The sequence below is a fragment of the Paenibacillus sp. NPDC056933 genome (genome assembly GCF_042674385.1).
GTDB lineage: Bacteria > Bacillota > Bacilli > Paenibacillales > Paenibacillaceae > Paenibacillus.
On the sequence record NZ_JBHUQN010000003.1, the window covers coordinates 346029 to 403699 of the forward strand.

Genomic DNA, 57671 nt, shown 5'->3' on the forward strand with positions numbered 1-57671 from the left:
AATATGAAATTATTCTGATGTGGTCGCCAAATAACGGCAAGGATAATTCTCAATCCGGATACACAGGCATTGTATACATGGATGCTTACAAGCTGGATGGAACAAGACTGTGGCGCATCAATATGGGGCCAAATATCCGTGCGGGAGCGCACTACTCCCCGTTCCTGGTTTATGATTTCGACGGTGACGGCAGAGCGGAACTGATGATGCGTACTGCGGATGGCACTGTCGATGGGCAAGGGAAGGTCATTGGTGACGCGAATGCAGATCACCGGAACAGTTCGGGCTACGTTCTGCTTGGTGATGAATTCCTGACTGTGTTCGATGGTGAAACCGGGGCTGCGCTGGATACGGTGGAATATGATCCACCACGTGGAGATGTAGCTTCATGGGGCGATGGTTATGGAAACCGGGTGGACCGTTTCCTGGCAGCGGTGGCGTATCTGGACGGCGAACATCCGAGTGCCATGTTCAGCCGTGGATATTACACCCGCACCGTGCTGGCCTCCTACAATTTCCGCGATGGCAAGTTGAGCAAAGTATGGCGCTTCGACTCCAATGATGAAGGCTATGGCGAGTATGCAGGCCAAGGAAACCATAATCTCTCGGTTGCAGATGTGGATGGGGACGGCAAGGATGAGATTACATTTGGCGCAATGGCTATTGATGATGATGGCAAACCGCTCTACAATACGAAACTTGGGCATGGCGATGCGATGCATCTGAGTGATCTGGACCCGACTCGTCCGGGACTGGAAGTGTTCGACGTACACGAACACAAAGATTCACAGTACGGTATGGAAATGCGTGATGCAGCTACCGGTGAGATTCTCTGGGGTGTATTCACAGGTATCGATACCGGACGCGGCATGGCTGCTGATATTGATCCGAATTATCCGGGGGCGGAAGTGTGGGCAGCCACAATTACGAATGAACAGCACATTCCGATCACCGGGCTCTACAGTGCTCAGGGCGAACTAATCTCGACGAAGATTCCATCGTCCACCAACTTCGGCATCTGGTGGGACGGAGACCTGCTACGTGAACTGCAGGACGGCATTCGTGTCGACAAATGGGATGCCCAGAACCAAACGACGGTTAATCTGCTGACGGCAACAGGTGCGGCTTCGAACAATGGTACCAAAGCCAACCCGAGCTTGCAGGCCGATCTGTTTGGCGACTGGCGTGAAGAAGTGATGTGGCGCAGCCAGGACAGCTCGGAATTACGCATTTATACGACGACAGATGAGACGGATGCGCGTATTCGCACGTTGATGCATGATCCGGTTTACCGCCTTGGGGTAGCTTGGCAAAATGTAGCCTATAACCAGCCGCCACATACCGGCTTCCATCTGGGAGTAGGCATGGAGCAGCCAGCGGCACCGAATATTCGTTATGTAGGTGCTCCGCAAGAAATGGAAGATACAACTCCTCCGGTCATTACCGGAATGCCTGCGGAACAGATGAGTGAAGAGAATATATTCAAAGTTGGTGTGAAGGCAGAAGATCCGGAGTCCGGAATCACTCTTCTGGAATTGACTTGGGATGGTGAGGCTGTAGAGCAGGGTGATGAAATTACGTTGACGGGATTGGTCGGCAAACACACATTTACAGCTCGGGCAGTGAATGGCGCGGGACTCATCACCGAGCTTTCCATGGAAGTGACAGTCATTGCCGCAGACCAAGCCACAGGTGTACCCGGTGTACCTGTGTTGTCCGACAATGCGGGCTATAGCTCTGGTTTAACGGACGGAACCTACACCGTGACGATGAATATGTGGTGGGGGAATAATGCTACCGCATACAAATTGTATGAGAATGGTGAACTGATCGATACGCAGAAGCTTACAGCTTCTACCCCTTCTGCCCAAAAGGCATTCACGGATATTTCGGGACGGGCGGATGGTACGTATGTGTATACTTGCGAACTGATCAATTCAAAGGGAACAACCGAATGCTCTCCACATACTGTAACCGTTCGTGATGCTGCGCCAGCAAAACCGGTGCTCTCTCATGACAACTGGGATGGAGATGGAAACTACACCATTACGATGAATATGTGGTGGGGCACGAATGCCACCTCCTATCGTCTGTATGAGAACGGTCAAGAAATCGACAGCCAGCCGCTGACGGCTGCATCCCCGAATGCACAGACGGCAACAGCGGTGGTTGCAGACCGCGCACCAGGCGAGTATGAATACCATGTAGAATGGATTAACGCGAGTGGATCGGTTACAAGTGATGTGATTAAGGTGAAGGTCACCCGTTAAAAAAAGTTTAACCCTCAGCACCTCTCTATTGAATATAGGATGCCCTCTTGGGAGGCTCCTGTAGGATAGAGGGGTGTTTTTTGTTTTTTCAACATACACAATAATGTCACAATCGGTTGATGATGAAGCCAGTCCATTGAAATTCCTGCTATAAAATCACATTTGAACCCTAAATAAGGCGATTTCAAGCCATTTTCGGAATGTCTAATATTTTTAAAAACATAGCGACTTTCAACTTATGGAGAAGAAACCATAAAATCCATGCCAACTATGCCAAATGTTAATCCAACTATAGATTGACAGGAAAACCTAAAATGTAACACAGAAATAAGGAGGTATTAAGGGCGATGGTTATGAGTATGGAATTGAAAAGTCAAATCGAAAATGCTAGACATAACCTTCATATGTTGGTAGAGCATAACGAGGGTGGTTTTGGACATCCTGATGTGCTAAAACAGTCCATGGCACTGGATGAACTGATCAATGAGTACAATCGAATGAACCGAAGCAAGCAGACCATTTGAATATCAACCTTACTTTGGACTATATAGATGAGCATGAAAAAACAAGTGGGCATGAAAATAGCTGGAACAGACGCAGTAGGTGTAGCTGTGTGCTGTGTCATTCCAGTTGAATCATGCCCGCTTTTTCTATAGTACTGCATATTGCCGCATTCAATGAGGAGCATCGAGACTTTACACTAATGCAGCAACCGTTTGGCCTCCAGATATAAGACCTGAACGAACTTTTTCGTGTTAATCCGTGTCTGGGACAGGGAGGGTTCCACATTGTTTTGCAATTCCAGCATCTTTTTGCGAATCTCGGTAAAATCAAAGAACTTTGACGCATAATTTTCGAACTTCGGATGTGTATAATCCGTCAGTCCCAGAGACACAACATGGCTTAGGGTCTGGAAAATGGCTCTCCGGACACGCTGTTCCGATGCCTTAATCTCCTTGGTCACTTCAGCCGGGGAAACATCTCTGCCCAGTTTGCGTATCGCTACATTTTGGAAAATATCCTTCAGTGAAGGGAACATGTACGGAGACAGCTTATGGTCCTCCGTCTCGACTTGCTCCAGATATTCCAGCATGTCCAGCAGATCCCTGCTGCCTGCTTCTCCGATCATGCCCATCTCGGACAGCAGGAAATGCCCTGCTGTGGTAATCGTTTTGTCTGGAGCTTGTGACGCAGCGCGTTCGGGAGATTGCAGCTTGGCCAACCCCTGCAGCGTCCGCTGAATATCTGCAATGGATTGCTGCATGCGAAGGCGTTCTTCCACCAGACGCAGAACAGACAGGATCTCCAGTCGATTAACCGGCTTCGTAATGTAATATTCGATGCCTAGCGAATAGGCTTCGCCAATCATATTTTTCGATTCAATCTGGGAAATCATTACGATCTTGCCTTCGAACCTTCCCCCAAGCGCGCGTACAGTTTCAATACCGTCCCGCTGTGGCATGAGCAGATCAATCAGCAGGACATCGACCTTGTGCAACTCCAGCAATTCGGCGTGGATATGTGCTCCGTCCTCCGCTTCCCCAGCAATGTCACCCAGCCCTTCATCCTCTATCAGATCCATCAACATGGAACGAACCCCTGGATCATCATCCACGATAAAATAACGCATGTCGTAACTCCTTTCTCCGCAAATGATGCGATTAATCAATGTATGGTGAAGAAACGGTCTGTACCGCCTCAGAATCAATTTGTGTGATTGTGCCTTCCATATTCCGTTCGTTACCTCTATGAATCTAATCTTGCCTCTCTACATGTACACTCTTATCATACTTGGTTGCGTATCCTGGTGTGAAGACCCGTTCCAACTTTAGATATATCCCAATATAAGTTGAATATTATGTCAGGTAAAGTGACAGTGAATGGATAAACGTTGCTAATTTATAAAAAAATTAAACTATTCCATGTAGGTATTTGTCGGTTTTCGTAGATGACCCTGTAGTATAAGTAACATCTATAAGTTTGGATTCGAAGTTATGCGAAATGGTACAAACGTTACACTTAACCCCATCGTATTTAGCGTGAAGCGGTTGTTTGGGCGACAGAAATGCATGCTTTATGCAGTAGTATGAGATTTATCCGCTCAGTCATACGGCTGGGACACTTTTTTAACGATACACCAACGAAAAGGGGCATTGCTGATGGAGCAAACAATACAAGATATTGTCGTCGTTTTCAACGATTTTCTGTGGTCCAAGCTATTAATTATTTTGTTGGTCGTATGCGGAGTGTACTTTACCACCAAGACCCGGTTCATGCAATTCCGGATGATTGGAGATATGGTCAAAGTGCTTGCGGAGCCAAGAAGTAAGGAGCCTGGCAAAATTTCGCCGTTTCAGGCATTCTGTATCAGTATGGCAGCCCGTGTAGGCACCGGGAATATCACCGGTATAGCGCTAGCAATCGCTTTGGGCGGACCGGGGGCAGTGTTCTGGATGTGGATCATTGCGATTATTGGTTCGGCCTCCAGTTTTGTGGAAAGCACGCTTGCTCAAATTTATAAGGTTAAGGACAATGGTGGATTCCGCGGGGGTCCGGCATATTATATGGAGCGGGGACTGGGCAAACGTTGGATGGGGATCTTGTTCGCGATTCTCATTACATTGTCGTTCGGTTTGGTCTTTAATGCAGTGCAGTCCAATACCATCACCGTAGCTTTCAAAAATTCTTTCGGTGTTGATCGATTGACAGTCGGCATCATTATGGCGGTTGTATTTGCAGGAATTATTATGGGCGGTGTGAAACGGATTGCCAAAGCATCCGAATACATTGTCGTCGTTCTTGCGGTGTTATACATCGGTGTGGCTGCATTTGTTGTATTGGCTAACATCACTCAGGTTCCAGCAATGATTGCCCTGATTGTGAAAAATGCTTTTGGTATTGAACAGGTTGCGGGGGGTACACTGGGAGCCGCACTGATGAATGGTGTCAAGCGTGGGCTGTTCTCCAACGAGGCAGGTATGGGCAGTGCCCCGAATGCAGCGGCAACGGCGGATACAACTCATCCGGTCAAACAAGGGCTTATTCAAGCATTTGGCGTGTTGACGGATACCTTGGTCATCTGTACGAGTACAGCTATGATTATTTTGTTGTCAGGCGTGTACAAAGGTTCGAATTTGGGTGGGATTGAATTGACCCAGGCGGCATTAAGTGTGCATATCGGCTCATGGGCATCCGGATTCTTGGCAGTCATGGTATTTCTGTTTGCCTTCAGTACGCTCATCGGGAATTATTACTATGGAGAGACAAATATTGAATTTATCAAGTCCAATAAAATTTGGCTGTGGGTATATCGTATCTGCGTCATCGCGATGGTGTTGTTCGGTGCTATAGCCAAGGTGCAGTTGGTATGGGATCTGGCTGATCTGTTTATGGGGCTGATGGTGGTAGTGAACCTGATTGCCATCCTGATGTTGTCCAAAGTGACATTCGAAGCGCTCAAGGATTATAGGAAACAAAAGGCCGAGGGGCGTGACCCCATCTTTACACGGGATCGTATTCACATTCCGGGTGAAGTGGAGTGTTGGGAATCCGAGGCTGAGGTTACAGGGACCAAGTAGAATGAATTCGTGAAATACACCACGATAAAGGCAACTCAAACAGGACCTGGAATTTCCTTAATGGAAGTTCCGGAGTCCTGTTTGTTACATATGAGGAAATAAGATTCAAGCATTATCCACCCAAACGAGTTCCATCCCTGAGAGATATTTCTCCTACTGGTTCACAGAGTAACTAATGAGTTGCTCGGACAGAGCTTTCATGCGTTCACCCGTTTCATTCAGCTTCTCGATCACATCCGTGAAGGATGATACGAGTGTAGCTTGCTCCTGTGAAGAGGCTGCAATCTGGGAGACTTCAACTTCCATCTGTTTAATAACTTCTTGTACATCTTTCAAGCTAATATCAATATCACTGGTAGCCTGTTTGGCATCGACCGAAAGTTTGCGCACTTCTGTTGCTACGACGCCAAAACCTGCGCCCGCTTCACCTACACGCGCAGCTTCAATAGCGGCATTAAGTCCAAGAAGATTGGTTTGTTCAGAGATTTCACGAATGAATCCGGCCACTTTGTTAATCTGGGAAGAGTTCTGTACCGCTAGACGTGTGTTCTCCAGAATTTGTTCGCTGGTGGCTTGCAATTCCTCGGCATGAGCAGCGACGTGTTGGACCATATCGACCAGAGTTCCATTAATGGTTCGATTCTCTTGTATAATAGCTTCAAGCTGATTTTGATTCGATTGATCGTACGATACGCAGAAGATGGCGACAACCTGATGATTGTCATCCAAAATCGGAATGTTGAGGACATCCAGCTCAATACCGTAGAATTCAGCTGGCAAGTGGGTCAGAGTGGCTTCGCGTCCATTCGTGAGCGCGGTGAAGTTTTTATATCCGTCCAAAAGAGGATCGCCTTCGTTGAATCCGAGATTGAATTTATCGGTGGAGACGGAATACAATACCTTTTCGTGATCATACACGGTCAAACTGGCTGGTTCTCTAAGAATCAGCCGGATATAAGGCATCACTTTCAAAAGGGCTTCTACAATATTCATGGTAGGTCGAACCATCCTTTCACTTATCTAAATTAGGTTAAATTTGGAGACGAACATCATGCTTTATCTTTCATCGGATAAGATTACGCTATCCTGTACTCCTTTTTAAATAAAATATTGTCATTTTAAAGTCTGAATTTAAAAGTAATTTCTATTTAAACTGATTTATTGGATATAAGTTCTAGTTGTAACTATTTTTATATCAAGATATTTGTACGGGTGTATATGGTTTATGGGACATATGTCCATTTGTATATGCAGAATCACACATGGGGGGTTAATCCGGGATGAGAGAGATCATGGACTTTGGATTGCTGCGCCAACTTGCTCGAGAGCATGGCCTGGATCAGGTGCTGGACGAGCCTGCGCTTGCTGAATTAAGACTGCTGGAAGCCTCCAAGGGAGAGATTATATGTGCCAAAGGTGAACGTCCCGAACGATTGTATTTTCTCGTTCAGGGTAAGCTCAAGATTTATACGACACTGCCGAATGGCAAATCTCTGTTACTGCGTTTCAGTACGCCGCCTGCGTTGATAGGAGACCTGGAGCTGGTTAATGGCAAGGAAGCCAAAAATACAGTGGAATCCGTTAACAGGAGCCTGTTGCTCGGTGTGAGTTATCGTTATCTCAGAAATACATATGCAGAAAATCCGAAGTTTCTCCATTTTATGCTCAGCCATGTGACCCACAAGTTATATACCTTCTCCAATTTGTCGAGTCTCAATCTGCTATACCCGGTCGAGAGTCGTTTCGCGAGCTATTTGCTGTCCACGATGGAACAGGGGGAGCAGATTACGGAAGAAATCCAGACCTCCAAGCTGACAGAGCTGGCAGATATGCTGGGTACAAGCTACAGGCACCTAAACCGGGTCATTCATGACCTCTGTGACCGCGAGATCATTCGCAAAGAGCGACGAAAGCTCGTCATCTGCAATCTGGAGCAGCTGCGTGAAATTGCGGGAGGCAATATGTACGAATAAATAGGGAAGATGGCAGGGCCTCAAACCAGTTGTATGCATAGATGTAAAGACACCCTCTGGATGTCAGAGGGCGCTCTCTTTTGCCTCCACCTGCTAGGTGACAGGCTCTTTTCCAATGCTGTTACATACAGAAATGGAATGTAGATTAAACGTCCCCACGCTGCTCAAATAATTGAGCAATTTCCACGATGACCTGCGTGGCCTTCACCATATTATCGACGGATACATATTCGAACTTGCCGTGATAGTTCTCTCCACCAGTGAAGATGTTGGGTGTAGGCATGCCCATGTACGAGAGCTGGGAACCGTCCGTGCCTCCGCGAATCGGGCGAATGATCGGCTCAATACCCAGGCGAGTCATGGCTTCATGCGCAATATCGACGATCTGGCGTACTGGTTCAATTTTTTCCCGCATGTTATAGTACTGATCATTTAATTCGATGGAGATGCTTTTCTCGCCATATTTGGTTTGCAGCTCACTAACAACATTCAACAAGTATGTTTTGCGTTCCTCAAACTTCTCTCGGTCGAAGTCGCGGATGATGTAGCTCATCTTGGTCTGTTCGACGTCTCCCTCAATGGACAGCAAATGATAAAATCCTTCATAACCGTCCGTGAATTCGGGAGCTTCCTCTGCAGGTAAACGGCGGTTCAGTTCCATCGCGATTTTAGCCGAATTGACCATCTTATTCTTGGCCGTACCCGGGTGAACGTTGGTACCTCGAACCGTAATTTTGGCAGCAGCAGCATTGAAACTTTCGTATTCCAGCTCACCGAGTGGTCCGCCGTCCACCGTGTAGGCATACTTGGCTCCAAAAGCAGGGACATCGAACTTATGCGGCCCACGGCCGATCTCTTCATCCGGAGTAAACGCGATGCGAATCTTTCCGTGTTTCAATTCCGGGTGTTCAATCAGATAAGCCATTGCCGTCATGATTTCAGTAATGCCTGCCTTGTTGTCTGCCCCAAGCAAGGTCGTGCCATCTGTTGTGATCAAGGTGTGGCCTTTATATTCAAGCAGTTCCGGGAAATCAGTGGTGGATAACACCACATCCAGTTCCTGATTCAGTACAATATCTTGTCCATCATAGTTGTCGATGACCTGTGGTTTGACATTCTTGCCTGTGAAATCGGTAGCCGTATCCAGATGGGCCAGGAAACCGATCACCGGAACGTCCTTGTCCGTATTGGATGGCAATGTCGCCATCACGTAGCCATTATCATCCATGGTCACATCCTGCAAACCGATCGATTTGCATTCTTCAACCAAATGTTTTCCCAAAACCAGCTGGCCGGGTGAGGAAGGGCATGTCTCACTACTTTCATCGGATTGTGTATCCATTTGTGTATAGGTAATCAGTCGTTGGATTAAAACATCTTTCACCAGTAATCGCTCCTTTGGCTTTGGTTTATTTTATCTGGGTATATTATTTCCTATGTGTCTGTATGGCTATCATATCATGATTTGGAAGGGTTTCGAGTAATGGATCAATCGGAGGTCGGAACAGACTAGGTATAAAAAAGGGTACTATGTAACAAAAATGTACGTACTTGCAATATGAGGAGTCTGGTTCATAATAATGAGTGGTGAAAGAGTGTGTTCAGCATGAGTGAGCATAACTCGAATCGCTAGTGAACGGTAAGAACGGGCAGCGGTTTTCCAAGCTGGAAAACAAGTGAGTGCCTCAACATATATCATCATATGGAATAGGAGATGCAAACTGAATGACAGAGAAATTATTTTCCCCGTATCAAATCAAGGGGCTTCAATTAAATAACCGTGTCGTCATGGCACCGATGTGCCAATATTCCGTAACTGCCAAAGACGGTATCCCGAACGATTGGCATCAGGTACACTATGTAAGTCGTGCGGTTGGGGGTACAGGGTTGATCGTGATCGAGATGACGGATGTTGATCCGGACGGACGTATCACCGATAATGACCTGGGCATCTGGTCAGATGAACACATTCCTGCCTTTACCAAGTTGGTGGATGGCATTCACGCTTACGGCTCCAAGGTGGCGATCCAGATCGCGCATGCCGGACGTAAAGCAGAGGATGCGGCGCAACCTGTAGCTCCATCAGTGGTTACTTTCCCTGGAGAGAGCTTCAATACACCACACGCTTTAACTACAGAGGAAACACAAGCCATGGTACAGAAGTTTGCGGACGGTGTACGCCGTGCAGTAGCTGCTGGGGTCGATGCCATTGAGCTGCATGGTGCACATGGTTATCTTATTCACCAATTCCATTCTCCGCTTATGAACCATCGCGAGGATGAGTATGGACAGGATCTTTCCCGCTTTGGTGTCGAGATTATTCGTGCAGCGAAAAAAGAAATGCCGGAAGATATGCCGCTGATTATGCGGATTTCGGCAGTGGAATACGCTGATGGCGGGTATGACATTGATCATACCATTGAAATTTCCCGTGCCTACCAGGCAGCAGGCGTGGACATGTTCCACATTAGCACCGGTGGGGAAGGACCTTCTGGACAACGTAAACCGGGTAACTACCCTGGTTACCAAGTACCTTTTGCCCGTCGTTTCCGTGAAGAACTGAATGTTCCTGTCATTGCGGTAGGCATGCTTGAGGACTCAGCTCTGGCTCAAGCGGTCATCGGCAACGGTGATGCAGATCTGGTCGCGGTTGGCAGAGGCATGCTGCGCGATCCTTACTGGGCGACTCATGCAGCTCTGGAACTGGGTGTTAGCAAAGATAAAGCGGCTATTGCGGAGCAATATTCACGCGGATACTGAGCTTAATTTAACATTGATATATTTGTAATAAAAGGCCACAGCATGGGATAATCTTATGCTGTGGCCTGATTTTGTAGCTGAATCTAAATCCTATCTTCTATATATTCAAGCTTTTCGAGTCGCTTCAAACACATATTTCTGATCGGAGCGGGACGGTGTCCGGTGAGGATCGAAGTCGGCGTATACTGATATGTCGGAGAAACCAATCAGTTCCAGGATCATGCGGAACTCTTCTACTCCGTACCAACGTAATGCAAGCTGTTGCAGTTCCGTAGCAATTAGTGTACCCTGGCGCCACTTTTCGTAGCGAATCAGACTCACTTTGTACTGCTGAAGCATATTCAATTCGATGTCTTTACTTTCCATTGTAATCGTGTCACCATTCTGTAATTGAACAGTCGAGGTGCCTGAGTAGTGCGGAGTAGTGTTCGTCACATCTGGCAGGAAGAGATCAAGGACAAGCCGGCCTCCTGGTTCCAGATGATGATACAGATTACGCAGTGCCTTCACGGAAGCTTGTCTGTCTTGAATAAGCAACAAGGAGCCTCCGGGAATAATAATGGCTTCGTAGCGATAAGGGAGATCAAGTGTCTCCAGATCAGCAGCGAACAATTCAGGCTTGGGCAGTCCCCGCTCGGTGCAAAGAGCAAGGCAAGAATTGAGCATATCCGTTGAATAATCAAGACCGTCTACTTTCAAACCTGCTTCAAGTAATGGGATCAGCATTCGACCTGAGCCAGACATCGCTTCAAGGATGCGTCCCTTGCAGTTCATCAGAATATCACGATAAAAATCAATATCGCCTCCAAGGGAGTGTCCAATGGGCTTGGTGGCATTGTAAACCTCGGTACATAATGGACCATAATAACTAAAAGACATGTTACGATTCCTCCACAACATCATTTGAATTAGAATGTGGAAGGGAGGGGTTGAGAGGAGTTATCCCTTCCTGCAACGGTTGGAATTGGATTTTTCGGAGCAGACTAACATAGGAATCACACACCTTTTATGTAATATGTTCCAATTATAGGTTTGTCTTCAAAGGCAGTCAACAGCACACCTGTTGTTAGAGGAACATATTTGACACTCATCCCTTAATTTCGAACAATAAGTTAAATTGGCGTTCTGCACGAATTCCATGAGCGACAATATGGAGTGAAGCAAAATGCTAATATATAGTAGGAGGCGATTTATAGTGGAATCATCAAGTGCACTGCCAGATATCCGGCAGCAATTATTGCTACACGCTCCGATAGAGAAGGTGTGGGAGATCGTATCGACGTCAAAAGGTATGGAATCGTGGTTTATGCCGAGCAATCTGGAGCCGGTGGAAGGGCATGAATTTATACTGGAAGCTGGACCTTTCGGGCAATCTCCGTGCAAAGTGACGGAAGTCCAGCCTCCACACAAGCTGTCATTCCAGTGGGGCAAGGATTGGACATTGAGCTTCGAACTGGTGGAGCAAGCGCAGAGTACTGATTTTACACTGATTCACAGCGGTTGGGACGCGGACAAATTGACTGAATTTGGGCAGGCTCACGCCATGGTTCGCGAACGGATGGAACAGGGCTGGACAGGTATTGTACAGAAGCTCGCTCAGGTGGTTGGGCAAGCGTAGAATAACCAATAAACGAAGTCGCAGGTTCTTTGCCAGGGATACATTCCGGCAGATGAGCCAGCGGCTTTTTTTGATCGAAAATATCATGAGCCAACTATTTCCGTCAGCAACAGAAACGTGTAACATGGGACTATAGGTATAAAACGACAAAATTAGACGTCTGTCGCCGTGGAGGCGGAAGGATACATAGATGAAAAAACACTGGATTATGCTCATCATTAGCTTTATTTGTATTGTTGTCTTCCCTCTGGGGTCGATTGTGCAGAACTTGATTTCCGAACGAAGCAATCCTCAAGCAAGAGAAGGAGTCATAGATCTGAGTTCATGGGAATTTGACAGGCAGGGGGCAGCTGCTCTGAATGGTACATGGGATTTCTATCCGGGTCAGATGCTGACACCTGTCGATTTTGAGGCAAATGTATCGGGGCGTAAGCCGCTTTCTCCACCTTCAAGCATTCATGTCCCGTCCCAATGGAACAAGACACTTGGAGAAGCTCATGGCTACGGAACCTATCATTTGCGTGTCAGGATAACCCCGAGAACAGAAAAGAACGATTATGGAATACGTACTCGAAATATCCGTATGGCCCATCGCTTGTTCATAGATGGCAAGGAGATCGGCGGCAAAGGGCTGCCCGGCCCAACACAGGATACGGACATCCAGCTCAATCTGCCATTTACGGGCTTCACATCCATAGAAGGCGACATTGCAGATATTATCATTCAAGTATCCAACTACAGCTACTCGTCAGGCGGCATTGTCGCACCCATTCTGTTCGGGGACGAGCATAGCATTCTGAAAAGCCAACAGCAGGACAGGCTTAAGGATCTGATGACGTTATTCGGATTTATTCTCCCAGCAGCCTTCTTCCTGCTTCTTTTCAGGCTGCGGCGCAGTGAGAAAGAACTTCGTTATCTGGGATTATTCAGCCTTTCGGGTGCGATGTACGCACTGACTCATGGCGAGAAGTTGCTGGGAACGCTGCTGCCCTTCCTGACGAGCAATGAAATTCTGCGGCTTCAACTCATCAGCGCTGCTCTCGCTTATTATTACTTGCTTCGTTATATGGACGCTCTTGTACCTGGAGCGGTCCATCAATGGTTTGTCCGTCTGGGTGTGATTCTGGTCATTACACAGTGCGCTGTCGGTCTGATTATGGCTCCTGTTTTGTTCTCAAGGCTGGAGCCTGCCATGCTGCTCATTTCACTTGTGGTGATCGGTTACACGCTGCGGGCCATGCTCCATTGGTTGAAAAAACGGCCCAATGACAGCCACTTCGTTCTCATTAGCATGATGAGCATATGTATGGTCGTTATGCTGCATACCGTGGGTGCGTTCACCCCCATGGACACAACATTTCTCGCGCTGTACGAGCTTCTGTTATTTGTCTTTGCCCAGATGATCGTTACGGCGATCCGATTTGCACAATCCTTCCGTGAAGTTGAAGCATTATCGGAACGCCTGGTTGCTATCGACATGCTCAAGGATGAATTCATGGCGAACACGTCTCATGAGCTGAGAACTCCCTTACATGGAATTATCAATATTGCTCAGTCGATGCTGGAAGGGGCGGCTGGAGCGGTCACACCCAAGCAGGCGAAGAATCTGTCCATGATTACGTCAACCGGAAAGCGGCTTTCGCTGCTGGTAAACGATATTCTGGATTTTGCCAAGCTCAAAAATAGTGAAATTGAATTAAAACGGGTAGCCGTTGATTTGGAATCGGTGGCCCGGACGGTGGTTGAAGTCTCTGGTTTCACCTTCGAGGATAAACCTGTTGTACTAATCCAGCAATGGCCTCCAGCGTTGCCGCTGGTTGAGGCGGATGAGGATCGATTAAGGCAGGTTCTGTATAACCTGCTGGGTAATGCGTATAAGTACACCCAGCAGGGTGAGATTCGCCTGTACGCCCGTGTGGATGGAGACCTGGTGACGGTATCTGTCGCGGATACGGGTGTCGGGATCGCCCCGGAGAAGCAGGAGGACATATTTCAGGCTTATGAACAGGGTAATGGAACAAGTGAGAGGGTAAATGGGGGAACGGGTCTTGGACTGAGTATCACACGCAAGCTTGTAGAGCTTGGGGGAGGAACCATATGGGTGGAATCGGAGCCAGGGCAAGGCTCAACCTTTCATTTTACACTGCCCATTGTGAAGACGCCTCTGCTGCAAACGAGCTCGCGGCCTGTCGCGGCCCGTTATGTACCTGCTCAAGAAAAAAGAGTGCAGGATACCGTTTCAGATGAAGCGGATGATACGGAGGACAACGGGGAGGCGGAGCATACCATTCTGATCGTGGACGACGACCCAGTGAATCGGCAGGTCTTGTTCAATCTGTTATCGACCGAACGATATCGTGTCATTGCAGCGAATAGCGGGGCGGCAGCATTGAAGCTGCGTGAAGAGCACCCGTCCATTGATCTGGTCATTACAGACTGGATGATGCCGCGGATGTCCGGGCTGGAGTTGTGCCGCAAACTGCGTGAGCACAGCTCCCTGTCCGAGCTGCCTATTCTGATGCTGACGGCTCGCGGGATGCCCGAGGATATTAAGTTGGGCTTTCAGGCAGGTGCCAATGACTTTCTGAGCAAACCCGTCGATGCAGGGGAATTACGTGCCCGGGTACGGACCTTAATCGAGATGAGAACCTCCGTGCAGGAGGTCATCCGTACGGAAATGGCCTTTTTGCAAGCCCAGATCAAGCCGCACTTTCTATATAACGCACTTAACGTCATTATTGCGACGTGTGCGGTGAATCCGGACAAGGCGACAGATCTACTTATTGAACTGAGTCAATACCTGAGAGGAAGCTTCGATTTTCAGAACCGGGACCAGCTGGTTCCGCTGGCTAAGGAGCTTGAATTAGTGGAGTCTTATGTACATTTGGAACAGGCCCGCTTTGAGGAACGTCTGGTGGTCAACTATAACGTGGACCCTGATGTGCGTCTCTATTTGCCGCCGCTCAGTATCCAGCCGCTTGTGGAGAATGCCATTCGTCATGGAGTGATGGAGCGGGCGGCAGGCGGCACGGTAAACCTCACTGTTTCCAGGGAAGGTGAGCATGTTGTCGTTCAGGTGCAGGATGACGGTGTGGGCATACCACCTGCGCGTTTGGCCCAGGTGAAGTCTGGACGTACAGAAGGTCCCGGGGGTGTAGGGTTACAGAATATAAATCGGCGTCTGCTCTCCTTGTATGGTCAAGGGTTGGAGATTCAGAGTCATTCGGGTAAAGGGACACAGATACGGTTTCGCATACCTGTACAAAAGGGGTAAATCTCTCCAAATAGTGTTGCTGATGTAGGCGAGAGTGGTTAACAGACTAATAAGCGGATGCCGATAAGATCGGTATTCTTATGAATATTTTCATGGCAGGAGGCTGGAAGAACCGTGAGAGCCATTGTAATCGATGACGAGAAGCCGGCGCAGCTCCATCTGGAGCGCCTGTTACGGTCAGACGGACGGATTACACCCGTGCAGTGTTTTTTAACAGCCCGTGAAGGTTTGGATTTTCTGGCAAAAGAGCGCATGGACGTTGTTTTTCTGGACATTGGCATGCCGGAAATGAATGGACTGGAAGCGGCTGAATATATACAGCAATTGGATAACACCATTCGCATTATATTTGTAACGGCTTATGCCGATCATGCGATTGAAGCTTTTGAACTGCATGCATTGGATTATGTATTAAAGCCGGTAAGCTCCACAAGACTAGCCAAAACAATCGATCGAATTGTCGCCAGCATAATCCCCCTGTCTGCCCCGGCTGCTGCAACCACCGAGGTACAGGTTTCACAACCAGAGGTTGACGGGGTGGATACCCATGTGCCCGGATTGCTTACCTTTAAACATCTGGATATCTATAGAACCCTGGATGAGAAAGCGCAGAAACACAGGTGGCGCACAACCAAATCACAGGAACTGTTTGCATTTTTGTTTCATCACAGAGGGGAATGGGTAAGCAAGGAGATTCTGCTTGATCAGTTGTGGGCAGATGTCACCCAAGAGAAAGGGTTAACCCATCTGCATACGTCCGTTTATCAGATCCGCAAGTTGCTGAAGGAATGGGGCATGACGGGTAAGCTGGAATACAATATGAATCGCTATCGTCTGCTAGCAGGCAATCTGGTGAGTGATGTGGAGCAATTTGAACAAGGGACAGCGTATGCTGCAATTACGCCAGATAATGTGGCTCAACTGAAAGATATCGTTCCACTCTACCGCGGCGACTATCTGGAGGAACATGATTATCGCTGGGCTCAAGCCAAAGCGAGAGAACTGAGACGTAAATATATACGACTGGTCGTGGACCTCGCCGAATGGAATATGAATCAAGGACAGGGTAAGGAATCGATTGAACAATTGAGTGAACTATTGGAACGTGAGCCTTATGCCGAAGAAATCTGCCGGTTAATGATGAATGTGTATGCATCACTGGATGATCAGCAAGCCATACTCAAATTGTACGATTCATTCACACGGACTCTGCTTGAAGATCTAGGACATCAACCGGAGCCGGAAACAAGCAGACTTTATGAGAAGCTGATGGCACGGTAAACGGAAGTTCGGGCAGGAGGATACGGCATGAAGTTATTCATACATCGCAAAGATTTGCGTACGGATGATCTGGTTGCATTTGATTATTTACGGAACCAGGAAGCGGAAAGTCTGCATCTACTCATCTATGATCCATTTCTATTGCGGCAGAACCGTGAGAAGGAACACAGTGGTGTCAACTTTCTCCATCATGCAGCGAAGCTTGGTGAGCAGTACCGGGAGGCAGGATGCAAACTGCATGTGGCCTACGGCAAACCAGCCGAGGTCGTTGATGATGTCCTCGACCAGCTGCAAGGGCGTGTAGACGAGGTCGTTGTACATCGGGACATGACCCCGTATGCTTTCGAGCGTGACCGTGGAATACGCCAAGTGACCGAGGGGAGAGGCGTGACTTTTACGCAGCTGACGGATCATCTGCTGATGGATCTGGCGGGATTTGCTGATTTTACGGGAAAGGCTGAGCCCTATAAAGTATTTGCTGCCTTCCATCGTAGGTGGGTAGAATTCATGAATGAGCATCCCAATCCCCCTTCGACAACAACGGTTGCCGATGTGAAGGTCAGCGATCAGCAGATCGAATGGCCAGCCTCCCTTCGTGTACCGCAAGAATTACTAACATTCAATGTATCGGACTCGAGTGACCCCCATCGGTTATTGGAGGGCTTCCTGTCCGACAGGATCGCTGATTATGGCGACCATCGGGATGAATATGAGGCATATGAACCAAGTCATCTCAGCTCTTATGTAGCTGTAGGGGCTGTATCCATCCGCAAGCTGTACGATGAAGCGATTCGCAAGGAGCAAGCGGGTGAATGGATCAGACAGCTATGTTTCCGTGACTTCTATCTGTATCGTGCGGTGTATGAGAGTCACTACTTTACATATGAAAAGAGTTACGATCTGTCCGCGCTCAGTGATCTTCACTTCGAACGGTGGTGCAGAGCCGAAACGGGCATTCCAATTATCGACGCAGCGATGATGGAACTGAATGAGACTGGATATATGCCGAATCGCCTCCGTATTCTGACCGCCATGTTCCTGACCAAAAATCTGCAATGCCCATTCACATTGGGTGAGGCGTATTTCAGGCGTAAGCTGCGGGACTATGACAACATACAGAACCGGGGAAACTGGTTATGGTGTGCTTCCCTGGGTGAGAATGCAGCTCCATATTTCCGGGTGAACAATCCTGTAACACAGTCAGAGAAGTATGGTCCGCAAGGGGATTATATTCGCAAATGGTTGCCAGGTCTGAAGGATTTGCACAGCAAAGAGATCCATTTGCCAAGGGAGAATGCAATCGTTGATCTGAAGGCATCTCGCCATGCAGCGATTGACGTGTATAAACAAATTTTGGCCAGCCGTCAGACCGATCGTTAGGAGGCCATTAGAGCTTAGAGCTTCGGATCACATAACAGGGATGGGACTAAAAGGTTGAGATTTTCCATTTTCAGCCCGATGAACCAACAAAAATGTATAAAGTTTCAAAATGTGCCTAAGACCGCGCCATAGCGGTCTTTTTTTACATATATAGACATGAAAATACGATGAAAATTGTTGGGAATTTAGAATATTTTAAGAAATTGGACTACCCATCTTAAGCATTATGCCTTTTAATAGATAGAGAGCTTATCGTACTAAGTCATATCTGACATATTGACGAACACATGAAGGAGAAGCGTAGAACATGAGTGAAACCATCAAAAGAGAGCGAATTCCAGAGCTGAATCTGGTACGTGCCTTGGCCATAATCGGCGTGCTATGTGTGCATTCCACTTCGTTTGCAACGGCGGACATGACAGGTTCGGGGTATTATTGGCTTTACAACTTTATTAATATCTTTATGAAATATGGTACCCCAACATTTATATTCATGAGCAGTTTTGTGCTGTTCTATAACTATTATTCTCGCCCGCTGGACAAAAAGCTGGTAAGTAATTTCTACAAAAAAAGATTCGTTTATATTTTACTGCCTTATTTCATATTTTCATTGATGTACTTTGTATTGCTGCATATTACGCATTATCAGGGACGCCCGTTTGGAGAATCGGCAGTGAGTTTCATAACGAAACTGTTCACGGGCAAGGCATATACACATCTGTATTTTGTATTTATCAATATGCAATTTTATTTGATATTTCCGTTGGTGTTGTGGCTGCTTAAGAAATATCCATCGGTGGTCAAATGGTCTGTTCTGATCGGGTTACTCATTCAGTGGGCATTTATCGTCAGTAATAAATATGGATTTCAAGTGCCGAATAAAGGAAGCTGGGCATTTTCGTACTTCTCTTACTTCATGCTGGGTGCTTTTATCGGGGTATATTTTCCGAAGATTAAGCAGTGGTTTGTCATCAGCCGGGAAAATGCAACCAAAGCTCGTGTAGTTTCATGGATTATGCTGTGGGCGGTATGGATTTTTGCCGGACTCGGTCATGTATATATTTATTATCTGTTACGTATGAAAATTGCCACGTATAACACGCTGTGGTACGAGTTTTTCTGGAATCTGCATACGTTCGCCTGTGCGCTCGTATTGATCCAAATCGCATATTTGCTATATCGCAAAGGGCCATCGCTAATCGTTAAGCCGCTCAATCGGCTGGGGGCGCTGTCCTTCGGTATTTATCTGATTCACCCGTTCTTCCTGCTGGTATATCGGAACTACCCGCCACAAACCGGAGTCTCCTGGCTGATTCATCTCTGGTATGCCGGAGGATTCGGAGTGGCTTTGCTGGCTTCATGGCTCGTGGTCGGACTCACGGCCCGATTTGTCCCATTGGCCTGGGTCATCTTCGGCAATCTGCCGAAGCCAAAACCTCGTTTGGTGCCACAACAAAACTCGGGACAAATCGATGTGCGTTAAATTTATAGCCAATACAGGAATAATAAACCGTTTCTTGGTCGACCTTAGGGTTGAGCGGGAAGCGGTTTTTTTGGATTCGAAGCGGACTATCCTATGGCGAACGAGTGTTTCTTTTTTATATGCGAAGGGTAATGAGAAAGCGGAAGCAATTTCAATCATTTTATAAGTCGACGACTTAAACAACAGGAACAAGGTGAGATAAATGACAACATGTGAACAATGCGGGAGACCGATGCAAGATATATTGGAATACGTTGAACACATTCTTCACGAATGTGGAGGAGCCCAGGAATACAAGGAAAAAGACTATGAGACATCTGGCTATGAGTGTGTTCGCGAGCAGATGTGATACAATGGAAAGAAACCGGATTCATACGGAACCGAGGTGACAACATGGAGACGGGCTCGGCCCCTTTCCGGCAGGAAATGACGGAACATGAAGCGCAACTGACCAAGACATGTATGTATTGCGGGCAAAAGCGATCTTTGTCCGAATTTCGACGAAGAACCGGAAAGCGGGCTGGTCCCGGAGCCAGACGTGGAGCCTGCCGCCAATGTCGCCAGCCCGGTGGACAAGCGGATAATGTTAACCCATCCATCCCGCAGACAGATAAGGCGTTGAAGACCGCAAAAGGGACCACGGCAGCTCGGCATAATACGGCCAAAGCTTCAGCGTCTGCCAACCAAACTGCAGCCCGGATCACCGATGCAGTCGATGGGGCACCAGTCAACGCGTCTATAAGACGTATGGAGTCGCAGCCATCCATAGGTTCGTTTTCTTCGGTGGAGGGCGAAATGGCTGACCTGGTTGATTCTGCAACGGTTTCCTCTTCGCCTTCGGGCAACCAAAAGAAGCGGAGAAGAAGGAGAAAGGCGAAGCGCCCGGAGCTACAACCAGGTAGGGAGCGTACGGAGCCGATCACGCGAACGGATGAGGAGAGCCAGACTATAGATCATCCGCAGACGGAGAGAGCTTCGCAGGTGCATACAGCGAGTGCTGAACCATCTGCGAAGCGTGCCAGCGCGCGGATAGCCGCTGGCGAAGATCAGGCTGCCGAACAGGAGACTGCGGCGGCCCAGACGGTGCTGCCGGCTAAGCCGCAAGGCCCGGCAGCAGAGCCAGAGGCTGCGGGTCAGCCGACCGCAGCCAAGCGCAAACGCAAGCGGCGCCGCAAACGTGCTGCCGCGCTCCCATCCGGCGCCGGCCAGGCCCGCAGCATCGCTGCTGAGGCCAGTGCGCCGGCCCTGAGCGACCGTGGCGATGCCCATACGGTCGCCGGAACCGCAGCGGCTGCAGCACAGCCTGCCGCTGCAAGGCCAGCACCCGGCCAAGCACCGGGTGCTGGCATGGAGGCTGCGCCTCCTGCGCCCGGGCGTCAGCTTGGCTCGCCCGGGTCGAAGCCGCGCCCGGCACGCAAGGAGCGTGCGCCCAAGGCGGGCGGCGAAGACACAGCCCGTGCCGGATCATCCGGGCAGCGGGCGCCTGCGCATTCCAGCCGCAGTCACGGGGCTGGAACGGAAAGCCGTCCCCGCCGTCATGCGCCGGCGGTATCTGCAGCAATTGACCCGGAAGATCCGGCATCGCTTCGGACTAACCGGCAAGGCATGGTGCGCATGCGCGGCAAGACGGACAAAGGACGACGCTGGCATCAGGAAGTGGATATGGAGCTGGCGGTCACGCTGGTCAAGGAAAAGGCCGCTGTTGTGGTTAATCGGTACACGATTCGCCGATTGTTCAGCAACAAGGACTTTAAGCGGTATATTTTGACCCGTGACCACTATACCTGTTACTTCTGTGGATCGTATGGGGATACGATTGACCATCTTCTGCCGCGAGCCAAAGGCGGCCATACCACCCCGCTAAACTGTGTCTGTGCGTGCAATCTGTGCAACCAGTCCAAAGCAGCGATGGATGCCGAAGAGTTCATGCGTTCTGGTATTCCCGAGTGGAATGCTGCGCATCAGGAAGAACTGAATGAACTCGCCATGCAGGAAGCACAGTTGGAATAAGCGCTAAGCGATAAATTTTATTTGCTATGGCTTGCTCACAATCCGTTTCAAGCGGGATATCCGATATGAAGAGCACACCAAGACTGAACAGGTCCGGGTGTGTTCTTTGTGTTTCAGAGTTGTGATGTGAATATTTCTTCAAATTGACAACGGTAAAGAGTTCATATGTACGTTATACTGAGGAGAAGCGAGTAGAGATACTTAACATCGACTTACTAGAAGTATCTTATAATAAACACCTAATCTTTAAAGATTTGACTGTATAGATTGGAGGGAAGCAGATGATCCCGGCATCTTTGGACATCATGTCCTATATTACGGAAGAGAATATTCGTTTTTGGCTGGAGAAGTTTCGCTCCCTGGGCCCGCTACCGGGCATTTTGCTTACCTTTATGAAGTCATTCGTGCCTCCGCTTCCCACGCTGCTGATTGTTGGGGTTAACGGTGCGGTGTACGGGTTATGGGCAGGATTTTTATATTCATGGATCGGGATGATACTCGGTTGCACCGTTACATTCCTGATCGTACGGGAGATTGGAAAATCGGCTTTTGTCGAACGTTGGGCCAACAAACCCCGTGTGCAGCGCAGCATGGTATGGATTCGGCGGAATGCGTTCAGTTATGTGTTTTTGCTGAGTATTTTCCCGGTGGGTCCGTTCGTCATTATCAATGTTGCCGCAGGTATTGCACGAATGAGATTGCTGTCTTTCCTGCTTGCAGTGAGCTTTGGTAAGGCCATTATGATCTTCTGTGTCACGTATATTGGTTCTAATGTAGCGCAATTTATGGAGCACCCCGTTCGGTGGGGCGGCGTGTTGCTGTTTGTCGCTGTATCCCTGTGGGCCAGCCGGAAGCTGGAGCGTCACTTCACCCGTGCGTCATCCGATCGTGAGGATATGAGTGAACGGAGTCAACCCTCAGGAAAGTCCATTTCTTCGTAAACTTAGGAGATACTGATATGCTTGTAACGGATGGTTCTTTATCGAAATGACTACTGTTTAGAGGGGGATAAGCATGATTGAAAACGTCTTTGACTTTGATAAAGAGCTGCACCGTATGAATGAGGAAGAGCTGCGTTCGTTATTGCGTTTGCTCTATCTCAGGACAGATATGGCGGTCAGTGTTCAGTCAGCGGAAGAACATTCTGTTCATTTTGCAACGAAATTACAGTCTATATTCAAGACGGTGGACGAGGATCGGAATCGGAAGAAAGCGGAGCAGCAGGCATTGGAGGCACAGAAACCACGTGAAATTCATATAGCTATTGGTGAATCGCCACTAGGCAGCATTAAGGTTGCGATGGGCAAGGTTCCCGGTCGATCAGATCGGCGGTTTTTTTCAATGAATGACTACTATGCCATCGGTCCATTGGGAGATTTGACTAACCAAGCGGATTTATACCGCAGGCACCTCTGGCTACTCGATAAACTCTATTTGAGTGAACATGGAAGTTATGCCGTCCAAGGCATGGAGGAGCTGCTTCGATTAAACAATGTATTAAGTGCAATTGATGAAGATACGCGAATAACGATCTGGTATGCGAATAATGCTCATGAGAAAACAGGACTTTTATATGCCATGTATTTGCTGCGTAACCGGCTGGGCCCTGTCTATTTAATCGAGACAAGTGCATTATACCAAGAATTATTCAATACTTCTGAAGTGCAGCATGATGTTCTTAGAACAGGAGAGATTGTTTCCGAGAAGTTGTTATCCATGTGGCGACACTGCGTGGGTGCCGAACCATCGTCTTTGGAGGAACGCAGACACATGGAGCAAGAGTGGTTGAATTTGGCTGTACAGCCGGGGCTTCTGCGGTTAATGAAGGATGGAGAGATTCAAAGCGTGTCCGAGGACGGAATTGACGAGTACATTATGCAGAAGGTCAGGGAGATTACGTTGACCAGACAGCCCGGTGAATTCATAAAAGCAGCCCGTGTCGTAGGTGAGGTGCTGGGTCATCTTGAACAAGCTCTTGGTGACGCATTCATTGAATACCGTATTCGACAACTGATCATACAGGGACGGCTTGAGATGGAGGGAAGGCCACATGCCATGCGATTTTACAGCGTGCGGCTTCCCCAGTAACTGAATGGACTGTTCCCGGTAAGTCATTTATTCTGGGAGCAGTCCCTTGATTCTTTCATGTCTTATTTTGATTCCATAATTCTAACAGGGGCCCTTCTTTTCCATAGACCGGATCGGTATCAGGGATTGGAACGTCTTGTATCTCCCGAAGCACCTTTGGCCGTTCCCCTGGTTCGCCCGTGCGTGTGTTGTAGCTCATCCCAGCAGGATAGGCGCCCGCAATACGAAAATCAGGGCTGGCCTCCAGCCGTTTATGTCCTGTTCCCGCAGGAAGCACGACAACGTCTCCCGTTTGCAAATAAACCTTCTGTCCTTTCTCCCCACCCAAAATGAGCTGCACGAACCCACTGACCACCGCAAGTACTTCATGAGCATTGCTATGATAATGATGATAGTCAAACACACCGTTAATCCAGCTGTTTCCCCAGCCGTTTCGGTTCAGCATGGTCTCTGCACGAGAGGAATCAGTTGCCCAAATCCCCTTATACAGAAGTACAGGCAGGCTCGGATGATTGGGAATCACTCCATCATCCTGGAATAGCAGCATCTGTATATTGTTCATTTCATCCTTCATCGTAAATATCACCTCCCTATGACATTACCCGTTTAATGCGGAAGAAGAACAAAAAACAGTTGTGAAATGCTACAAAATGTATCTCTTTAAGGTTATACTCAGAACATAAACTCTCTTTAGTGAACTTGTTGTATAAATCGCAAGGGGGAATGTGCTTGAATATTGTCATTACCGGGGCTTCTGGATTTGTTGGTTTTAACCTCTCTCAGTATTTGGCTCAAAAAGGACATCGGATCACCCTGGTGGATCAGGATGATTATTGTCAGAGACTTCTTCATAGGTCCCCACTTCATGAGATGTCCTTTATCTGCTGTGACCTTGCCGAGGACAGGTTTAACCTGCCACACGAAACGGATTATATCATTCATCTGGCAGCGATGCCGCACGTAGACTACTCGTATCATCACCCTAGAGAAGTGTTTCGTAACAACACCCTGAGTACACAGGCGATTTTGCAATATGCTTCGGAGCATCATATCCCCGTGGTACTGGCCTCATCCGTAGAGGTGTATGGAGGGGCGATGGGCAGAGTGTATCACGAATCGGATGAATATGCTCCGGTATCCCCTTATTCCGCATCCAAAGTAGCATGTGAGACGCTAGCGCTATCCTACGCGAAATGTTATCAACTTCCTGTCAAAATATTTCGGTTGACCAATCTCTATGGCCCTTGGCAGTTGCCAGATCGGATTATTCCACGTAACTTTGGCCGAATTATGGACGGCCTGCCGTTGGACATTCAGGGATCAGCTGTACGTGACTTCCTGTATGTAGACGATGCACTGCGAGCGATTGAACAGATTATGCTGAATGGACAAGATCAGCAGATCTATAACATTTCCACAGGTCATGGAACAACCATGCAAGAGATTGGAGAGCTATTGCAATCCCTTCACAGTACGATTCGAGCGAAGGAGATTCGGGAGCAGGAACCCACTCAGTCCAGAGGTTCAAGCCTGGTGGTTCACTCCGGTAAGTTACGGGCAGAGTTAGGCTGGTTCCCGCAAATCACATTGGAACAGGGACTGAAGCGAACCTTTCGTTGGTATCAGGAACATCCCGATTGGGTAAGACAATTCAGCCGTGAATATCATACGACAAGAGAAACGCGGGGTTTTATTATCGATATGGCCAGATACGCCGTTTCAACCGCCTAGGACAGATAAAAAAAGCCAGGGAAGGGAGTATTGAATAACACCTTCCTTGGCTTTTTCGCGCCCCCGTACACTTTGGAGTTTATTCCACCATGTACGGGAAGGCATTCACCTATATTTGCTGCACGAATCGTCGTGCGGTTTACGATAAACGGATGAAACTAGTGATGATCTTTGATATCAGCAATCTTGTCCTGCACAGCACCTTTGGCTTTGTCTTTCTTACCCTCAGCCTGAAGGGATCTGTTGTTTGTTGCATTACCGATTTGATCCTTCACTTCGCCTTTGGCTTTGTTTACGCCTGCTTTGATTTTATCGCTAGTTGAATTACTCATATCGAACATCTCCTTCGTTTCTGGTGTAGTCCTTATTAACCGGGATGTCCGTTTTCTAAACGTTCGCTTTTTCTTGCGGGCAGAAATTACTTCTGGATTATCTGTCAGAAATACTCCGTAGAAAGAGTCAGTATTAATATAGGCATTGCTACAAGGCGTGCTTCATTAACCGAACGAGAGGATGTTATGATATGAGCAATTATATTGGAAATGGTGCGTATTGCTACGCCAATTCAGCAGCCATATTGCTGTCGTCCATTGGAGAGAAGGTAGACCCTGGTCTGCTTGAAACCATCGGTGGCTTTTCACTAGGGGCCTTTCGAACGTTGGAAGATATTCTTTTTTTTGATAATTGTACCTCTAGTCCTGATCTGGCCATCAGCAAGGCAATGAGCATTCTGGGATTTAGTGTGCGCGAAAGTGTGCAATCACGGGGTACAGAGATGCCTTTAGATGAGCTAAAAGAGGCATTAAAGCAGGGTCCTGTGATGATGGGTCCGCTGGATATGGGCAAACTCGTCTACAATCCCAACTCTCCCAACCTGGGTGGTTGCGATCATTATGTAGTGGCGTTAAATATGGAAGGCGATGAAATATGCCTGCATGACCCCGCTGGATTCCCGAATGTCTTCCTGACACTGGATAAACTTGAGGAAGCATGGAAGTCTGAATTCCCGTGGAGTAGCGGTGTGTATCGACGATGGTGGAGTCCGGAACGCATTGAACAGCCTGATCTGGAGGAGATTAACCGCCGCGCTTTTACTTGGTTCAAATCAAGCCTTACAGAACAGATCCATGATATTGCTGCACAGGAGGGAAGAACCGGAGCTTCAGCTATTCTACGTAAGGCGGAACAGGTTCGTGCTGGAGCAATCGATGGTAATGAGTGGGCTCATTATGTGTATTTTGCTCTGCCAGTAGGCGCGCGTCGTGCCCATGATTATGGCTTGTTTTTTAAAACAATCCATCCTGACCTTTCTGCTTTGAAATACGCACAATCCCGCCAATTCGGGGAATGCCAATCCCGTCTTGTCTCCCGGAACTGGGAGGCTGCTGCGACAATTATGGTGGCACTCGCGGAGACGGAAGCTATGATCCAAGCTGCTATCATGAAGATGGAATAATTTAAGTAAAGCAAGGCGATGAGAAAGGGAGATACACATGGATGAATTAGCTAACAATCGCCATATCATGATAGGGGAAGATGAGGCATTCGAGAATCGGCAAAAGAAGTCTGACATTGCGCTTATCCAACGAGCCCAAGCTGGGAATACAGAGGCCTTTGGTGAGTTGATTCACCGTTACCGGGGGCAATTGTTCCGTTATGTGCGATCACTTACGCATGATTCTTATCTCGCAGAGGACATTTTACAGGATGGGCTTATTCGTGCGTTCATTCATATGGGACAGCTTCAGAATGCCGAGCGTTTTATGGCCTGGATGCAGCGCATTATGCGTAATCAGGCGTATTCACATATGCAACGCCGAGAGCAGCAGCGGGAACAACACTTTTCTTCGTTCTTTGCATTCGGATATGGAGCTGATGATGCCTCATGGAGCGATCAAGACTCGCTCGACATGACGTTGAGTTGTCTTTTGGATGACACCGATCGAAGATCGCAGGAAAAAGGCAATGATCCGTATCAAGCTATCGTTCAGCAGGAGATGAGGACCAATCTCCACAAGCTCCTGGGTTGTCTGAATGAGAGAGAGCAACAGGTCTTTACATCGTATTGGATGGAGCAGCTGTCGCCGCAAGAAATTGCCTGCAAATTCAATCTGACAAGTGCCAATGTGTATCAAATTCTGTCGCGTTCACGTAAAAAAGTATCGCAGCTTCATATTCATTTATCCGTAGAAGAAATGCTGGCAGAGTGGCATTCACTCAGGCAAAATCGAGTGATTCTGGAGGAACCCCTTTCTTTTCGGGACCCGCAAACCTGGAACTCGGCAGCAGCATCCATTCACGAGATGTTAGGTTATATCGGTTCATCTCCATCTCTCCCCATGGTTATGGGGATGAGTGGACTTTCTTTTCGTCTGACCATCCTGCCTCAGGATATACATATCGCTGGACCCACCGCCTATAATTTCAAAGAGGTGCTTACCAGAGGATTGCAACATCTGGGTTATCGTTCCCAAGCGGTTGAGGCTTTGGCGAGCGAAGCGGGGCTCAATGCCAATCTGGTCGATCCTTCGATGCTAGAGGAGAAAGCGAAGGGGAAAAGGTTGCTGAATCCAAGGCTTGTTCGGGCCCTCTCCTTGATTCGTACCTCCATTCATCGGGGAATTCCGGCTGTGGTATGGGATCTGAACATTCCCGAATTCGGATTGATCTATGGCTATGATGATGCCGCACGGACCTTATACGGTATTGATTTCATTAAATCAGGGTCAATTCCCTATGATCATGTAGGCCGGGGTGTGAATCAGGAAGTATTTGTACTGGCAGCGGAATCAGATGGCATGATACGAGAAATGAACTTGCGCGCAGCGCTGACAGCTGTTTTGGCTCATTACCGTGGGGAGGACCCGTATACCTTGCCGAACACAGTCAGTGGTCTGGCTGCCTATGCGGCTTGGAGAGAAGCCCTGGAATACAGACAGGTAGAACCAAACGGTCACGCCTATAACATTGCAGTTTTGTGGGATGCAAGACGTTATGCCGGTGAGTTTTTCAGGGAACTTTCTATAAAATGGGCTTCAATTCCCCGCTATTCCAGCTTAATTCCATTCTGTCTTCAGGCTGAAGAGTTATATCGAATGATGGCCCAAAGGTTAAACGAGCTCAAGCAGTGTTTTCCTTTTCCTGAAGGAGGAAAGCCAAACGGGAAGCTTCAGGAAAATCAGGCTATCTCGATACTTCTGGAGGTGGAGGAATTGGAGCGAGCTGCTGTCGTTGCAATAGAATCGTTGCGTGAGGGAATGGCTCAGCATTCCCCGGAAATAGTTATGGTGTGACCTAAATGTAATGATCAGATCGGGAGAACAGTGAAACATATATCAGGAGGCAGGACGATCCGTCTGGCCTTCTTTCTGTCTTTTTTTGCTTTCATGCCGCGATAGGTTCATACTTGAACAAGAAATGATGTCATTTCAGGAATAAGGCTGCACTCCTGGCTGCATAATAACGACAGTGACCAAATTCGTTGCATGAATTTCATGATTTTGGAAAACAATTCCTGTATATTTGGATCGAAAAAATCCCTCCTTGTGTACATATCGCACATATGGTCATATGTGATCTTGTCTTAATACCACATGTGGTAGGAACACAGATCTCCAGACAGGAGGGTAAGCCGTTTTAACGTGGCTCAAAGCTTGACAAAAAAATCGATTTTGTTACAATGTTCACAATATCTTCACAAGTGTAAAAAATTTCTTTTTCATGTTCATGTGTAAGAGGTGTAATATAGGGGTATAGAGTTCGGTTTCGGCCTGCTTGTCGTTTTGCGTCAACACATGTTGTCCGCAATAGACCCAAGATACAATACATGATGTGGGAGCGGCCTTTGGGCTATGCTCATTCTATTGTGTGAAATTTGGTACATTTAGTTGTATTGGTTGTATTTGTGGTTCGACTCTGCTTGACAGGCATCATGAAAGTCGCGGACTTCTATCCCAAAGTAAAGGAGGACTTTCTCTTATGTCACAATCGCCTACTCAACAAGAGGTGCCGGTTACAGAAGGTGCCGACGTTTCCGAGCGCCAGTCCTTGGACGTACTGGATCAACTGATGAAGCCTGAGGTACAGGAGTCTCTGACCGTTCTGGTGGAGAACCTGCCTAAACTGGCTGAAATGGTCACTGCAATGACCAAAGCTTATGACTTTGCACAAAGCGTAGCTACAGACAAAGTTCTGATCAGCGACACAATGAGCGCAATGGGCGAGTTTGCTAAGCCTGTTGTAGACAAAGCTAAAGGTGTAGCTTCTGCTGCCATCGAAGCGAGTGATCGTGCGCAAGCCGAGCAAACTTCGGTTGGTTTGTTCGCTATGCTCAAAATGCTTAAAGATCCAAACGTACAACAAACGCTGCGTTTTGCTCAATCATTCCTGAGCATCCTGAACGAGCGTCAACAACAGCAACGTTAAGATTAGAAGAACGGAGGATGGATATGTCGAAGCAAATCTTGATCTTGGGCGGAGGTTATGGAGGTCTGTTGACTGCGCTGACAGCGCGTCAATACCTGACACCGGAAGAAGCGACTATTACAGTCGTGAACCGTTACCCTACGCACCAAATTATTACGGAACTGCACCGTCTTGCAGCGGGAAGCATTGCTGAAAAAGCAGTTGCCCTTCCACTCGAAAAATTGCTGCGTGGCAAAAATGTGAACCTGAAAATCGATACGGTGGATACAATCAAGCCGGACGAGAAAAAAGTTCTCATGACCAGCGGTTCTACTTACTCTTACGATGCACTCGTTGTTGCCTTGGGCAGTGAAACGGCATTCTTCGGAATTCCGGGATTGCAGGAGTACAGCTTCACGCTGAAATCCGTTAGCGATGCTAACCGCATTCGTGCACACGTGGAAGCTCGTCTGGATGCTTACAAACAATCCGGCAACAAAGCAGACGCTACGTTTGTTATTGGTGGCGGTGGTTTGACAGGTATCGAGCTTGTTGGTGAATTCGCTGACCTTCTTCCGGCTGTATGCCAGGAAAAAGGGATCGACTTCAAAGAAGTTTCCCTGTATACAGTTGAAGCAGGTCCTTCCATCCTGGCAGGATTCCCGCCAGAATTGGTTGAGCGTGCCAAATCGAGTCTGGAAAAACGTGGCGTTAACTTCATCGTTGGCGTAGCGATTACCGAAATGAAAGAAAATGAAGTTCTGCTGAAAGACGGAAGCTCGATCCCTACGAACACTCTCGTATGGACAGGCGGCGTTCAAGGTAATGCAGTTGTTGCCAATAGCGGAATTGAAGTGGATCGTGGCCGTGCGAAAGTTACGGAAGTTCTGCAATCCACATCCCATAAAGACGTGTTTGTTGCTGGTGACAGCGCAGTGGTCTTCCCTAGCGAAGGCGCTCGTCCATACCCTCCAACAGCACAATTGGCTTGGCAAATGGGTGAAACCATTGGTCACAACCTGGGCGTAATGTTCAAAGGTGGCGCAATGGAATCTTTCACACCAGTATTCTCCGGTACACTGGGAAGTCTGGGTCGTAAGGATGCTGTCGGCATGATCGGTGGCAACCAGACTCGTCTGAAAGGTCTGCCAGCGACCATGATGAAAGAAGCAAGTAACATCCGTTACCTTGCTCATATTCACGGTTTGTTTGCACTGGCTTACTAAGATCCGTACGTCATGCAGCACAAAAAGGTACCCCAATTGGGGTACCTTTTTTGTTGCAGCCATGATTAGCCCAGGGGCATATATATGCATTTCCTGACGGTAGGTAGATGTATCCATGTTGTTATCGTATATTGTGGGTCAAAGGCGCTCGGAATAAAGCATATGGGGCGTATGGTATATTAAAGGAAAGACGTGTTATCTGCATCACACCAGATGCGCTGAACAGTAGTAATACATAGCAGCCGACGCTTAGAAGCGTCGGCTTTCGTTTAAATTAAAGACAAGTCTGTTTTATAAAAAGCTGGTTTTTATAAAAAGGAAAACCGAGAGGAGAATGACAATATGAACGTATTAGTGATTGGAGCGAACGGACAAATCGGTAAATTTCTGGTGCAGCAGCTGGCACAGGAAGGGAAACATCAGGTCACCGCAATGATTCGCAAACCGGAACAGGCAGACGCATTAAAAGAGCTGGGAGCCAATGTGGTCATCGGGGATCTGGAAGGCAGCGTGGATGATCTGGCCGAGGCGATGAAGGATCATAATGCCATTGTCTTTACAGCGGGTTCCGGTGGATCTACGGGTGCAGACAAAACATTGCTCATTGATCTGGATGGTGCGGTGAAAACGATGGAGGCAGCGCAGCAGCAGGGGATTACCAGATATATTCTGGTCAGTGCGTTTGGGGCAGATCAGCGGGAGAAATGGTCGGATGCCATCAAGCCGTATTATGTGGCGAAGCATTATGCGGATCGGGCGTTATTCGCAAGTGAACTGAATTACACCATTATCCGTCCTGGTGGTTTGAAAAATGAGCCGGGCACCGGAAAGATTTCCGTAGGAACAGACCTGAAACCGGGAAGTATTCCACGCGAGGATGTGGCTCGTGTAATTGCTGCTTCCCTCCAGGAGGAGAAGACGTATCGAATGGCTTTTGATCTGATCGCAGGGGATGACTTGGTAGAGGATGCCTTAGGTAAATTGTAATTCGTATTGTAATATAACGGGAGAATGGAATGACGGGATGAGGGGGAGCTCTGTATGAATGAAGCCGTACTGGTGATCGAGGATGAGCCCAAAATTGCACGCCTGCTTGAACTGGAATTACAATACGAAGGATATCAGGTAGGCAAGGCAGGCAGCGGAACAGAAGGGCTGGAGATGTATGTAGACGGTCAATGGGATCTGATTCTGCTGGATATCATGCTGCCGGGTCTGAGTGGAATTGAGGTATTACGGCGGATTCGAGTCAAGGATGCCACGGTGCCCATTCTGATGCTTACAGCCAAAGACTCTGTGGAAGACAAAGTATCGGGACTTGATCTTGGAGCCAACGACTACATCACCAAACCGTTCCGGATCGAAGAGCTGCTCGCGAGAGTGCGTGCGGCACTGCGTCTGAGAGCAGCCTCGGCCGCTGCCCATTCTGCCTCTTTAGTCACACGGGATACGGCGCAATCAGCGGAGCGCACGGCGGAAAACGAGACAGGTTGGCTTACCGCAGGTGACTTGAAGCTGAACGAAGGAACCCGTGAGGTATCTAGGGATGGTCAACCAATTGAGCTTACCCCGCGTGAGTTCGATCTGTTGGTATATCTGCTGCAAAATCAGCGCCAGGTGCTCAGCCGGGACCAGATTGTTCAGGCCGTCTGGGGATACGATTATTATGGAGATACGAATGTGGTGGATGTGTATATCCGTTATGTGCGCAAAAAAGTGGATAGCGGATTCACACCACCCTTAATACATACCGTTCGGGGTGTTGGTTACGTCCTGAAGGAGCAAGTATGAGTCTGCGCAGCAAAATTTACGGATACTCGTCCGTATTGTTCGCCGTGCTGCTGATTGCCGTGAACCTGTCGGTATACATCGTGTTTGAACGAATGTCGATCGATAACGAGATCAAGCGGGTCGAAGCCGAGGCCGAGTCTATTGTAAAAGGAGTACGGCAGTCTGCCGGCTCCATTCCGCCGGACGACTTGTTACGAGCCTACGCGCCGCTGGACGGCATGCTGCGGATCGTTAATGAAGACGGCACCAGCTCCCCGCCGGTGACGACCTCAGCAGAGGAGCAGCTGAGCAAGCTGTCTTTCAAGTACGAAAGCGAAAAGAAATCCGAATATACCCAGGTTGGACAAATCGGATATGTCTGGGTTTCTGTGCCCGTCATCTGGCCGGACGGTGAAGTGGTGAATGTACAAGTCACCGAGAGCATTGAAGATACCGAGAATAGCCTGTCCGTGCTTCGTACAGTTCTTGTTGCCGTGACCATCATTGCGCTGATTCCGGCCATCATCTCCAGCCGTATTCTGGCGAACCGGATGACACGGCCGATTCAGCAGATGACTCGCACAATGAGCGATATCCAGTCCAGTGGTCAGTTCAAGCGACTTCCGCTGGATGAAAGATCGAAGGATGAGCTGAAAACAATGGGGCAGACGTTCAACCGCATGATGGACCTGCTCGAATCCAACTTCGAGCGGCAGGAGCGCTTTGTTTCTGATGCTTCACATGAACTAAAAACACCACTCACCATTATTGAGAGCTATGCCAGTCTGCTGCAACGACGCGGCAAGGATAGACCCGAGGTATTCGACGAAGCGGTGGAGGCCATTCTGTCCGAATCCGTGCGCATGCGGGAGATGACCGAGCAGCTGTTATTGCTGGCAAAGCAGCCAGAGCAGTGGAATGTGCAGCTGGAGCGGGTGGATATTACCCGGCTTGCGCTGGATTCCACCCGTGCGTTTCGCGAAGCCTATCATCGGGAAGTCCACTGCGATGATCCGGGTAGTATATGGGCGGTTAGCGATGTGAGCAAGCTGAAGCAGATGCTTTTTATTTTGCTGGACAATGCCCGCAAGTATAGTGAGAATGCCATTGAAGTCCGGCTGGAGGCAAAAGGGCAGGAGTGCCGGATACGGATTGTGGATACGGGGATCGGTATGCGGGAAGAAGAGTTGTCCAAAGTGTTTGACCGCTTCTATCGTGTTGATCCAGCAAGAACACGCAGCGGGGGAGCAAGTGGTTCGGGCTTGGGGCTTTCCCTTGCCAAAGATATTGCAGGAGTCGTGGGCGCGCGTATTGAACTAAGCAGCACCGAGGGCAGAGGAACCGAGGCTTTGATTATTTTGCCCACTTCCGTACAGAACAGGCCGCTCTCATGAAATTCTCATTCTTCTCTTATATACTGGTAAACACAGTACGAATTCGGATCATAAGTGAGAGAGCGCAAGGGGGAAACATGATGGAAGAGCATGAGGGGCATCCTGAAATGAAGAGAGAAGAACACGGAAGCAGCCGATGGGCTAAGCCAAGACGTTCATTTTGGTGGGGTGCGGGGTTGCTGGCTCTATTTGTTCTTATAGCGTTCATGTGGTGGAAGCCGTGGCAATCAGGCCGAGAGATGTTAACTGCAGATGCAGTGGCCCAATCGGTCTTGGATCAATATCCGGGAGAGATTGTGAATTCCACGTTGAAGGACGGAACCTATATCATGCAGCTCCGCTCGGAAACAGGATTGTATGACGTCCAAGTGGATGCGGTTACGGCGACCGTGAATTCCATTAAACGGCTGGAGTCCAATCCGCAAGCCGAGGAGAAGACGTTATGGAGCCGGGAACAGATCAAGACGGAATTGCTGAAGCAAACGGATGCCGAGCTGGTATCGCTTGAGCTCGTCGAGCAGCAGGGAAGCCCGGTGTATGTGGCGGTATTAAAGATGAAAGGCAATGGCCAGGAGCAATGGACCATTGATCCGTATAACGGAGAGAAGCTGTCTTCAAAGACACTGGAAGCATCTTCACCCGACGAGACGACAGGGGAAGGCACCAAGACTCCATTTCTGAGCGAGAAAGAAGCAGAGCGGAAGGCACTGGCTAAGGTTCCCGGGGAAGTGGATGATATCGAGCTTCGTGGAACAAATAGCGGCAATCCGTACTATCTGGTGGAAATCGACCTGGAGGATGGTCGGGAAGCCATCGTGCAGGTGAATGCCATTTCGGGGGCGATTCGGTCCGTGACCTGGGATGAGGCCGAAGATTAAGGACTCCGAGTAGGTTCAAAAGCTCTGTATGAAACCATGCACATTGCTATTCAAGGAATAATGTGAGTGTTCTCCTCATTTTCTCATCAAATTCTAATCTGGCTCTCGCTGAACTCTCATTCGTCCAAGTTAATCTATAACTGTAGATGAGAACGAGAACAATAACGAGGAGATGATGATAATGATGAACAAACATAAACTATGGATTGGCAGCTTGTCGGCAGCGGTATTGCTCGGAGGATCAGCCGTTGCGGCTAGTGGGAGTGTGAACGGACAATCGGTACAGCCTGCGCAAACGTCCACTACACAATCAGTAACACAGACCCAGAAGAACACAGGTAAATTGCTGACGGTCGCACAGGCAAAAGAAGCAGCCTTGAAAGCAACCGATGGTAAAGTGGATGATGTGGATCTGGAGCGCAGAAACGGTCAGACGTTCTACGAAGTCGAAATCGACAAAAAAAGGAGCAATGATGTTGTCGTCCGTTTGGACGCCTATACAGGTAAAATCCTCGCAGTAGTCGATGATGAAGATTACGATGACGACGATGATTATAATGACACTGTGGCAGGCGCTTCTTCCAATCAAGCCGCTTCGAAACAAGTTAAACTGACAGAGGCCCAAGCTTCGAACATTGCCCTGAAACAGGTGACAGGTGGAAAAGTAACCAAAATCGAACTGGATCATGATAACGGCCGCTATGTTTATGAAGTGGAACTGAGAACAGCAGACGGCGAAGCCGATGTAGACGTCGATGCCAACACGGGTAAAGTGCTGTCGTTTGATCAGGACTTTGACCACGAAGATTAAGAAGCAGCGTTAACAGGCAAGGAAACGGATATCAACAACGTATACCTGTACGTGCCTCAAGAGCTAGAGAGCTTACATTATAGGCGATAGGGTAGATATAGCGGGGACGCTTCAAATGAAGCGTCTTTTTGCTGTTCACTCCGTAAGTTCAGTGTGTATTCGTACATGTTCCGCAGGATTGTTCACTATTCGAGCATGGGGATGGCGGATACAATCGTAATCAGGAGGTGAGTGCCGAGCCAGTCTGAGAGATAGGTAATTGATGAAATGCATCATCGATCGGAGGAAGAAGAGACGTATCGATTTTATTGTAAGCGCTTTATTAATAAATTCGGAGGTGCAATGTTCTATGAACGAGGGTCGGTTGGAAAAGAAAACAAATCCGCATCGTTTTACTCATCGACTTTGTTATCTGCTCGTTCTAATCTTGGCGCTGCAATCGCTAGGTATGCTGGTCGCTCCAGGACAACAGGCTTCCGCTGCTCCGCTCAGTGTGACCAACGGAGTACAGTTCAAGGATACAAGTGGCAATGTTGTTCACGCTCACGGGGGCGGGATGATCAAAGCAAACGGGTACTATTACTGGTTTGGAGAGAACCGCAATCCGAATGGAACGTTCAAGGCGGTTTCCGTATATCGTTCAGCAGATCTGAAAAACTGGGAGTATCGCAATGATGTGCTCACCAGCAGCTCGGCAGCCGAGTTGAACATTTCCAACATCGAACGCCCGAAAGTGATATATAACAGTGCAACAGGCAAGTATGTCCTTTGGATGCACAAGGAAAACGGAGTCGATTACGGTGAAGCCCGAGTGGCTGTAGCGACTTCAAGTACGGTGGATGGCAATTATACGTATGTGGGCAGCTATCGTCCGCTTGGCTATGACTCGAGAGATATGACGGTATACAACGACAACGGAACGGCTTATCTCATCTCAGCAACCAAAGTGAATGCCGACCTGAATATCTACAAGCTTTCTCCTGATTTTCTTGGAGTGGAATCGCTCGTAACGACGCTGTGGCCGGGTCAGTATCGTGAGGCACCTGCCATGTTCAAAAAAGGAGGCGTCTACTTCCTGATTACATCCGGGGCTACGGGTTGGAATCCGAATCAGGCCAAATATGCGACTGCCTCCAGCATAACGGGCACGTGGAGCGGCTTGAGCAACTTCGGAGATAGTACAACCTATGGTTCCCAATCGACTTACGTCCTTCCGGTGGAAGGCTCACAGACAACCTCCTATCTCTACATGGGCGATCGTTGGGCGGGTGCCTGGAACGGGCCTGTGCAGGATTCGAAGTATGTCTGGCTACCCTTGTCTTTCCCGAGTGCAACCAGTCTGGCGATGAACTGGGCAAGCAGTGTTACCATTGATGCAGCTACGGGTTTCGTAACAGGAGTGGATACGCCCGATGTATGGGACCCCAATGCTTCGTATCAGTTGATTAGTCGCAAAAGCAATAAATTGCTGAATGTCATCGGTGGTTCTTCGGATAACGGTGCCGATCTGGAGCAGCGTGCAGATGGGGGTAAGAGCAGTCAGCAGTGGCAGATTACCGATGCAGGTGGCGGTTATGTCAAAATCATCAACCGATCCAGCGGCAAGCTGATCGGTGTGGAAAATGGCTCCACAGCAGATGGAGCTGTTATTGAACAGTGGAACGATGGCGGCTGGGCCAGTCAGCAATGGCAGTTGGTTAGTGTGGGTGGTGGTTACTATAAATTGAAGAATCGCAGCACAGGCAAGCTGCTTGATATTTCTTCGCAATCCCTGGCAGACGGGGCTGCCGCAATCCAGTGGACGGATAATGGCGGTACGAATCAACACTTCCAGATTGTTAAGGTTCAATAAGGATTTATTTTAAGGTAGCGTTATGATCAAAAATGATCATAGAAACCCTTGTCCCGCCCCTATAGGTGAGACAAGGGTTTTGTGATGCTTTCACCATTGTTACGTGAATGATCTGTGCTGGGATGATACCCAGATGATTTCTCATGTTGCGATGTATTTCCGATCATTTCCATCCCAATCTGTGGTAAACTAGTAGAATTGTAGAAATAGATAGGACAGGGGCTGGAAAACGAAGTGAGTGAAAAACAAGTACTGTCAATTGAAGGCTTGCGTATGCGGTATAACGGGCGTTATGTGCTGAATGGTATTGATCTGGAAGTGAATCGGGGCGAGATGATTGGATACATCGGTCCGAATGGTGCAGGTAAAAGCACCACGGTCAAGATTTTGCTCGGACTGGTTGAGGGATATGTGGGTACGGTTCGCATCTTTGGTAAGGATATTGCGGACGGTGACGTGGAATATAAACGCAGAATCGGTTATGTACCGGAAGTCGCGGAGCTATATGAACAATTAACCCCGGCAGAGTATCTGACGTTTACAGGAGAATTGTATGGGTTGTCCTATGAGGATGCCGATTATAAGGCAAAGCAGTTGATGGACTGTTTTGGACTGGAGAAATCATATCATTCCCGCATTGCTTCCTTCTCCAAAGGCATGCGCCAGAAAGTGCTGTTGATCTCCGCACTGTTACATGACCCGGATCTGTTGTTCCTGGATGAACCACTCAGCGGTCTGGATGCCAATAGTGTAATGGTGGTGAAGGAGATTTTGACACAGCTGTCGGCCAAAGGCACGACCATATTCTATTCGTCACACATCATGGATGTGGTGGAGAAGATCAGCAGCCGTATCGTCCTGATTGCCGAAGGACGCGTGATGGCAGATGGTACGTTCAAGCAGCTCCAGCAGCAATCCATGGAAGGCTCGTTGGAGGAAGTATTCAATCAGCTGACGGGCTTTAATGAGCATCAGGCCATTGCGGAACGCTTTGTGTCCATTGTGCAGGAGGTGTACTGATATGGCGGATTCCTCCGACTTCCGCACGCTGAAGATTCTGGATCATTTTCGGCCTATCATCGCCAAAACGGGAGCGGATTATGATGTGCTGCGTTTGATTCTACGGGTGAAGTTCCAGATGGATCAGCGCAGGGTGCCAACGGTATTGTCAGCCCGCAGTGGCAATAAGGAACAGAAAGAAGGCAATCTGTATCTGCGTTCCCTCTGGTTATACGGACTGATGGGGCTAATTATGGTTCCATTTGTTGCCTGGGATACGGGACAATACATGCTCCAGATGGGTCTTGTGACCGCCATGTTGATGTTTATGATCATGACCTCCATGATCTCGGACTTTTCTTCGGTACTGCTCGATATCCGGGATCGTAATATCATCATGACGAAGCCGGTAAACGGGCGTACCGTTGGTATGGCTCGTGCCATCCACGCAGGAGTCTATCTGCTGTTACTGACAGGCTCGCTGACAGCTGCACCGCTAATCGCGGGATTGATAACTCACGGGATCGGCTTTTTCCTGCTTTTTCTGGTGGCACTGATTCTAATTAATATGTTAATTCTGGTGGCCACGTCCCTGTTCTATTTATTCATGATGAAGTTTCTGGATGGCGAGAAGCTGAAAGACATGATTAATATGGTGCAGATCCTGCTCTCCATCGGGATTGCTGTAGGATATCAGCTGGTCATACGCTCGTTCAGCATTATCGATTTTAATATGGTGTTCACGCCTGCCTGGTGGCAGTTACTTCTGCCTCCGGTATGGTATGCAGCAGCATTTGAGTTGCTGTTCAGCGGTGGGGGAGATGCATGGCTGTATGCTTTTTCGGCGCTTGCTTTGATCGTGCCTATGGTAAGTCTGCTGGTGTATGTGAAGCTGATGCCTTCCTTCGAATTGTATCTGGAAAAAATGGCACATGCAGGTCAGGCTTCTGGACGAAGACGTGGGAGATGGGACCGCATTATGGCGAAGGTATTCTCCCGTTCCAGAGAAGAGCAGGCGTGTTTTCGTTTGTCTGCCAGTATGATGCGAAGTGAAAGGGAGTTCAAGCTGAAGGTATACCCTTCGGTTGGCTTATCTTTTGTATTGCCTTATGTATTCTGGTTCACCCAGTTGCAGAGCTCCTCTTGGGCGGAATTCAGGGAGAGCTCCTTCTTTTACACGCTATATAGCGTGCTCTTGCTGATTGTGTCGGTTGTGATCATGCTAAAATATTCTGGACAATACAAGGCATTTTGGACCTTCCGGGCGGCTCCGCTGGCCAACGAGAACGTGTTATATAGCGGAGCGCTGAAGGCTTTCTTATGCAATATGTTTCTGCCCGTGTTTATATTGAATGCCATCGTATTTGTGTGGACCTTTGGGCTGCGGATTCTTCCTGACCTGGTTATTGTATTGTTGGTGGCAACCGCACTTATCCCCTTGTCTGGAAAACTGTTGCTGAGAAAACCGCCGTTCTCCCAATCCTTTAGTGTGGCCGGGCAGAGTGACGGCTGGTTCGTATTTGCCGTCTTTCCGCTCATGGCATTGTTATGGGGATTACATGTATTCATCCGTACGATACCAGCAGGCATCTGGATCTATGCAGCACTGCTGATAGTGGCCAATGTGCTGCTCTGGACGATGCTGCACCGGGTAAAGCGAGTGCCTCTAACGGTTGAAGGTTAGATGCAGTAGCGGGTTGAGGTTGAAGGATGAAGGTTGGAAGATGTAAGCGTGAGGAAAAGTTGCTTCAAGCCACTCCGGTTCGCTGACCCGGAGTGGCTTTTTTATTTTTTCAAATTCGTTCAGGTTCTCTAGCTGATATGCCGAATCTTAATTATGGAGAAAAGGATATGGCCAAGGTAACCGTAATCTCGATTTGGAGTATTTGGTCGCTGGAGACGTTGGAGTGTAGCGTTCAATTGGTGGATTCAATCGGTATGTTAAGTCTGAGGTGTTCCACTTTGCAGGACAGCTTCTGCCAGCTGGTCGGCTGCATCTGCCGTGGAGATGGCAGCTTGCTCCGCTTTCGCATAGACCTTGGACAGCGTGCCCGCAATCCCCGCCACCTTTTGGCGGATCAGGTCGGGCCCTGCGCCTTCCAGCTCGCAGGCGGTGCTGATGATTCCGCCTGCATTGAGCACATAGTCAGGCGCGTACAGGATGCCGCGCGCCTGCATGCGGCGAACAACCAGCTCCCGGTGGCTGAGCTGGTTGTTCGCCGCCCCGGCAACGATGGAGCAGCGCAGCTCCTCCACCGTTGCCGGGGTCAATACGCCCCCTAGGGCACAGGGGGCGAACACCTTGCAGTCAGCGGCGTGAATACGGGCCGGATCGGCCGGGGTGGCGCCGCTGAACTGCATAAGGGCACGTTGTACACGTTCCGGTACAACGTCTGCCACAATGAGCCGTGCCCCGGCTGCATGCAGGTAACGGCACAGGGCATGCCCGACCTTGCCCAGTCCCTGGACGGCAACGGAAATGCCCTGCAAGGCGCCAATGCCCAGGTGACGCAGCGATGTTACAATGCCAGTGTATACACCATAGGCGGTCATATCGGCCGTGAAGTCATCCTGTGCGCCAAGCGATCCGGTGGTATCCGTCACGTATGCCGTCTCCAGCCTAATCTGGTCCATGTCTGCCGCCGTAGTGCCCAGATCCAGACCAGTGACATATCGACCTTTCAGTCTTTCCAGGGAACGACCAAGCGCACGGAAAATCGCTGCACGTTTGGAGGCTTGCAAGCTCAAGGCGTTGCTGTTCGAAGGTTCGGGCTCTCTGTTGGTACTTATCACGGATGAATTTAAATTTCCGTCATCTGTGCTGTTCCCGAACTCTATTTGCGTTCCCGCTTCGCTTTCCCCAGCTTCTTGATCCCCGTGTGTTTGCCCCTTGGATTTCTCGTTCGTTTTCTTAAGGATTTTACCGCCTGGACTGCTACCAATTGTTATATCCCCCAGCCCGGCTGGTACATCCCACACCACAACTTTACCCCCGCCATAGGGCAGACCGGAGACCGCCGATTTGTAGGTCATGCCCCTGGCGAGTTTGATGGCATCCCGAACCGCTTCCTCTTCCGACGCATACGTCCAGCAGCGGCAACCCCCAAGTGCTGGACCCAGCACTGTACTATGAATGGCAATGACGGCCTTGAGCCCGCTGCGGGGATCATGGCAAAATATGAGTTCTTCCATACCTTCCCGCTCCATCTCGTGCCACACCTGCATGGCGGTTCCCCCTTTTTGGTAACCCTGGTATCCCGAACCTGTTTGCCTGTACGCCTCAATCTCGTTGTTGATCGTTCAGCATATTCAGACATGCAGGTTTTCGCCCCTGGATCTCTCGCCGGGTTGATAATGAGCAGAAAGGGCTCTATAATGGCAGTTCCGGCATGCCTATGGGCAGAAAATATAGCCCGATTTATGTTCAACCCGTTTAAAGTGACCACATAACGTCCAATGATGGAGATAGAGTAAACGTACAGAAGCGTAAATGACATGCAGGGGAAGCGGAACGAAGGCACGTAACAAACGGCCATTCCGGTGTGAAAGTCAGGAAAGAGGGATTGCGATTGTTTAAAATATTGGTATTTATCTTTTTGATCCAGATTGTGTATGTATCCGCGTATACACTTCGGATGATCTTGACGCTCAAAGGACAAAAATATATTGCTGCGCTCATCAGTATGGGTGAGATTGTAATCTATGTTCTCGGTCTGAATCTGGTACTCAAATATCTGACCCAGCCTTCTGCGTTGATTGTGTACGCCGTTGGTTACGGGCTGGGTGTCTTACTCGGTGCCTGGATTGAGGAGAAGATTGCACTCGGTTACGTTACCGTTAAAGTTATATGTAATCAGATGGGCGGGGATGTGGCGAATGCCCTGCGTGATAAAGGTTACGGCGTTACCGCCTGGGTTGGGAGTGGACGTGACGGAGACCGGCTGGTTATGGAAATTCTGGCGAAACGCAAAAACCAGAAACTGCTCTATCAGACCATCCTGGCGCTGGATCCCAAAGCATTTGTCATTACTGTCGAACCCAAACAGTTCCATGGTGGATTCTGGACACGTTCTATAAAAAGGTAGAATAGGGGTTGTCTCAAAAGAGCTCCCCATTTCGTTAGGCTAGGCTGCACGGCTGGCCAATGTGATGCGCTAAACTTGCGAGGTGCTAACGACTCTACCGCAAGCTAAACGGCTAATTCTCCAAGCATGCAAATTTTAACGAACTTCAGTGACGTTATATCGGTGCAAAAACAGTGTCAGGGCCTAAAAATCGACCTAATGGATGAAATAACGTCTCTGTGATTCGTTACATCCCAAATGGTACAAATGGGAGTGAATAGCGTGTGTCAGGTTCGTTAGCCAAAATAACGCGGAATAAGGGGCGTCCACCGTCAAGCTCATGACTTATGGAACAGCCCCTTCAGTTGGTTGGTACAAAATATGGAAGAGTCATTCTTCAAAATATCTTTGGTTAATATGATAATATGCTGGCCGCTCACCTCTTTTTTCAATAAGAGATAGGCCCAGGAGATCTTTCATTGTTTTCCTCAGAGTCACTTCCGACTTTCCTGAGATTTCAGCCAATTCTTTAATAGTTAGACCACTACCCGAGTCGAAGAAATGGTTTTGGGCTAAGACAAACATGATATTTCGATATAAATCATCTTTTTCGAGGAGGATCGGTTCTTTTAATAATTTGTGATTTGCGATACTCAACAGTTCATTTTTTTCCTTCAATTCCCCGTTCATTTGATGCAGCGTATTGAGGATAATCTCCAAAAAGCACTCGATGAAAAAATTCAGTTCTCCACAGCTTCGAATGCTGTTTGTTATTTCAAAAGCCTCAAGGTATTTGGTTCTAAAGGTGTTGCACCCTCTTGATAGCGAAAGTGTACATATTTCTCCCAGAACATCTGATAGATATAAACTACTAATGAAGCGCGAGGTTCTTCCATTACCATCATAGAACGGGTGTACATAGCCATAAAAATAATGACCGATGGCTACTCTGATCATTAGAGGAATATCATCATGATTATTCATAAAATTCAATAATTCTTCCATCGCAACCAAAATATCTTTTTCGGGTGTGATACCTTGATGAATAATCTTTCCACTTCCAGACTTTTTCTGAACAAAGGTAGCTTCCTTTCTAAAGATATCTCCATCTGGTAATTCCTTGGGATCGATTTCTCCATTTGTTATTTCATCGTATATAATCCGTATATCTTCTGACGACTGAGGGAACTTGATCTCATTACTCAAAAGCGCCATATACGATTTAATCATACTTTCAAATCTTTTTTTTGATTTTACTTTTAACTGGATTTCTTTTGTGCTTCTTGCAATCTCTTCCCTTGTACTCCTGATCCCTTCTAGATCATTGGTATTATAGAGTTCCTCCACTAAGCATTCATTAATAAATTGATTCTGAGCAACCTTAGACAATGATTCAAAAGTTGCCTGGAAATCACGAGAGATTGAATGGATATTATTAACAAGATTTAGAAGTTGATTTGTAGGAATGTAATAAAGCTCGTATCGGTTAGGTTGACTCATGGGTTTAATATGTAACCCCAAATGTACAGCAGATTCGTAATCAAATCTTTTTTGGTAGATGGCATTCAATTCGGAGTTGCTTTTTTCATGGAATATTTTATAGATATGTCTCATAGGCTCACCTTATTTCACAATAGTAACTATATATTTATAAATATAACCATAATTTAATGATCTAATTATAAAAAAATAGATATTTTTTATAATTAGGAGGTGAAGTTAGCCTCATTTTATCATTAATTTCTTTACAAATACAAGATCACAGGCATTAACTGTATAGAACATATATACTCCTAGGATATTACACAGTTTAGTGGTTTTTTTAAAAACTCCCAAAGCGACTTCCAATCAGCAAGATATAGTTTCGAATAAACCCTTCTTTTATCCTCTTTTTTTGTTTGTTACTCCCAAGTTAAGTACATACGATTCCAGGTTGTTTACAGTACCATCCACGCAGCTACAGCCGTTCCCCCCTAGACCTGAGATAAGGATTATTGTTGTAATCGCTTTCGTGATATACATTGAGGACAAGTCCTTTGTGACATGCGATGGCAGAGATGGACGGACGTAATCATTATAATTAGGGAGGAATGGTTTTATGAAAAGCAAAATTAGAACATGGTGCAGTGCTGCACTGGCTCTGACACTGGGCCTTACCCTACTGTCTGGACCGACAAGTGTACAGGCAGCGGGTAATGCAGATTACAATCTTACAGGTTTCTCCCAAGGAAACACGGGTGGGGGCACCATCAGCGAATCGGATACGTCCAAGTATAAGAAGGTGTACAATGCAACGGATCTGGCTGCCGCGCTGAAAAAGAACTCCGGGGTCAAAGTCGTTGAGATTATGAACGACCTGAATCTGGGATGGAACGAAATTCCGAGCGCTGCTCAGACAGCTCCTTTTGCCAAGCATAATGATGCACTGACTCACCCCGTACTGAAACAAACGGGCGTGAGCAAGCTGACGATCGACAGCTTCAATGGCCTAACCATTTTCTCAGCCAACGGGTCCAAGATCAAACACGCAGCCATTAGCGTCAAACGAAGTTCCAATGTCATCATCCGCAATCTTGAATTTGATGAGTTATGGGAATGGGACGAGTCGACCAAAGGCGATTACGATAAAAACGACTGGGATTACATTACGCTGGAAGAGAGCAGCAACGTATGGATTGACCACTGTACATTCAATAAAGCTTATGACGGGCTAGTCGATTCCAAAAAAGGAACCAGCGGCGTGACCATCTCTTGGTCCCTCTTCAGAGGGGATGACGGCAGCTCGAACAGCTGGGTTACCCGGCAAATCAATGAGTTGGAAGCGAACAAGGCTTCCTATCCGATGTACAACTACCTGCGCAGCAGCGCGGTTGGGCTCAGCAAAGCCGATATCATTGCCATTTCGTCTCCTCAGAAAAAAGGCCATCTGGTTGGCTCGACCAGCTTTGAATCAGCCAATGCCAATCTGTCCATGACCTTGCACCATAACCTGTACAGGGATATCCAGGATCGCATGCCGCGCCTGCGCGGAGGGAACACGCACGCCTACAATATTGTGATGGACGCGACAGGGGCACGTGCGGCCAAATCCAGAATCACTTCTGCGATGGCAACCGCGATCTCGTCCAAAGGATATCATTTTGATATCATCGGCAATGGAGCAATCTCTACCGAAAGCGGCGCAGTGCTGGTCGAAAAATCAGTAATCAAAGACGTACAGTTCCCGGTCCGCAATAACCAGACTGATCCGGCCGATGCAACGTATACCGGTAAAATTCAGGTGATCGACACGATGTATTCCCTGGATGGAAGCTCATTCCGCGGAAACAGTGATACGTCCGGCAGTCCGCTTAGTCCAGTTCCCGCTGCCATCAAAGCCTTCTCCTGGAACGGATTCTCTTCACTTCCTTACAGCTACACTACGGATGATCCATCTACGCTGAATGCACGTCTTACCGGAACAAGTGGAGCAGGTGCAGGCAAACTGACTTGGTCCAAAGACAACTGGCTGAAGACAAGCTACTAGGCAGCAACACGAATCGGGTGTTGAAACGAGTGGCTTGTGGCCGTAATCTACAGGGATCCCAAGCCACTTCATCGTTTTTTCATAACAAAGAGTGCTCCTGCAGCCGTAATGGCCGGGAGCACTCTTTTTATGGAACAAGAAACCTTGTTCCTCGTCTAGTTAGACGCGTCATCCGAAGAGGCGGGTGCAGCACTCACCGATTCGCGATAAATGATGTTGCCCTTCACGTGTACGCGGCCGAAGCTGCGACTCGGGTTATCAATCTTTTTGAGCATGGACTGAACTGCAGTACGCGCCATCTGTTCCACATCAACCTCAACCGTAGTTAATTTGGGATCGGAAAGCGTGGCATAGATATCGTTATCGAATCCAACCACAGAGCATTGTGCAGGTACCTGTATACCCAGAGAGGTCAGCTTCTGGACGAGCAGATGAGCGACCTGATCACAGTTGCATACAAAAGCCGTAGGCAGCTGTTCTGGCAGATCAATTTCAATAAATGTACCCCGATCATCGCGGTCATTAAGAATAAGATCCGGATTCATCGGTAATCGATGTTCCAGCAATGATTTGTAATAACCGAGGAACCGATCCTGAATGCTGCTTGTAGAATAGAGATTCCCCACATATGCGATACGGCGATGTCCTTGCTGTACCAGGTAGTTCGTCAGCTCATAAGCAGCGTAAAAGTTATCGGTTACGACAGAATCGATATCGGAATGTTCGTCGTAGAAATCGAGAAACATTTTGGGAACGTCCATCGACTGGACCAGCTCGATATACTCTTTGCTGATCTGTCCAAGCACGATGAAACCATCCACTTTGCTGTCGCTGTACAGTTTGGGTAGTGTTAATTCCTCTTCATCCTGAACATTCAGAATGTGCAGAATGCCGTAGTACCCCTGATCCTCCAGATGTTTGGTGATGCGCTGGAATACACGTACGTAGAACGATTGGGTAGGTCCGGTAAAACGCTCCGGGATAATAACGCCAATATTATGAGTCAAGCCTTCCTTCATTGAACGGGCAGCGGCGTTATACCGATAGCCCATCTGAACGGCAAGCACTTTAATTTTTTCCTTCAATTCGCCACTGACGCCATCTTTATCATTTAATGCTTTCGAGACCGTCACACTGCTAACTCCGAGCTTGTCGGCGATATCCCGCATGGTGATATTGTTCTTCAGCTTTGGTCGCCTCCTTCAAGCCGGTTTACGTACAATGTGCTGTCATTATGGTTAGCGCTTCCTTAAAGCATAACAACAATCCATATTAGTATACATCGTTACCCACATGGAATAAAGAAATTCTGGCAGGGGTTACGCTAATTTTTCAGCATGCTGCATTTTTCCGTCGAAGGTTACTCTTCGAATTAAACCAATTGTTTGTGCAAAAGCTTCTCATTCCGCTCGATGAGGTCACCGCGCTGGCTGGCGCAATCCAGGGAACGATACGGATCGGCCGGGGTATTGAAGGTGTAATCGACCAGCTTATCAAGCGTCGTTGTTGCCACATGGCAGCGGGTATCGCTGGATGCATAATAGATGAAGACCTCACCCTGTTCATTGACCACCGCACCGTTGCAGAAAATAACGTTGGACACATCGCCTACGCGCTCGTCGTCATAAGGCGCAATGAAATGCCCGCCCGGTTTGGCGATGATGCGCGCCGGATCATTCAGATCCGTGGCGAATGTGTACAGTACATAACGCAGACCCGCCGCCGTATTACGCACCCCGTGGGCGATATGAATCCAGCCGCGATCCGTTTTGAGCGGAGCAGGGCCCTGGCCATTTTTCACTTCGTATACGGTATGGTATTTGCGTTCATCGATAATGGTTTCTTCTGCAATGACCGGATTCAGAATATCCTCGCACAGACCGAAGGCGATCCCGCCGCCGCTGCCTGTGGAGATGAATCCGTCCTGTGGGCGTGTATAGAACGCATATTTGCCATCCACAAATTCCGGGTGCAATACCACATTCCGTTGTTGTGGTGAGTTGGTCGCAATGTTGGGCAGACGCTCCCAGCTGACCAGATCGCGAGTCCGGACAAGTCCAGCCTGGGCTACGGCACTGGATGTATCGAATGCCGGAGCTTCCGGGTCTTTGCGCTCCGAGCAGTAGATACCATAGATCCAGCCATCTTCATGCTGAACCAATCGCATATCATACTGGTTGGTTTCGTCAGCATCGATATCTTCCCATACCAATGGCTTGCCTGTGAAACGGAATCCGTCAATGCCGTTGTCGCTCTCGGCCAGGGCGAAGATGGACTTGCGGTCCAATCCTTCGGTGCGGATGACCATCACATATTTTCCATTGAAATAGATGGCACCCGGATTCAGCGTAGCGTTAATACCCAGACGCTCCATGAAGTGGGGGTTAGTCGATTCGTCCAGATCAAATCTCCAGTGCAGCGGCACATGATGGCGTGTGATCACCGGATAACGGTACCGATCATATACGCCGTTGTAGAAAGAAGAATCGATTTCATTTTGGCGCGTAAGAAGCTGCTCCTGCTGCTCCAGCAATGCATTGTATTTAGGGTGTATCATGGTTATCCCATCCTCTCGATTAGTTCGATGCAAAACCTGCTATTGTGATACGGACATTTCCACGGTCCAGCGATTTCGCTTTGATCCGGTGTGCCGTCCCCGTCTACCGACCAGTACCATTCCCCACCAGCGCGATGATCGATAATATGTTCCTTCGTATACGTCCACAAACGCTCCACTCTCTCCAGAAACAATGGATCACCTGTACGCTGATACGCGTTATAGAAGCCGACCATCGCCTCTGCCTGAACCCACCATATCCGCGTCTCATCGACGTGTTCACCCTCTTGCTCATTTATCAGAGAGCCATCTGCCTGCACGGCCACGTTGGAAATGTTATAGGCAATATCTGTAACCATCGCTGAATACTCCGGATGCTGCTCCAAACCCAGTACTTTCAATGCTTCGTCAATCAGCCAACTGGCTTCAATGTCATGTCCGAACGAGCGCAGATCGATGATGGATTCCCAATCCTTGTTGAAAAACACCCCCAGAAACTTGGTGTTTATGTCATACACCCGTTTATACAAAATCCCAAGCAGGCGTTCCAATGCCGCTTTCACTTGCTGATCCGGCCATACGCGGTAGAGCGTGGTGTAAGCCTCCAGCACATGAATATGTGTATTCATCGTATAATCCGCGATTACACCATTTTCGCTCAGCATTTCATTGGCCTGTTCATTCCAGCAGCGGTCAAATTGTTCCTTGTATGCAGGTAGCTCGGCATTCAGGCCTTGATTCTCAATCAGGGCAAAAATTGTTTTCGCTAACTCCAATGCCGATGCATCGCCAGTTGCGCGATAGTACTCACTGAGCGAATACACGCCGAAGGATTGCGTGTATACATGTTTGCTCGTGTCCAGTGGTTCTCCTTTGGCATCCACCATCCAGTACATGCCGCCATACTCCGTATCCATCACATGATCTACGAGAAAACGGTAAGCGTGCTCCGCATGATCACGCCAGATTTCATCTCCGGTCACCCGGTATGCTGCTGCAAAGGACCATAATTGTCGTGCCGTAGCGATTCCGCCTTTGGGGGCGAGTGGATCGACCTGAAGGTCATTACCGACCCAACCGTAAAATCCGCCGTTGTTATGATCTTTGAGGGCAGACCAGAATGGCAAAATATGTCCTTCCCAGTGTTCCTTTATTTCAGTCTTGATGTTAGTGGTGTGAGTCATAAGTAAGCGCCCCTTCGAGGTACAGGATCAAATTTAATTAGGTTATCGTTAACTTTATTTAATAATATTAGTGCCGGACAAAAGTGTTGTCAATGTGTTGGTGGATAATAACTTTTTGTGAAGTAATAAATAATTTGATTGACAGGTAAGCGTTACCATAATAAAATTCATTTTGTAACCTTAACGATAACTTAAATTAACTTAGAAAAGGGGTCGAAACAATTGAGAAAAAACAAAGGCTGGATGCTTCTGCTTACCCTGCTGCTCATTACTTCTCTGCTCGCAGCTTGCTCTTCCGGAGGTGGTTCTTCACAGGCAGGAGAGGAAATTAGTACAGATCCTGCGGATATCAAAGGTGAAATCACTGTTCTTACGCAGCGTACAGATATTGTTGATACCGTATTCAAAGATTACGCCGCGGAGTTCAATAAGGAATACCCCGATGTAAAAGTAAACTTCCAGGCACTGGCCGACTATGAAGGACAAGTGAAAATCCGTATGAGCACCAAAGATTACGGGGACGTGCTGATGATCCCTACCAGCGTACCCATTGCCGACATCCCGGACTTTTTCGAACCGCTGGGGACGTATGAGGAGTTGAAAGACAAGTACACAGGGATTGAAGAACGCATGGTAGATGGCCAGGTGTATGGTATCCCTACGGTCATCACGTTCTCCGGCATTATCTATAACAAACAGGTATTCAAGGACGCTGGCATTACGGAAGTGCCAAAAACACCTGAGCAATTCCAGGCTGCGCTCCAACTGGTGAAAGACAATACGGAGGCGATTCCACTGTACACCAACTATGCCTCCGGTTGGGCTTTGACGCAGTGGGAAGCGGATCTGCCGACGGTTGCAGGCAGTGTGGACTACGTTAACATTGATCAACCGAACACAGATGAGAACTTTGTGGCTGGCAAGCCGCACTATGAATTGTACAAAGTGCTTTATGACGCTGCCAAAAATGGCCTGATCGAGAAAGATCCAACCACAACCGACTGGGAAAGCTCCAAGGCTGACCTTGCGAACGGCAAAATTGCAACGATGGCGCTTGGATCATGGGCGATTACGCAAATTCAAGGTTTGACGGATACACCGGATAATATCGGATTCTTGCCATTCCCTACCAATGCAAGTGATGTGGTCGTTCCGCTCGCTGCAGACTATAACATCGGCATGAACGTGAACAGTGAGAACAAACCTGCTGCAAAAGCGTGGATTGACTGGTTCCTTGCGAAATCAAACTATGCGGTTGAGCAAGGTGGAGGTATGAGCGCAGACAAAAATGCAGAATTGCCACCGATTTTGGATCAATACAAAGACGTTACATTCTCCACATTGACTCCTGCCAAAGAAGGACAGGAAGGTCTCGTTGACAAAATCGACAACGAAGGCGAGATCGGCCTCTGGCAGCCTGACTTTAAGAAACGCATTATCGAAGCAGGCATCGGTAACCGCAGCGAATCGTATGACGACATCATGAAAGACCTGAATGACAAATGGGTAAAAGCACGGGCAGAACTAACGAAATAATAAGACGTGCGATCCGTTTGAATTGCATGGAAGCTGCCGGGAGAAAAGGCTAACGTACCTTTGAAGCAGGCTGTTGTATTGAATGGTGGTACAGCATGCTGTCTCCTGGCCGTTTTTCATTTGGAAAGTTGAATTGGACGGGAGTCTTTCGATATAAAAGCGGCAGAACCGCTTGGAGGTGTGGAGAGCATGAAATACTTGAAGATTTCGAATTGGGGTTACTCAGCGCAGCGCATATTTATCATCTGTGCCTTCTCGATCATTCCGCTGGCACTGCTGTTCACGTTTGCTTATTTACCTGTCATTAACATGTTCAAATACAGCTTCACCGATTGGAACGGATATAGCAAAAGATTCGACTATGTGGGGTTCGAGAACTACACGCGGATATTCAGTGACCCTGAATATTTCAAAGTCTTTATTGTCAGTTTGTACTATTTTGTTGCTACTTTCCTGCAAATGGGCCTGGCCCTCTACTTTGCAACCATACTGAGTTTCAAAATTCGAGGCAAAAACTTTTTCAAAGGCATATTGTTCTTCCCTTATCTGCTTAATGGTGTAGCCATCGGATTTATCTTCCTCTTTTTCTTCAAACCGGACGGTACTCTCGATACACTCATGCAGGCCGTGGGGCTTGGACAATACACCCAGCTCTGGCTTGGGAATCCGAACATTATTAACGTGTCGCTCGCAGGCGCATCCGTATGGAGATATATGGGTTTCAACTTCATCATCTTTCTGGGTGCGATCTCTTCCATTCAAAAGGATGTCTATGAAGCGTCGGACATTGACGGAGCCAATCGCTGGCAGCAGTTCCGCCATATCATCCTGCCGAGCATTACACGCATCCTGCAGCTCAATCTGATTTTGGCGATTAGCGGCGCAATCAGTGCGTTCGATATTCCATACATTATGACCGATGGTTCCAACGGCAGTGAGACCTTTGTGATCCAGACCGTTCACTTGGCATTTAAGTACGGCAAGCTGGGATTGGCATCGGCAATGGCGGTTGTGCTGCTGTTTATCGTCATTCTCGTTACGCTCGTTCAGCGTGTCACCATGAAAGGGGAGGAATGAACGTGCATCAACTCAAATACACCCTTGCGAGCATATTCAAATATGCTTCACTCATTCTTGCAGCGTTCATTGCGCTTGTACCCATCGTTGTGGTGCTGTTTGCATCGCTCAAAACCAATGCTGAATATGCGACCAGCAGTCCGCTTGCGCCACCAGCCAACTGGCTGAACTTTGCAAACTATACCAAGGCTTTTGTGGACGGCAACATGCTGGTCGGTTTCAAAAATACGATTATTATCCTGATCATCTCCATTGTGGGCGCCACGTTAACAGGCTCCATGATCGCGTATGTGCTGGATCGTTTCAAATTTAAAGGCAAAAAGATCATGGTCGCTGCATTCCTGCTTGCCACGTTAATCCCAAGCGTAACAACACAGGTGGCTACCTTCCAGATTATCAACGCGCTCGATCTGTTCAACACGAGGTGGGCGGCTATCGTCATGTACCTTGGTACAGATATCATCGCAGTCTATATTTTCCTGCAATTCCTGGGCTCCATCTCTAATGCGCTGGATGAATCCGCCATGCTTGACGGGGCCTCGTACTTCACCATTTATTGGAGAATCATTCTGCCACTCCTGAAACCGGCGATTGTAACAGTCATTATCGTGAAGGGGGTCAACATCTATAACGATTTCTACACGCCGTTCCTCTACATGCCGAAGACGGATCTACAGGTCATATCCACCGCACTATTTAAGTTTAAAGGCCCGTTCGGATCACAGTGGGAAGTCATCAGCGCGGGCATCATGATCGCCATTATTCCAACGATGATCGTCTTCCTGCTGCTGCAGAAGTACATCTACAATGGCTTCGCACAAGGCTCTGTTAAATAAAACCTATTACTGAAGGGAGAAATGAAACGATGACAGTTGTTGAAACGAAGAATGTACACATTGTTGGGGATGCATTGCCGAATATGCCTTGGGAGGACAAACCGGAGGGTACGGAAGGGCCGGTATGGAGACATTCAGCGAATCCGGTGGTTCCGCGTAACCCGGTCAAGGGGGTTGCTCGCATTTTTAACAGTGCCGTTGTTCCTTATGAAGGAAAGTTCATTGGTGTATTTCGCGCCGAAACGATTAATGGCCGCCCGCATCTGCATATGGGTTCCAGTGAAGATGGACTATCGTGGAATATCGAAGAGGAACGCATTGCCTTTGTAGATGAGAATGGCGATCCCTTTATGCCGAACTATGCGTATGACCCGCGTCTGGTGAAGGTGGAAGATACGTATTACATCATCTGGTGTACGGATTTCTACGGCGCTGCACTCGGCCTGGCCAAAACGGATGATTTCAAAACGTTTGTACGTCTGGAAAATCCAATGCTTCCGTTCAACCGCAATGGCGTATTGTTCCCACGCAAAATCAATGACAACTATGTGATGTTGTCCAGACCGAGCGACAGCGGACATACTCCGTTCGGGGATATTTTCCTGAGCGAAAGCCCGGATCTCGTATACTGGGGCAAACACCGTCATGTCATGAGCAAAGGCGGCCAAGGTTGGTGGCAATCGGTCAAAATTGGCGGCGGTCCTGCTCCGATTGAAACGTCCGAAGGTTGGCTGATGTTCTACCACGGCGTAACGGGAACGTGTAATGGATTTGTCTATAGCATGGGTGCGGTCATTCTGGATCTGAATGAGCCGTCGAAAGTGAAATATCGATCCTCTAACTTTGTACTCACACCGGAAAAATGGTATGAAGAGCAAGGCTTCGTGGATAATGTCATCTTCCCATGTGCAACGTTGCATGATGCGGAGACAGGACGCATCGCCATCTATTACGGTGCAGCCGATACGTACGTTGGCGTTGCCTATACAACCGTCGAAGAGATCGTGAACTACGTCATTGAGACCGACGAAGTCATCGCTGGAGACCGCGAGGAAGGCAAACTTTAATTGCAGTGAAACAATTTAAAATGAAGCTATGGTTTACACAACAACGGAGAGTGCAGAACCAATCTGAAGAAGCGGAGCGTTCGCATTTATCACCGGATTTTACCCTTAATAAAGGGATTAAAAGAAAATCCGGGGATAACGGCGATCGGAAGATGGTGCTGCAATCGGAGTGACGAGTGGAAAGATCGTCTGTTCATTTTAGAAATATGTTGAACATGAAAGGGGCTCTACAGCGCAATGCATATGGAGTACATCAAGGGATCTACATTTGGCTGGATGAGCGGCCGGGGAGACTTCCGCAAGCCTGAAGCAAAAGAATCCCTACGCCTGATGGCTGAACGCACAGGCAGTTCACATGTCATTTTTGCACTGGCGGCACATCAGGATCATCCACAGGCGGTAGAGGTCAAGTATCAGGGTGAGCATATGGTGGAAGACGACGAATTGGTGGAGATGATACGTTACGCCCGCACACTTGGACTGCGTGTCATATTGAAACCAACCGTTAATTGCACCGATGGCACATGGCGTGCGCACATTAACTTCTTTGATATCGATGTGCCGTGTGAGCCGAAATGGCAAGATTGGTTCCGCAGTTATACCGCTTATCAGAAGCACTATGCAGCAATTGCCGAGCGCGAGAAATGCGAGATGTTTATTGCAGGCTGTGAGATGGTGCAGTCTGAACGCCGGGATCAGGAATGGCGCGAGGTTATCACTGCTGTTCGTGAAGTGTACTCCGGACTCGTATCGTATAACACCGACAAGTATCAGGAAGGTCATGTGAAATGGTGGGACGCCGTGGACGTCATTTCCTCCAGCGGCTACTATCCGATTGGGGATTGGGAGGCGCAGCTGGATCGAATTGAACAGGCTATTGCACCCTATAACAAACCTTTCTTCTTCGCAGAAGCAGGCTGTCCAAGCCGAAGTGGATCGGCGCAAGTGCCGAACGACTGGGGATTGGAAGGTGAAGTGAGTGCGGAGGAACAGGCGCAGTTCTATGAAGCCATGTTCCGTCATGCCAGCCAGCGGGACTGGGTGCGGGGCTTTGGTCTGTGGGACTGGAGTGCCCATCTGTATCAGGAGCAGGATGCCCTGAACGATGATGGATACGGCGTTTATGGCAAGCCGGCGGAGCAGGTTATTCGTCGCTTTTACCAGAGGACTACAGCGGGAGTGTAAACGAGAAGCAAGAAGGCGTATGTGAAGATGGATCTTAGAGAATGCTCTTTTATCTAGTTTTGATAATTTTCGGACTGTGAGCAGGGTGCAGTAGATTATGGTATAGCTTATTCTTGCAGATATGATTCGTATTCAAGCTAAAAATCCCTTCCTCCAGCAGGAAGGGATTTTTAGCTTGGTTAATGGTATTAATGGAGATATCGAATTATGTTGACAAAAGGAAGGCTCCTGCCTATCCTTAATGGATGAATATGATAATCATTATCATGAAATAGAGAAAAGGGGTTCTATGTCCATGTTTGTACAACATCGCAAATTTTCTGCCTTCATGCTGGCAACTACGCTATTGTTGCTATTGGTTATCGTAGGCTGCGGCAATACAGGAGCAGATAAATCCTCATCTGCTGCCTCGAATCAAACGTCCGCCAAATCAATTACAATGTCATGGCCACGTGATATTGGTACAATGAATCCGCACACGTACAATCCTTCACAATTATTTGCCCAATCCATGCTCTATGAGCCGCTGATCAGCTACCAGAAGGACGGGAAACTGGAACCTGCGCTGGCAGAATCATGGACGATTTCCGATGATGGCAAAGTATATACATTCAAGCTTCGCCAAGGTGTGAAATTCTCAGATGGTACGCCATTTAATGCTGAAATTGTGAAAAAGAATTTTGATGCTGTCATGAAAAACAAAGATACGCATAGCTGGTTGGGCATAGTTGGTGTACTCGACAAGACGGAAGTGGTGGATGATCACACGTTCCGCATGACACTCACAGAGCCGTACTATCCTGTTCTTCAGGATCTGTCTGTGGTCCGCCCGTTCCGATTCCTGGGTGAAGCCGGATTCCCTGATGACGGGGATACGTCCAAGGGCATCAAGGAGCCGGTTGGGACTGGTCCGTGGATGCTGGCTGATTACAAGCAGGACGAATATGCTGTCTTCAAGCGCAACCCGAATTACTGGGGAACAGCACCGAAGGTGGATCAGATTACTGTCAAGATCATTCCAGATGGTGAAACCCGTGTGCTTGCTTTTGAAAAAGGAGATCTGGATCTGATCTACGGGGAAGGTGTCATCAGTCTGGATGCATTCCAGCAGCTTCGTGACAACGATGAATACGTAACTCAACTGTCTGAACCGGTAGGTACGCGTGACCTGCTGCTGAACTCTTCCAATCCGAAGCTGTCCGATGTAAGAGTACGGATGGCGTTGCAACAAGGGTTTAACAAAAAGGCAATGGTAGAGGGCGTAACCGCGGGGCTGGAGGAACCAGCAGACACGGTATTGTCCAAAAACTATCCGTATACCAATGTCGATCTGAAACCGATTGAATATGATGTCGAACAGTCCAAGGTCTTGCTGGATGAAGCGGGCTGGAAGCTTCCGGCGGGCGGTACCGTTCGTGAGAAGGATGGTCAGCCGCTGGAGTTTGAGATGATTTTTGACAAAACCGATCCGATTCAGAAAGCGATGGCGGAAACCATTCAGGCAGAATGGAGTGAGCTTGGGGTCAAGGTGAACCTCACCGGGCTGGAGCTGACCGTACAGATCAAACGTTTAAAAGCCAACGATTTCGACCTGTACTTTTGGTACAACTACGGTGCGCCGTATGATCCACATTCCTTCATTAATGTAGTCGCGAGTCCTGGATTTGGTATTTCGGAAACATTGAGCGCCCTGCCGATGAAAAAAGAACTGGACGAGCAGGTGCATGCTGCCCTTTCCTCCACAGATGAGACGAAACGCCAGGAGCTGTATGGCTCCATCCTGACAACTCTTCAGGAACAGTCGGCAATCGTACCGATCTCTTATATTAAGAAAACGGCAGTATATCAGAAGAAGATTA

The 57671-nt window shown here is 48.2% G+C and carries 44 protein-coding genes and 1 pseudogene (2 of these 45 cut by a window edge); 34 read left to right on the forward strand and 11 right to left on the reverse strand.

All coding sequences use genetic code 11. The features are described 5' to 3' along the window. On the forward strand, positions 1 to 2270 hold the 3' end of the coding sequence (locus tag ACFTRD_RS21805) for a rhamnogalacturonan lyase family protein (RefSeq protein WP_379383685.1). Its footprint begins 2926 nt before the window's first position; 2270 of the gene's 5196 nt are visible here — the last part of the coding sequence; its start codon lies off the left edge, out of view; the stop codon is at positions 2268 to 2270. Between the two features lie 347 nt (positions 2271 to 2617). Then, a complete protein-coding gene (locus ACFTRD_RS21810; protein ID WP_192271765.1) occupies positions 2618 to 2794 on the forward strand; it encodes an aspartyl-phosphate phosphatase Spo0E family protein in 177 nt (58 codons plus the stop codon). 176 nt (positions 2795 to 2970) lie between these two features. On the opposite strand, the gene ACFTRD_RS21815 is transcribed toward ACFTRD_RS21810, so the two are convergent. Further along, a complete protein-coding gene (locus ACFTRD_RS21815; RefSeq protein ID WP_379383687.1) occupies positions 2971 to 3900 on the reverse strand; it encodes a response regulator in 930 nt (309 codons plus the stop codon). Positions 3901 to 4429: 529 nt separating this feature from the next. On the opposite strand from ACFTRD_RS21815, the gene ACFTRD_RS21820 reads away from it, so the two are divergent. Next, positions 4430 to 5848, forward strand: coding sequence for an alanine/glycine:cation symporter family protein (locus ACFTRD_RS21820; RefSeq protein ID WP_192271762.1), 1419 nt, complete (start codon positions 4430 to 4432; stop codon positions 5846 to 5848). A gap of 153 nt (positions 5849 to 6001) precedes the next feature. Here the strand turns inward: ACFTRD_RS21820 and ACFTRD_RS21825 are convergent, their stop codons facing one another. Then, entirely contained in the window at positions 6002 to 6841 is an 840-nt protein-coding gene (locus ACFTRD_RS21825) for a methyl-accepting chemotaxis protein (RefSeq protein WP_379383690.1), read from the reverse strand. Between the two features lie 287 nt (positions 6842 to 7128). Between ACFTRD_RS21825 and ACFTRD_RS21830 the strand changes: the two genes are divergently transcribed. Continuing rightward, on the forward strand, positions 7129 to 7821 hold the full coding sequence (locus ACFTRD_RS21830; protein ID WP_192271758.1) for a Crp/Fnr family transcriptional regulator: 693 nt from the start codon (positions 7129 to 7131) through the stop codon (positions 7819 to 7821). Between the two features lie 145 nt (positions 7822 to 7966). Here the strand turns inward: ACFTRD_RS21830 and pepT are convergent, their stop codons facing one another. Beyond that, positions 7967 to 9205 (reverse strand): peptidase T, encoded by a 1239-nt coding sequence (pepT, locus tag ACFTRD_RS21835; RefSeq protein WP_379383692.1) that lies wholly within the window; start codon positions 9203 to 9205, stop codon positions 7967 to 7969. 341 nt (positions 9206 to 9546) lie between these two features. Between pepT and ACFTRD_RS21840 the strand changes: the two genes are divergently transcribed. Next, entirely contained in the window at positions 9547 to 10581 is a 1035-nt protein-coding gene (locus ACFTRD_RS21840) for an NADH:flavin oxidoreductase/NADH oxidase (protein WP_379383694.1), read from the forward strand. Between the two features lie 105 nt (positions 10582 to 10686). On the opposite strand, the gene ACFTRD_RS21845 is transcribed toward ACFTRD_RS21840, so the two are convergent. Beyond that, the gene (locus tag ACFTRD_RS21845) at positions 10687 to 11460 is read right to left on the reverse strand and encodes a class I SAM-dependent methyltransferase (RefSeq protein ID WP_379383696.1); all 774 of its coding nucleotides are present in this window, start codon (positions 11458 to 11460) and stop codon (positions 10687 to 10689) included. Positions 11461 to 11776: 316 nt separating this feature from the next. On the opposite strand from ACFTRD_RS21845, the gene ACFTRD_RS21850 reads away from it, so the two are divergent. The 8 genes and pseudogenes from ACFTRD_RS21850 (at position 11777) to ACFTRD_RS21885 (ending at position 23715) form a co-directional block, all read left to right on the forward strand. Continuing rightward, positions 11777 to 12199, forward strand: a complete 423-nt coding sequence (locus ACFTRD_RS21850; protein ID WP_379383698.1) for an SRPBCC family protein — start codon at positions 11777 to 11779, stop codon at positions 12197 to 12199. 190 nt (positions 12200 to 12389) lie between these two features. Continuing rightward, positions 12390 to 15473 carry an ATP-binding protein gene (locus ACFTRD_RS21855; protein WP_379383700.1) on the forward strand — a complete coding sequence of 1028 codons (3084 nt, stop codon included), beginning with the start codon at positions 12390 to 12392 and terminating at the stop codon, positions 15471 to 15473. A 114-nt stretch (positions 15474 to 15587) separates the two neighbouring features. Further along, the gene (locus ACFTRD_RS21860) at positions 15588 to 16754 is read left to right on the forward strand and encodes a response regulator (RefSeq protein ID WP_379383702.1); all 1167 of its coding nucleotides are present in this window, start codon (positions 15588 to 15590) and stop codon (positions 16752 to 16754) included. A 27-nt stretch (positions 16755 to 16781) separates the two neighbouring features. Beyond that, positions 16782 to 18134, forward strand: a complete 1353-nt coding sequence (locus ACFTRD_RS21865) for a cryptochrome/photolyase family protein (RefSeq protein WP_379383704.1) — start codon at positions 16782 to 16784, stop codon at positions 18132 to 18134. A gap of 307 nt (positions 18135 to 18441) precedes the next feature. After that, positions 18442 to 19617 carry an acyltransferase gene (locus ACFTRD_RS21870; protein WP_379383706.1) on the forward strand — a complete coding sequence of 392 codons (1176 nt, stop codon included), beginning with the start codon at positions 18442 to 18444 and terminating at the stop codon, positions 19615 to 19617. Between the two features lie 1572 nt (positions 19618 to 21189). After that, positions 21190 to 21627: pseudogene (locus ACFTRD_RS21875) on the forward strand (HNH endonuclease); the annotation flags it as partial. 281 nt (positions 21628 to 21908) lie between these two features. Continuing rightward, positions 21909 to 22568, forward strand: a complete 660-nt coding sequence (locus tag ACFTRD_RS21880) for a TVP38/TMEM64 family protein (RefSeq protein WP_192271740.1) — start codon at positions 21909 to 21911, stop codon at positions 22566 to 22568. Between the two features lie 73 nt (positions 22569 to 22641). After that, positions 22642 to 23715, forward strand: coding sequence for a DUF1835 domain-containing protein (locus tag ACFTRD_RS21885; protein ID WP_379383708.1), 1074 nt, complete (start codon positions 22642 to 22644; stop codon positions 23713 to 23715). A 55-nt stretch (positions 23716 to 23770) separates the two neighbouring features. Here ACFTRD_RS21885 and ACFTRD_RS21890 read toward each other — a convergent pair whose 3' ends face one another. Continuing rightward, entirely contained in the window at positions 23771 to 24289 is a 519-nt protein-coding gene (locus ACFTRD_RS21890; RefSeq protein WP_379383710.1) for a cupin domain-containing protein, read from the reverse strand. Positions 24290 to 24444: 155 nt separating this feature from the next. Between ACFTRD_RS21890 and ACFTRD_RS21895 the strand changes: the two genes are divergently transcribed. Beyond that, the gene (locus ACFTRD_RS21895; protein ID WP_379383712.1) at positions 24445 to 25446 is read left to right on the forward strand and encodes an NAD-dependent epimerase/dehydratase family protein; all 1002 of its coding nucleotides are present in this window, start codon (positions 24445 to 24447) and stop codon (positions 25444 to 25446) included. A gap of 158 nt (positions 25447 to 25604) precedes the next feature. Here the strand turns inward: ACFTRD_RS21895 and ACFTRD_RS21900 are convergent, their stop codons facing one another. Next, positions 25605 to 25778 (reverse strand): CsbD family protein, encoded by a 174-nt coding sequence (locus tag ACFTRD_RS21900; RefSeq protein ID WP_192271734.1) that lies wholly within the window; start codon positions 25776 to 25778, stop codon positions 25605 to 25607. Positions 25779 to 25969: 191 nt separating this feature from the next. Between ACFTRD_RS21900 and ACFTRD_RS21905 the strand changes: the two genes are divergently transcribed. The 12 genes from ACFTRD_RS21905 to ACFTRD_RS21960 all read left to right on the forward strand — a co-directional run bounded on the left by ACFTRD_RS21905 (position 25970) and on the right by ACFTRD_RS21960 (position 40464). After that, positions 25970 to 26902, forward strand: coding sequence for a cysteine peptidase family C39 domain-containing protein (locus ACFTRD_RS21905; protein ID WP_379383714.1), 933 nt, complete (start codon positions 25970 to 25972; stop codon positions 26900 to 26902). 37 nt (positions 26903 to 26939) lie between these two features. Continuing rightward, entirely contained in the window at positions 26940 to 28739 is a 1800-nt protein-coding gene (locus tag ACFTRD_RS21910; protein ID WP_379383716.1) for an RNA polymerase sigma factor, read from the forward strand. A gap of 685 nt (positions 28740 to 29424) precedes the next feature. Next, positions 29425 to 29871 (forward strand): DUF1641 domain-containing protein, encoded by a 447-nt coding sequence (locus tag ACFTRD_RS21915; RefSeq protein ID WP_192271728.1) that lies wholly within the window; start codon positions 29425 to 29427, stop codon positions 29869 to 29871. Positions 29872 to 29894: 23 nt separating this feature from the next. After that, positions 29895 to 31076 carry an NAD(P)/FAD-dependent oxidoreductase gene (locus ACFTRD_RS21920; RefSeq protein WP_062322892.1) on the forward strand — a complete coding sequence of 394 codons (1182 nt, stop codon included), beginning with the start codon at positions 29895 to 29897 and terminating at the stop codon, positions 31074 to 31076. Positions 31077 to 31418: 342 nt separating this feature from the next. Next, the gene (locus tag ACFTRD_RS21925; protein ID WP_192271726.1) at positions 31419 to 32063 is read left to right on the forward strand and encodes an SDR family oxidoreductase; all 645 of its coding nucleotides are present in this window, start codon (positions 31419 to 31421) and stop codon (positions 32061 to 32063) included. 54 nt (positions 32064 to 32117) lie between these two features. Then, complete coding sequence (locus ACFTRD_RS21930) at positions 32118 to 32867, forward strand: response regulator transcription factor (protein WP_379383719.1); 750 nt, start codon at positions 32118 to 32120, stop codon at positions 32865 to 32867. After that, positions 32864 to 34240 (forward strand): sensor histidine kinase, encoded by a 1377-nt coding sequence (locus ACFTRD_RS21935; RefSeq protein ID WP_379383721.1) that lies wholly within the window; start codon positions 32864 to 32866, stop codon positions 34238 to 34240. Before ACFTRD_RS21930 ends, ACFTRD_RS21935 begins: the two co-directional genes overlap by 4 nt. Positions 34241 to 34317: 77 nt before the next feature. After that, entirely contained in the window at positions 34318 to 35118 is an 801-nt protein-coding gene (locus ACFTRD_RS21940; protein WP_379383723.1) for a PepSY domain-containing protein, read from the forward strand. A gap of 181 nt (positions 35119 to 35299) precedes the next feature. Then, positions 35300 to 35929 carry a PepSY domain-containing protein gene (locus ACFTRD_RS21945; protein WP_379383725.1) on the forward strand — a complete coding sequence of 210 codons (630 nt, stop codon included), beginning with the start codon at positions 35300 to 35302 and terminating at the stop codon, positions 35927 to 35929. A 349-nt stretch (positions 35930 to 36278) separates the two neighbouring features. Continuing rightward, complete coding sequence (locus ACFTRD_RS21950; RefSeq protein WP_379383727.1) at positions 36279 to 37781, forward strand: RICIN domain-containing protein; 1503 nt, start codon at positions 36279 to 36281, stop codon at positions 37779 to 37781. 234 nt (positions 37782 to 38015) lie between these two features. Further along, positions 38016 to 38801 (forward strand): ABC transporter ATP-binding protein, encoded by a 786-nt coding sequence (locus tag ACFTRD_RS21955; protein WP_379383729.1) that lies wholly within the window; start codon positions 38016 to 38018, stop codon positions 38799 to 38801. A gap of 1 nt (position 38802) precedes the next feature. Further along, on the forward strand, positions 38803 to 40464 hold the full coding sequence (locus ACFTRD_RS21960; protein WP_379383730.1) for a hypothetical protein: 1662 nt from the start codon (positions 38803 to 38805) through the stop codon (positions 40462 to 40464). Between the two features lie 257 nt (positions 40465 to 40721). Here ACFTRD_RS21960 and ACFTRD_RS21965 read toward each other — a convergent pair whose 3' ends face one another. Continuing rightward, positions 40722 to 42005: a Glu/Leu/Phe/Val dehydrogenase family protein gene (locus ACFTRD_RS21965; protein WP_483875046.1), complete on the reverse strand. Its 1284-nt coding sequence runs from the start codon at positions 42003 to 42005 to the stop codon at positions 40722 to 40724. A gap of 344 nt (positions 42006 to 42349) precedes the next feature. On the opposite strand from ACFTRD_RS21965, the gene ACFTRD_RS21970 reads away from it, so the two are divergent. Continuing rightward, on the forward strand, positions 42350 to 42865 hold the full coding sequence (locus tag ACFTRD_RS21970) for a DUF2179 domain-containing protein (RefSeq protein WP_079348022.1): 516 nt from the start codon (positions 42350 to 42352) through the stop codon (positions 42863 to 42865). 369 nt (positions 42866 to 43234) lie between these two features. Here ACFTRD_RS21970 and ACFTRD_RS21975 read toward each other — a convergent pair whose 3' ends face one another. Next, positions 43235 to 44458 carry a Fic family protein gene (locus tag ACFTRD_RS21975; protein ID WP_379383732.1) on the reverse strand — a complete coding sequence of 408 codons (1224 nt, stop codon included), beginning with the start codon at positions 44456 to 44458 and terminating at the stop codon, positions 43235 to 43237. A gap of 484 nt (positions 44459 to 44942) precedes the next feature. On the opposite strand from ACFTRD_RS21975, the gene ACFTRD_RS21980 reads away from it, so the two are divergent. Next, positions 44943 to 46370 (forward strand): pectate lyase family protein, encoded by a 1428-nt coding sequence (locus tag ACFTRD_RS21980; RefSeq protein WP_379383734.1) that lies wholly within the window; start codon positions 44943 to 44945, stop codon positions 46368 to 46370. 155 nt (positions 46371 to 46525) lie between these two features. Here ACFTRD_RS21980 and ACFTRD_RS21985 read toward each other — a convergent pair whose 3' ends face one another. From ACFTRD_RS21985 to ACFTRD_RS21995, 3 genes are all read right to left on the reverse strand, one after another. Further along, the gene (locus ACFTRD_RS21985) at positions 46526 to 47539 is read right to left on the reverse strand and encodes a LacI family DNA-binding transcriptional regulator (protein ID WP_192271708.1); all 1014 of its coding nucleotides are present in this window, start codon (positions 47537 to 47539) and stop codon (positions 46526 to 46528) included. A 203-nt stretch (positions 47540 to 47742) separates the two neighbouring features. Continuing rightward, positions 47743 to 48927, reverse strand: a complete 1185-nt coding sequence (locus tag ACFTRD_RS21990; RefSeq protein WP_379383737.1) for a glycoside hydrolase family 130 protein — start codon at positions 48925 to 48927, stop codon at positions 47743 to 47745. Positions 48928 to 48929: 2 nt separating this feature from the next. Then, positions 48930 to 50111: an AGE family epimerase/isomerase gene (locus ACFTRD_RS21995; RefSeq protein WP_379383739.1), complete on the reverse strand. Its 1182-nt coding sequence runs from the start codon at positions 50109 to 50111 to the stop codon at positions 48930 to 48932. A gap of 222 nt (positions 50112 to 50333) precedes the next feature. Here ACFTRD_RS21995 and ACFTRD_RS22000 point away from each other — a divergent pair, with 222 nt between their 5' ends. The 6 genes from ACFTRD_RS22000 to nikA all read left to right on the forward strand — a co-directional run. After that, entirely contained in the window at positions 50334 to 51647 is a 1314-nt protein-coding gene (locus ACFTRD_RS22000) for an ABC transporter substrate-binding protein (RefSeq protein WP_379383741.1), read from the forward strand. 189 nt (positions 51648 to 51836) lie between these two features. Beyond that, the gene (locus ACFTRD_RS22005; protein ID WP_192271700.1) at positions 51837 to 52724 is read left to right on the forward strand and encodes a carbohydrate ABC transporter permease; all 888 of its coding nucleotides are present in this window, start codon (positions 51837 to 51839) and stop codon (positions 52722 to 52724) included. Beyond that, entirely contained in the window at positions 52721 to 53560 is an 840-nt protein-coding gene (locus tag ACFTRD_RS22010; protein WP_379383743.1) for a carbohydrate ABC transporter permease, read from the forward strand. Before ACFTRD_RS22005 ends, ACFTRD_RS22010 begins: the two co-directional genes overlap by 4 nt. A 29-nt stretch (positions 53561 to 53589) precedes the next feature. Next, the gene (locus tag ACFTRD_RS22015; protein WP_379383745.1) at positions 53590 to 54627 is read left to right on the forward strand and encodes a glycoside hydrolase family 130 protein; all 1038 of its coding nucleotides are present in this window, start codon (positions 53590 to 53592) and stop codon (positions 54625 to 54627) included. Between the two features lie 243 nt (positions 54628 to 54870). Then, positions 54871 to 55812: a glycoside hydrolase family 113 gene (locus ACFTRD_RS22020; RefSeq protein WP_379384433.1), complete on the forward strand. Its 942-nt coding sequence runs from the start codon at positions 54871 to 54873 to the stop codon at positions 55810 to 55812. Between the two features lie 295 nt (positions 55813 to 56107). Then, a protein-coding gene (gene nikA, locus ACFTRD_RS22025; RefSeq protein WP_379383747.1) for a nickel ABC transporter substrate-binding protein crosses the window boundary here: on the forward strand, positions 56108 to 57671 show its 5' portion. 68 nt of this gene lie beyond the right edge of the window; the window shows 1564 of its 1632 coding nt (coding positions 1-1564); its start codon is at positions 56108 to 56110; its stop codon lies beyond the right edge, outside the window.

Excerpts from the sequence above, each read along its gene's own strand:
- ACFTRD_RS21810 (WP_192271765.1), top strand. The coding sequence starts at position 2,618 with ATGGTTATGAGTATGGAATTGAAAAGTCAAATCGAAAATGCTAGACAT.
- ACFTRD_RS21815 (WP_379383687.1), bottom strand. The coding sequence starts at position 3,900 with ATGCGTTATTTTATCGTGGATGATGATCCAGGGGTTCGTTCCATGTTG.
- ACFTRD_RS21820 (WP_192271762.1), top strand. The coding sequence starts at position 4,430 with ATGGAGCAAACAATACAAGATATTGTCGTCGTTTTCAACGATTTTCTG.
- ACFTRD_RS21825 (WP_379383690.1), bottom strand. The coding sequence starts at position 6,841 with ATGAATATTGTAGAAGCCCTTTTGAAAGTGATGCCTTATATCCGGCTG.
- ACFTRD_RS21830 (WP_192271758.1), top strand. The coding sequence starts at position 7,129 with ATGAGAGAGATCATGGACTTTGGATTGCTGCGCCAACTTGCTCGAGAG.
- ACFTRD_RS21840 (WP_379383694.1), top strand. The coding sequence starts at position 9,547 with ATGACAGAGAAATTATTTTCCCCGTATCAAATCAAGGGGCTTCAATTA.
- ACFTRD_RS21845 (WP_379383696.1), bottom strand. The coding sequence starts at position 11,460 with ATGTCTTTTAGTTATTATGGTCCATTATGTACCGAGGTTTACAATGCC.
- ACFTRD_RS21855 (WP_379383700.1), top strand. The coding sequence starts at position 12,390 with ATGAAAAAACACTGGATTATGCTCATCATTAGCTTTATTTGTATTGTT.
- ACFTRD_RS21865 (WP_379383704.1), top strand. The coding sequence starts at position 16,782 with ATGAAGTTATTCATACATCGCAAAGATTTGCGTACGGATGATCTGGTT.
- ACFTRD_RS21870 (WP_379383706.1), top strand. The coding sequence starts at position 18,442 with ATGAGTGAAACCATCAAAAGAGAGCGAATTCCAGAGCTGAATCTGGTA.
- ACFTRD_RS21880 (WP_192271740.1), top strand. The coding sequence starts at position 21,909 with ATGATCCCGGCATCTTTGGACATCATGTCCTATATTACGGAAGAGAAT.
- ACFTRD_RS21885 (WP_379383708.1), top strand. The coding sequence starts at position 22,642 with ATGATTGAAAACGTCTTTGACTTTGATAAAGAGCTGCACCGTATGAAT.
- ACFTRD_RS21890 (WP_379383710.1), bottom strand. The coding sequence starts at position 24,289 with ATGAAGGATGAAATGAACAATATACAGATGCTGCTATTCCAGGATGAT.
- ACFTRD_RS21900 (WP_192271734.1), bottom strand. The coding sequence starts at position 25,778 with ATGAGTAATTCAACTAGCGATAAAATCAAAGCAGGCGTAAACAAAGCC.
- ACFTRD_RS21905 (WP_379383714.1), top strand. The coding sequence starts at position 25,970 with ATGAGCAATTATATTGGAAATGGTGCGTATTGCTACGCCAATTCAGCA.
- ACFTRD_RS21910 (WP_379383716.1), top strand. The coding sequence starts at position 26,940 with ATGGATGAATTAGCTAACAATCGCCATATCATGATAGGGGAAGATGAG.
- ACFTRD_RS21915 (WP_192271728.1), top strand. The coding sequence starts at position 29,425 with ATGTCACAATCGCCTACTCAACAAGAGGTGCCGGTTACAGAAGGTGCC.
- ACFTRD_RS21920 (WP_062322892.1), top strand. The coding sequence starts at position 29,895 with ATGTCGAAGCAAATCTTGATCTTGGGCGGAGGTTATGGAGGTCTGTTG.
- ACFTRD_RS21925 (WP_192271726.1), top strand. The coding sequence starts at position 31,419 with ATGAACGTATTAGTGATTGGAGCGAACGGACAAATCGGTAAATTTCTG.
- ACFTRD_RS21930 (WP_379383719.1), top strand. The coding sequence starts at position 32,118 with ATGAATGAAGCCGTACTGGTGATCGAGGATGAGCCCAAAATTGCACGC.
- ACFTRD_RS21935 (WP_379383721.1), top strand. The coding sequence starts at position 32,864 with ATGAGTCTGCGCAGCAAAATTTACGGATACTCGTCCGTATTGTTCGCC.
- ACFTRD_RS21940 (WP_379383723.1), top strand. The coding sequence starts at position 34,318 with ATGATGGAAGAGCATGAGGGGCATCCTGAAATGAAGAGAGAAGAACAC.
- ACFTRD_RS21945 (WP_379383725.1), top strand. The coding sequence starts at position 35,300 with ATGATGAACAAACATAAACTATGGATTGGCAGCTTGTCGGCAGCGGTA.
- ACFTRD_RS21950 (WP_379383727.1), top strand. The coding sequence starts at position 36,279 with ATGAACGAGGGTCGGTTGGAAAAGAAAACAAATCCGCATCGTTTTACT.
- ACFTRD_RS21960 (WP_379383730.1), top strand. The coding sequence starts at position 38,803 with ATGGCGGATTCCTCCGACTTCCGCACGCTGAAGATTCTGGATCATTTT.
- ACFTRD_RS21965 (WP_483875046.1), bottom strand. The coding sequence starts at position 42,005 with ATGCAGGTGTGGCACGAGATGGAGCGGGAAGGTATGGAAGAACTCATA.
- ACFTRD_RS21975 (WP_379383732.1), bottom strand. The coding sequence starts at position 44,458 with ATGAGACATATCTATAAAATATTCCATGAAAAAAGCAACTCCGAATTG.
- ACFTRD_RS21980 (WP_379383734.1), top strand. The coding sequence starts at position 44,943 with ATGAAAAGCAAAATTAGAACATGGTGCAGTGCTGCACTGGCTCTGACA.
- ACFTRD_RS21985 (WP_192271708.1), bottom strand. The coding sequence starts at position 47,539 with ATGCGGGATATCGCCGACAAGCTCGGAGTTAGCAGTGTGACGGTCTCG.
- ACFTRD_RS21990 (WP_379383737.1), bottom strand. The coding sequence starts at position 48,927 with ATGATACACCCTAAATACAATGCATTGCTGGAGCAGCAGGAGCAGCTT.
- ACFTRD_RS21995 (WP_379383739.1), bottom strand. The coding sequence starts at position 50,111 with ATGACTCACACCACTAACATCAAGACTGAAATAAAGGAACACTGGGAA.
- ACFTRD_RS22005 (WP_192271700.1), top strand. The coding sequence starts at position 51,837 with ATGAAATACTTGAAGATTTCGAATTGGGGTTACTCAGCGCAGCGCATA.
- ACFTRD_RS22010 (WP_379383743.1), top strand. The coding sequence starts at position 52,721 with ATGAACGTGCATCAACTCAAATACACCCTTGCGAGCATATTCAAATAT.
- ACFTRD_RS22015 (WP_379383745.1), top strand. The coding sequence starts at position 53,590 with ATGACAGTTGTTGAAACGAAGAATGTACACATTGTTGGGGATGCATTG.
- ACFTRD_RS22020 (WP_379384433.1), top strand. The coding sequence starts at position 54,871 with ATGGAGTACATCAAGGGATCTACATTTGGCTGGATGAGCGGCCGGGGA.